Genomic DNA, 54,808 nt, shown 5'->3' with positions numbered 1-54,808 from the left:
CCGCCTTCGAGGGCAGCCTGCCGGATTTCGAGGAGCGCATCCGCTACGCGGCGGGCCTCGGCCTCCGCTACTATACCGGCATCGGCCCGATCCGCGTCGACGTGGCGTTCCCCCTCGACCGCATCAAGGGGAACCGCGAGCGTCCCGTGGCCCTGTACATCAGCCTGGGGCAGTCGTTCTGATGGAATTTTTCGGACGGGTTTCCGGTCGGTGCGCATCGACCCTCCCCCCTCTGCGGGGGAGGGTGCCTGCGGAGCAGGCGGGAGAGGGGACGACCTCTCCGAATGCGGCGCTCCCCTCTCCCGACCCGCTTCGCGGGCCACCCTCCCCCGCAAAGGGGGGAGGGAGAACGCGCGTCATCGTGGCCGTCATCGGCCTGACCGTCTGCATCGCCGTTCCCGCCACCCACACCCGTGCCGACGACGGCGAGAAGACCGTGCTCGGCGGGCTCCTGTCGAAGGCTTTGTCCACGCCGGGCTCCCAGGTATCCATCGGTGCCGTGGACGGGGCGCTGTCCTCCAACGCCACGATCCGCGACGTGGTGATCAGCGATCGCAACGGCGCCTGGCTGAAGCTCGACAAGGCGCGCCTGGTCTGGAGCCGCCTCGCCCTCCTCTCGGGTCGCCTGCAGGTGGACAGCCTGGAGATCGGCCGCCTCGAAGTGCTGCGCCGTCCCCTCCCCGCCCCGGTCTCGGCGACGCCGGAACCCGATGGCTCGCTGCTGCCCGAATTGCCCGTGAAGGTGGAGATCACCGCCTTCAAGCTCGCCGAACTCGTCCTCGGCGAGACCGTCGCCGGTCAGCCGGCGCGCCTGTCCGCCGAGGGGAAGGCCAAGCTCGGCGCCCCGTCCGAAGGGCTCGACCTCGACCTGTCCGTGCGCCGCCTCGACGCCACTGGGCAGTTCGTCGCCCGCCTGCTCTTCGTGCCCAAGGGCGAGAAGCTCGAGGTGAAGACCACCTTGGTGGAGGCCGCCGGTGGCCTCCTCTCCAAATTCGCCAATCTCCCCGGCGAGCCGCCGATCAACCTGGATCTCGACGGACGCGGCACCCTCGATGCCTGGAACGCTCGGCTGGATTTCGACGCGGGCCCCGATCTCGGTGCGAAGGGCACGGCCCGCATCGCCCGCGCCGGCGCCGACCGCTCCCTCACCCTCGACCTCTCCTCGCGGATCGAGGGCCTCCTGCCCGGCCCGGCGGCGGCGATCTTCTCCGGCACCACCAAGCTCGACGGAGCCCTGCGCTTTGCCGATAACGGCGCCTTCGGCATCGACCGCCTCGCCCTCGCCTCCCGCACCGCCCGCCTCGATGCCTCGGGCAACCTCACGCCCGAGCGGGTCGCCGATTTCACGATCTCCGCCCGCGCCGTCCCCACCGATGGCAGCGTCACCAAGGCGGCCAATGCCGAGCTCGACACCCTCGTCTTCGACGGGACCGTGAAGGGTCCTATCGCCCGGCCACGGGTGAACGGCGACCTCAAGGCGGCGGGCCTGCGCGCGGACGGCAACGTCCTCGAGCGGATCGCCGCCAGCCTCGCCATGGAACCCACGGGCGGCGATCCCAGCGCCACCCGCTTCGCGCTCCGTGCGGATGCCAATGTGGAGGGGTTGAAGCTCGCCGACCCGGCCCTGCGCCGGGCGGTGGGATCGCGGGGTGCCTTCACCTTCCGGGGCACCCTCCAGCCCGACGGCGTGGTCGATGTGGCGGCGTTCGATCTCGACGCGCCCACAGCCACGCTCTCCTATGCCGGCCGCGTCGGCCAGAACACGCTCACCGGCACGCTGAAGGCGGGCCTCGCCGATCTCTCGGCCTTCTCCGATGTCGCCGACCGGACCCTGGCCGGCAGCGTCGCCGTGAAGGCGAATTTGAGCGGGGACCCCGCCCGCAAGGCAGTGACCGCCGATGTAGACGCGACGACAAAGGGACTCGTCCTCGGCCTGCCGGCCCTCGACCGGCTCCTGGGCCGCGAGCCACATTTCTCGGGCAGACTATCTCAGGTCTTCGACGGGTACAGCTTCGATGGCGTGAAGCTCGACGGCGCCGAGATGGTGGCCCGGTTGGAGGGCAAGGCCACGGCACGCCTCGCCGACGCCAAGCTCCTGGTGGACGTGAAGACCCTCTCGGCCATCGATCCGCGCCTTTCCGGCCGCGCCCTCCTCGACGGGCGGCTCTCCGGAACCCTGGAGAAGCCGGACCTCACCGCCACCCTCACCGCCGCCGACGGACGCGCACTCGGCCGCCCGATCCGGGACGTGCGCGTGGCCGCGACGCTCAAAGACCTCACCGGGGAGCTCGACGGAACGGTGGCGCTGGGCGGCGAGATCGGCGGCAAGACCCTGCGCGGGGACGTGCATCTCGCCCGCACGGGTGCGGATTGGTCCCTCGACCGGCTCGCGGTGAATCTCGGCTCGGCCACCCTCGCCGGCAAGGCGGCCGTCGATGCGGCGACCCTCCTGACTCAGGGCAGCGTCACGCTCTCGGCCGCCAATCTCGACGACCTGTCGCCGCTCGCCCTCACGCCGCTCGCCGGCAGCCTCGACGCGACCGTCGCCCTCTCGCGCGAGGGGGGACGCCAGGACGCGTCGGTGAAGGCCAAGGGCGTCTCCCTGCGCTCGGGCGAGATCGGCCTCGCGCAGCTCGATGCCGACCTCACCGGCCGCGATCTCCTCGCCCATCCCGTCGTGGACGGGCGTGTCAATGCCGACCGGGTCATCGCCGCCGGCGAGTCCATCGACACCGTGCGCCTCCTGGCCGTGGGGTCGCCCAATGCCAGCGACATCACCCTCACCGCCAAAGCGCGCGGCTTCGATCTCGACGGTGCCGCCCGGCTGGTTCCGGCCGAGGCCACGCGAATCGAGCTGTCGCGCTTCTCCGCGTCACGCGGCAAGGATCGTCTGGCACTGGCCGGCCCGGCGACCGTCACCCTCGACCGGGGGTCGGCCGTCATCGACGGCCTCGTCATCGCAGCCGGTACCGGTCGGGTCAGCCTCGCCGGACGGGCCGGATCGAATCTCGACCTGAAGCTCGGCATCCGGGCGCTGCCCCTGGCGCTTGCCCGTATCGCCTCGCCGAGCCTCGCCCTCACCGGCACCCTCGACGGGGACGCCGATATCCGCGGCACGGCCGCACGGCCGGAAGGGCGCTATGCCCTGTCGGTGGCGAAGGTCGTGACGCCGGAGACGCGCAAGGCCGGCCTGCCGCCCATCGACGCCAAGGCGAGCGGCACCCTGAGCGACGGCCGCGCCGGGATCGAGGGCCGGGTCTCGGCCGGTCGCGGGGCCGAGCTGACGCTTGCCGGCTTCCTGCCCGTCTCGGCGGGCGGACCCATCGCCCTGAAACTGCGCGGCACCTTCGACGCGGCCATGGCCAACAGCCTGCTCAGCGTCGGCGGCCAGCGGGTCGCCGGCCGGATCGCCCTCGACGGGGGCGTGTCGGGCACCCTCGACGCGCCCCGTGCCGAGGGTGCCGCCACCCTCTCCGGCGGCAGTTTCACCGATCCGCTCCAGGGCATCGCCCTCAAGCAGATCGAGGGCCGCGTCACCGGGCGCGGCGATACCCTCGTGGTGGAGCGCCTCACCGCGCAGACCCGGAACGGCGGCGGCCTCCAGGCCAGCGGCCGCGTGGCCCTGGACCCGAATGGCGGGTTCCCCGGCACGTTCAAGATCACCGCCGAGCGGGCCGAGCTCGTCTCCAGCCCCATCGTCACCGCCACCGCGAGTCTCAACCTCGCCTTGAGCGGTCCTCTGGCGCGGACGCCGAAAGTGTCGGGGCGGGTCGACCTCGTCTCCGTCGACGTGACCGTCCCCGATCGTCTGCCCGCCACGGTGCAGCCCCTGCCCGGCGTGCGCCGGGTCAATACGCCCGCGGACGTGCGGGCGCGCGTCGATGCGAAGGCCGACAGCAAGGCGAAGGTCGCGGCTCTGGGCAAGCGCAGGAAGGCGCCTCCACCCTTCGACGCGACGCTGGACGTGGCCGTCCATGCGCCGAACCGCATCTTCGTGCGCGGGCGCGGCATCGACGCGGAACTCGGCGGCGACCTGCGCCTCACCGGCACCTCTCGTGACCCGGTGGCGGTGGGTGATTTCGCCATGCGCCGCGGCCGTCTCAGCATCATCGGCCAGCGCCTCGACTTCACCCGCGGCCGCCTCGCCTTCAACGGCGAACTCGCGATCCCCGATCTCGACTTCCAGGCCGAGACCAAGGCCGCCGAGGTGACCGCCCGCGTCGCCGTGACCGGCCCGGCCAACCAGCCCGACTTCGTCCTCACCTCCGACCCGTCCCTGCCGCAGGACGAGGTGCTGTCACGGCTGCTGTTCAAGAAGGCGGCCGGCGGTCTCTCGCCGTTCCAGGCGCTGCAACTCGCCCAGGCGGTGTCGCAGCTCTCAGGCGGTGCCGGCGGACCCGACGTGTTCGAACAGGCCCGCAAGGGGCTCGGGCTCGACAGCCTCGATGTCTCCACCGGCGCCAGCGGTGGCCCGGCGCTGGGGGCCTCGCGCTACCTCAGCGATCGTCTCAGCGTCGGTGTGAAGGCCGGCGCCAAGCCCCAGGATACCGCCGCCACGGTAGATTACGATGTGACCCGCCGCATCAAGATCCAGGGCGAGGCCGGCAGCGACGGCCGCACCGCCGTGGGGGTGGGCGCCGAATGGGAATATTGACGGGGTCGGAGCGAATGACCGGCACCGGAGCGGCCTCGAAGACGTTACCGACCGGCAGGACTCTCACGGCCACGGTGGCACGACGGCTGACATAGCCTGCGACGCCGAACGGAGAGTGCCCGCCACATCGGGAAGGGGCACGCCGAATGATGGGCTGGTTTCGGGCCTTGATGCCGCGGGAGGATCGCTTCTTCGACCTGTTCGAGCGCCATTCCCAGACCCTCGTCGCGGGTGCGGAGGCGCTCCAGGGCGTCCTGAAGGGCGGCGACGGCGTGCCGGACTACTGCCAGGTGATTGTCGACCGCGAGCATGAGGCCGATGCGATCACCGCGGAGGTCCTGCTCGCGGTCCGGCGCAGCTTCATCACCCCGTTCGACCGCGGCGACATCAAGGACCTGATCCAATCGATGGACGATGCCATCGACCAGATGAACAAGACCGTGAAGACCATCGCCCTCTACGAGATCCGCTCCTTCGAGCCTCTCATGCGCGAGATGGGCGACACCGTGATCGAGGCGGCGCTGCTCACGGCCGAGACGATCCCCCTTCTCAACGCGGTCGGCACCCATGCGGCGCGGATCAACTCTCTCACCGAGCGGATCACTCGCGTCGAGGGGCGGTCGGACGAGTTGCAGGAGCGCGGCCTCAAGGCCCTCTACCGGGCCCATCGCAAGGATGGCGGCGACGGCGACACCATGGCCTACATCATCGGCGCCGAGATCTACGGGCATCTGGAGGATGTGGTCGACCGGTTCGAGGACGTCGCCAACGAAATCAGCGGCATCGTGATCGAGAACGTGTGACGGGCATGGACGCCGCCTCCCTCGCGCTGCCGGCGTTGGCCGGCCTCATCGCCGTCGCCCTCTTCTTCGACTTCCTCAACGGCCTGCACGACGCGGCCAATTCCATCGCCACCATCGTCTCGACCCGGGTGCTGCGCCCGCAATACGCGGTGCTCTGGGCGGCGTTCTTCAACTTCATCGCGTTTCTGTTCTTCGGCCTTCACGTGGCGCAGACCCTGGGGACCGGGATCGTCGATGCCGGGATCATCGATCCGCGCGTCATCCTGAGCGCGCTGGTCGGCGCCATCGCCTGGAACATCGCCACCTGGGTGCTCGGCATCCCGTCGAGTTCTTCGCACGCCCTGGTCGGTGGCCTCGTCGGGGCGGGCGTCACCAAGGCGGGGCTCGACGTCGTGGTCTGGTCCGGCCTGTCGAAGACGATCGCGGCCATCGTGCTCTCGCCGCTCGTCGGATTCCTGCTCGCCCTCCTCCTCGTGCTGATCGTGTCCTGGACCTGCCGGCGCGCCACGCCGTTCGGGGTCGACCGGAGCTTCCGCCTCCTGCAATTCGTCTCGGCCTCGCTCTATTCCCTCGGCCATGGCGGCAACGACGCCCAGAAGACCATGGGGATCATCGCGGTGCTGCTCTACTCGCAGGGGCATCTGGGGAGCAGCTTCCACGTTCCGCTCTGGGTGGTCCTGGCCTGCCAATCGGCCATGGCGCTCGGGACCCTCTTCGGCGGTTGGCGCATCGTCCACACGATGGGCTCGAAGATCACCCGGCTGAACCCGATGCAGGGCTTCTGCGCCGAGACGGGTGGCGCCATTACCCTGTTCCTGGCGACATGGCTCGGTGTCCCGGTCTCGACCACCCATACCATTACCGGCGCCATCGTCGGCGTCGGCGCGGCCCGCCGGACCTCGGCGGTGCGTTGGGGTATTGCCGGGAACATCGTCGTCGCCTGGGTCCTGACCCTGCCCGCCGCCGCGCTCATCGCCGCATGCTGCTACGTCCTGACGGGCGGGCTCGGCTGAGCGGTCTTGCTTGGCTCGCCTGGAACCATGACGCCGCAAACCTCCGCGCGAGACCCTTATGCTCTTGGTCAGTGAGAGATCAGGCACGCCTCACCGTGACGTTGCTGTGCCGTTATTGGCAGCAAGGTGTGATGCTCGTGAATACTGAGAGAGGTTTCGCGGTAACGTTTTCGTGAGGTGAGCGTGTTAATCTATGATTTGTCATTATTCAAGTAATGGTGGATAGATCAAAAGTTTTATTTAAATAAGTTTGAATAATCAATCGTTTAGTCAAGATTAATAGAAATCACTTTAAGATGAATTATATTGCATACAAGTAGTTATGGAATATTAAGTAAGATCCTCTATCAGGTTGTTATCATCGTATCGTTGGGGGGGTATAAGTCATGCGTTTATCGGTCAAGGCCGTACTGATAGGTCTATTCAGCATCGTCGTTTCGATTTCGGCCGCGCAGGGCTTGGTGGCTCTATACAAGCTTCAGGACATCGGCACCAAGATCGCCGTTCTAGTCGACAATGCCGTGCCGTCGGTGACCCAGGCCGACAAGATCAATCGTCTGGTGCTCCGGGTCCGTACGTCCCAGCTGCGCTACCTGACCGCTCCCAACAGCACCATCGAGCAGGCCGATCTCAAGCTTGCGAACGAGATGATGCTGGAGCGCAATAAGTCCGTCGAAGACTACAAGCCCCTGATCACCGGAGCGGATGAGAAGGCGGCCTACGACGACCTCATCGCCAAGATGGAGATTCTCAAGGCCGATTGGGGAAAGCTCCGCTCCATGCGCGAGACCGACAGGGAGCAGGCGCTGAGCTTCTTCCGCGAGGGCAACCACGCGAATTATCGGGCGGTCGCCGACGCGGCCACCCGTCTGGTGGAGATCAATGTGGCGGCCGCCAATGCCGCCGGAGAGGCGGCGCGCAGCCAGCAGGCCGAAGCGATCCGGATCTCGACCATCATGCTCACAGTCTGCATCGTGATGGCGGTCTCCGCCATGATCTTTTCGTTCCTCGGCGTGGCCCGCCCGATCGAGCGCATGACCCAGGCCATGCGTCACATCGCCGGCGGTGACGAGACGACCGCCGTCCCCTCCATGGGCCGCCGCGACGAGATCGGCGAGATGGCCCAGGCGGTGGAAGTGTTCCGGACCAACCTGATCCGCACGCGTCAGCTCGAAGAGGACACGGTCCTCGCCCGGGCTTCCGCCGAGGAGCAGCGCCGGGCGGGCACGCGCAAGATGGCCGAGGATTTCGAGACGGCCGTCGGCGGCATCATCGGCATGGTTTCCTCCTCGGCCACCGAGCTTCAGGCCACGGCGCAGGCCATGACGGTGACGGCAACGCAGACCGCGTCGCAATCCACCACCGTGGCCGCCGCCGCCGAGGAAGCCGCCGTCAACGTGAACACCGTCGCTGCCGCCGCCGAGGAACTCGGCACGTCCGTGCAGGAGATCGGCCGACAGGTTTCGAGCTCCGCCACTCTCGCGCAATCCGCCGTCACGGAGGCCGACACCACGGCCGGCCTGGTGCAGGAACTCAGCGGTGCCGTGAGCCGGATCGGGGATGTGGTGAGCCTGATCTCGACCATCGCCAGCCAGACCAACCTGCTCGCCCTCAACGCTACCATCGAGGCCGCACGCGCGGGCGAAGCGGGCCGGGGTTTTGCGGTGGTCGCCGCCGAGGTGAAGGAACTGGCCAACCAGACGGCTCGCGCCACGGAGGAGATCTCCCAGCAGATCGGCCACATCCAGGGCGCCACCGGCCAGGCGGTCTCGGCCATCGGTTCGATCACGATGCGAATCCGGGACATCAATGCCGTAGCCACTGCCATCGCGGCGGCGGTCGAGCAGCAGAGCGCGGCGACGCAGGAGATCGTGCGCAACGTCTCGCAGGCCTCGGCCGGTACCAACGAGGTGACGAGCAACATCGCCGGCGTGGCCAGTGCTGCCGAAGAGACCGGAGCCGCCGCGAGCCAGGTGCTCGGCGCCGCTGGCGAACTGTCCCAGCAATCCGAACATCTCACCGGAGAAGTGCACCGCTTCCTCGCCACGGTGCGGGCCGCCTGACCCGACTCCACCGCGCGGACCTGCAAACGGGTCGGGCTCGCGGGAGCCCGGCCCGTTCTCATGTCGACCGACCGGGTTCACCCCCGGAGGGCGAAACCCTCACCGTCCGTCGGCCACTCTCTGTCCCGTCTCGCCGTAGCCGAGGCGGGCTCCCTGGCGGTTGACGCTTCCGAAGCGCAGGACGGCCTGTTCGAGGTAGTCGATCGCATCGATGAGGGCATCCCGCGCGGCCCCGACCGTCTCGTCGCCGTCCTCGGGCGGCGTCTCGGCGAGATTGACCGCGGCGATGAGGACCCGGTCACGCTCCTCCTCGATGCGGCGGTCGCGTTCCACATGTCCGCGTACGTCGGCATCGAAGGCCTCGACCACCGCCCAGGGCAGTGCGTCCTTCGACGACGATGCGTCGAAGGCGCGGGCCTTGCGCCGGGCCTGCGTGGCCGCCGCCCTGACGATGTCGGCAAGCTTGGCATCCATGGTCGGTCTCCTGGGGTGATCGGGTTCGAGGCGCTTTCATTGCCGTGCATCCCCTCGCCCCGCCTGCGGGGAGAGGGGGAAATCAGCCGCTCAGCTCCTCAGCCCCGGTGCCTCCTGGCCGGTGCGCGCGACGTATTCGGTGTACCCGCCGCCATATTGATGGATGCCGTCGGCGGTGAGTTCGAGGACGCGGTTCGACAGGGCGGCGAGGAAGTGCCGGTCGTGGCTCACGAACAGCATCGTGCCCTCGTAGTTCGCGAGCGCGGTGATGAGCATCTCCTTGGTGCCCATGTCGAGGTGGTTGGTCGGCTCGTCGAGGACGAGGAAGTTCGGTGGGTCGAACAGCATCTTGGCCATGACCAGCCGGGCCTTCTCGCCGCCCGAGAGCACGCGGCAGCGTTTCTCCACGTCGTCGCCCGAGAAGCCGAAGCAGCCGGCCAGCGCCCGCAAGCTCCCCTGCCCCGCCTGCGGGAACGAGCGCTCCAGGTCCTGGAATACGGTGAGCTCGCCGTCGAGGAGGTCCATGGCGTGCTGGGCGAAGTAGCCGAGCTTGACGCTTCCCCCCACCGCGATGCTGCCGTCGTCGGGCGGGGTCGAGCCGGTCACGAGCTTGAGCAGGGTCGACTTGCCGGCGCCGTTGATGCCCATCACGCACCAGCGCTCCCGGCGGCGGATGGAGAAGTCTAGCCCCTCGTAGATGGTGCGGCTGCCGTAGCGCTTGTGCACGTTCTTGATGATGACGACGTCGTCGCCGGAGCGCGGCGCCGGCTGGAACTCGAACGCCACCGATTGCCGGCGCTTGGGGGGCTCCACCCGCCCGATCTTGTCGAGCTTCTTCACCCGGCTCTGCACCTGCGCGGCGTGGGAGGCCCGCGCCTTGAACCGCTCGATGAACTTGATCTCTTTGGCGAGCATCGCCTGCTGGCGCTCGAACTGCGCCTGCTGGTGCGTCTCGTTGAGCGCCCGCTGCTGCTCGTAGAAGACGTAATCCCCCGAATAGGTGGTGAGGGTACCGCCGTCGATCTCGATGACCTTGGAGACGATGCGGTTCATGAACTCGCGGTCGTGCGAGGTCATCAGCAGGGCGCCCTCGTAGTTCTTGAGGAAGGCTTCCAGCCAGATCAGGCTTTCCAGGTCGAGATGGTTGGAGGGCTCGTCGAGGAGCATCACGTCCGGGTTCATCAGGAGGATGCGGGCCAAAGCCACACGCATCTTCCAGCCGCCCGAGAGCTTGCCGACGTCGCCGTCCATCATCTCCTGGGAAAAGCTCAGGCCCGCCAGAACCTCGTAGGCCCGGCCCTCGAGGGCGTAGCCGTCGAGCTCCTCGAACCGGGCCTGGACCTCGCCGTAGCGCTCGACGAGGGCATCCATCTCGTCCATCCGGTCCGGATCGGCGAGGCCGGCCTCGATCTGCTTCAGTTCTGTGGCGACCACGCTCACCGGGCCGGCCCCGTCCATCACGGCGGAGACGACGGAGCAGCCGGCCATCTCGCCGACATCCTGGCTGAAATAGCCGATGGTGATGCCCCGGTCGGTGGCGACCTGGCCCTCGTCGGGCTCCTCCTCGCCGGTGATCATCCGGAACAGGGTGGTCTTGCCGGCGCCGTTCGGCCCCACGAGGCCGACCTTCTCGCCCTTCTGGAGCGCGGCCGACGCCTCGATGAAGACGATCTGCCGTCCGTTCTGCTTGCCGATTTTCTCGAGGCGGATCATGCGCGCATCGGTGTCCTGAGATGTGTCCCGCGGCCTTACGGCATGGAGCGCGGAAGCGGAAGGCGGGCGCTCCCGCCACCATGCGTCGCGTTTGGACACCGCCCGGTCGATCGCGTATCCACGCCCCAGCCCATTCCGTGAGGTGCCCTGCCCCGTGCCGGTCCAGTCGCTGATTCTCTATCCCGATCCAAGGCTGCGCTTGGCCGCCGAGCCGGTCACTGTGTTCGACGACGCCCTGCGGCGGGATGCTGCCGAGCTGGTGGAGGCCCTCTCCCGCGTCTCCGCCATCGGTCTCGCCGGGCCGCATGTGGGCTGGCTCGCCCGGGTGGTGGTCCTGCGCCTGGAGCCGGGCACGCCGGCTTCGATCTACGTCAATCCGCAGATCACCTTCGCGTCGGACGAGACCGGTCCCCAGACCGAGGGCAGCGTCTCCATGCCCGGCGTCACGGACGTCGTGGAGCGGGCGGTGACGGTGCGGCTGCGCTACGACGACCTCGACGGGACCGGGCACGAGATCGAGGCGGAGGGGTTCGAGGCGGCCTGCCTCCAGCACGAGATCGACCAGCTCGACGGCATCTTCTGGATCGAGCGCCTGTCGCGGCTTCGGCGGGAGCGGGCCGTGAAGCGCTATGCCAAAGCGAAGCGGGCGGCATGAGAAACGGGTCTCGTCGCCACCTGCCGGCAGCCGTGATCCTCGCCGTCGCGGCAGGATGCCCGCGCGCCGAAGCGCAGCCGGCCAAGCCCCCCGCCCCCCCGGTTTCCGCATCGGCCTCGGCGCCCGCGATCGGCTGTCCGTCGCTCGCCAATCTGCGTCTTCTTCTGCGGCAATCGGGCGGCGACGCGAAGATCGCGGCGGCGACCCTGGCCGATCCCAAGGCCGATCACCTGAGCTGCAACCTCCTCGGCCGCGATACGGTGAATGCCATCACCGACCACGCAGCGCTCAACGGCAACGAGTACGATTGCGTCGGCGTCACCGGGACCAGCATCTGTTCCTGGACCATCGCGGGAACGGTCGTCCCGGTCGATCCCGCGCGCGCGGCCAAGAAGGCGCCTCCCGCCAAAGCCAAGCGCTGACGGCCGATCCTGAATTGCCACAGGTGGCGGACGGCTCATCGGTCGCGGACGCCGATGCCCCGGGCGCCCTATATTCCCGCCGCGAAAGCAACGCCGGAGGAGGTCACGCCATGATGCCGCAGAAGCGCTGGGGACTCGTCATCCTGCTCGTCATCGCTGCGTCGAAGGCGGCCTCGGCCGGCGATGCCTCGCCGCGCGACGTCGTCGCCTGCGATACGTTGGTTCAACTGCGTGTCCTGATGGGACGGACGCCATCCGATCCTGCCGCGGCATCGGCCGATCTCTCCGGTCATCCCGGATGCCGCCGAATCGCCCGTGATCGCGTCGGCGCTCCCGAGCACCGCGCCATGATCGGCGGAGCCCCGTTCGAATGCCTCGCGGTGACCGGGGAGGCCTCCTGCTTCTGGATCATGCCGTAGGCGTCTATTCCTGCCGAAGTCGATTCCTGCTGAAACCGGATCTTCGGTGGATAATACCGATGTGCTTTCCGTCGATCCGCCCTAACTTGGCCGTAACGACGGGGGCGGAAATGATGGGCGGAACGGCCGGATCGTGCGGTAGGAATGCGATGGCGCGCCGGCGAGGCTGGATCGTCGGAATCGCCGTTGTGGGATTATTGGGAATCGTGTCCCCGACCCATGCCGAGGCCCCGATCAAGAGCCCTCAGGACGCCGCCTGTCGCAACGAGGCGCGCGCGAAGGTGTTCGTCACGCCCGACCCGGGTGGGATCGGGCTCTACGCCATCGGCCGCCAGATCTACTCGGCCTGTATGGCGCGCTCGCAGCCCCGCACCGCTCGTCGGCGGCGCTAAAAGTGCCTCACGAAACTACCGATCACGGTCGGTTCTCGCTCCGGCCATGAAGGCGGAGCGGGAGTTTTGTGAGAGGCACCGAGCCGGGGATCAGACGCTGCGCGGAGCGCCGATGCGTGCCCGCAGACGCAGGCGCAGGTTTTCGTTGGCCGTGGCGTCCGCATCCACCGCGAACATCAGCCGGAGCAGCCGGCTGATCGGGGTCGTGCCGTCCTCGACTGCGGCCTCGACCTGGTCCTGGAGCGCCATCCGCTCGTAAGGACGCTGAGAATCGAAGCTCGACTGGGCCTGCTGCGCCATGGTCTGCGTTCCGTCGCTCGGGGTCATTTTCCCCGGGCGGTTGGCTACGCGAAGACGTCCGCCTCCGCCAGTCCCTTTCGTCGACTATTCATAGCCGACGACCGGTTCTGACGCATTTGTGTCATGTGTGGCTTGCAGAGCGGTTCCAGACAGGACGCTCAGCGCGGGACGATATGGAGCCCGTCATCGGGGAGCAGGTTGCGCGCCGGACCACCGGTTTGCTGTCCGCGCCCCTGCTGGTAATAGGGCAGTTCCGGCCGGCGGTCGTTGTCGCTGCCCGAATCGTATTCCCAGGCCTGGTTCCACGGCGCGCGACCGCTTACGCCGATGCCGCCGGTGGAATCGACCTCCCGCACCACCGGCCGCTCCCGATAGGGGCCTGCCCCAGCCTCGGCAGCCGAAGAGGCGCCGACCAGGGGCACGGCCATCATCGACACGGCGAACAAGGCGGAGAGGGCGGTCTTCATGGCGGGCCTCGAAAGGGTGGGCCGGGAATCGGCTCGCGTCGATGCGATGACCGTATAACGGCAAAGGTTGTCGCGCCGTTCCCCGCGGGCTGCCTCTCCCTCCCCTCTCTGCATCTCTCCGGCCCGGATCCCGCGCTCCACGTGATCGGTCATGATCGCCACCACCGCCTCGCCTGGCGTCCTCGATGGCGGGAGCTCTCGGGGACCGGTTCGGCCGCGGCCCCTGAACCCCGTGGCACAACAAGAAGCCCGCCGCCCTGCGAGGGGCGACGGGCTTGAACGGCGCCGCTCGGTATCAGTGGACGGTCGCGGCGGATTCCATCGGGGCGGCAGCGCGCGGCTTGGCGACCCTGAGCGGCTTGGCGGCCGTGGTGGTGCTCGACGCTGCCTTGGTCGCCTTGGAAGCGGCAGGCGCCTTGGTGGAAGCAGACTTAGCGGAAGCAGTCTTGGTGGAGGCAGGCTTGGCCGATGCGGACTTGGCACTGGCCGTCCTGGTCCGGCGCGGCGCGGTCTCGGACGGCTGGGCGACGGCCTTTTCGGCAACGGCCTTGGCGGCGGTGCCGGCACTGCGCGAGGCGCGGGGCTTCAGGGTCTTGGCCGGGCTCGGTGCCAGGCTGAGATCGGCGGTCACGGGCTGAACGTAGACCGGCGCCGTGAGGCTCACCGCACGCAACTCGGCCTCGGCCATCAGCCAATGCTCATCGGCGCGGCCGAACACCCGGCCCTCGCCTTCCCAGATGGAATAGGCGCGCTCGCGCACCTGCTGTTCGAAAGGGATCATCCGCGCTCTCCTCGTGGGTGGTCGCCCCGATGGAAGCGGAGGTTGGTTAATCCCCGGTTAATGCCGCGCTGCAGCGAGGCCGTGTCAGCCCTGCAAGAGCCGCCTCGCATTGGCGCGGACCTTCCGGCGGTATCCCGTGACCATGCTCTGGGTCGAGCCTCCGGTCGCCATGAGCAAGGCCGCTTCGCCGGCCGCCATGATCTTCTCGCTCACCATGCGTTGCGCCTCGATCTGCGCGGCCGGTCCGCCGAGGGACAGCTTTGCGAGGCGAAGGCCGATCACCTGCTGCGATTCCATCGCGAGCAGGGTCGCATCCATGCCGAGCTTCCACCACGCACCGAACATGTCAGTCCTCTCTGCGCCGCCGGGCGCGCCGGCCGCGCTTATGCCATGCGGCCGGTCCTCGCGGTAAGGGCGACCTCGGCCGAAAGGCCGCTGCCGCCTCACGATCTCGCGAACGGGTGCTCGGTCGCGGGCGCTCAGTCGAAGGAGCGCGACTTCGCCGACGATCCGCCGAGGCTGATCTTCTTCGGAGCCGAACCGCCGCCGAGGCTGATCTTGCGCGGCGGCGGGGGTGCGGCGGGATTCGGGGCGGCGGGCCGCGCGGATTTCATCTGCGCTTGGCCGTGGACCACCGAGCCGATTTCGCCTGCGACCCGGACGAGATCGTCCCGCTCGCAGGCACGGGCCACCGAGAGGCCGAGCTGATGCATGTGGCTCTTGCCGTAGAGGTAGACCGCGAGCTTGGCGCGGGTGGTGGGAGGGATCTCGGCGAGGATCTCGGGCAGATCCTCGGGCTCGGCGCGATAGACCGCCCCGAGGAGATCGAGGGAGACCGGGCAGGCCGGATCCGGCTCGGCGCCGCTGGTGGGGTGCGACTGGGTCATGGAGTACCTGTCTGGCTGGTTGAGCTCTGGGCGAGGATATCGGCCGGGGCCGTGTCGCCGGTGGCGGGCGGCTCGGGCGGTGTCGTCTGCGCCCGGACGATGGCATCCTCCGGGCGCGGTTGAGAAGTGAGCCGCGCCGCCGGACGCTCCGGCTGCAGACAGCCGCTGCAGACGGAGGCGATCGCGATGCGGGCGCGGCGATCCGCCCGCTCCCACACCGCTTCGCGCGCTGCCCGGGCCCGTGCCACCTCCTCCGCCGACGGCATTCCGCCGCCCGCGCCGATCTCGGCCGGAGCGGCGTCCGGAGGCCTGATTCTCAGCAGGAGCGGTTCCTGAGCCAGAACCGGCGATCCCGCAAGAGCCCAGGCGAAAGAGGATGCGGCGAGCCGGCAAGCGAGGATCGTGCGGCCCATCGGCTCCTCAATCGGGTCGACAGACCCCTTGTCCAACAGCGGAACGATCGTCGGCATAGGGTTAACATGAGCTTAACGCGAAGACGACCTTGCCCTTTGGGCTCCCCCGGTATGACCCGGCACCGCTGTGCCTCACCATCGAGTGGGAGCGTCTTGCGAGGGGGAGCGTCTTGCACGTCCTACGCCGGGCGGCCCGGAACGGGTTCCAGACGCCTCGCCTGCACAAAACCGGATCGGGGAAATCGGCGACAATGCGTAAGGTTCGAACGCGCAGCCGCTGGACGAAGGCCCCTCTTTCCTTCTACGGGATGAGGCGCAGGGCCTGTAGCTCAATGGTTAGAGCCGACCGCTCATAACGGTCTGGTTGCAGGTTCGAGTCCTGCCGGGCCCACCACTCACTCCCCGCGAACGACGGAAATTCGCGTGTTGCGGGAGACGTGCGCAGTCTCAAGGATTTAGCGAACGGTTGCCGTTGGGGACGCTTCTCCGAGGCGGTGCACTTTTGACCTCCTGACAATTACCGCGGGATTGCGCCGGCGGCAGCAGACCCGCTGCCCGACCATGTCAGTGCCCATCCTCATGATCGACGTGAGGCTCCATGCGCTGCTCGAGGCTGCAGCCGACATGCACGAGCGGCTGATTGGCCCTCCTGCCGGGCTGAACACCGGAGGCGCGAAGGCACTGTTCGCCGAACTCCGCAAACCTGCCCAGCTTCCGCAAAAGGACGATGGCTCCCAGCCGGTCGGCCTTCTCAAAGTTCTGATGCGCGCGAGGCGCACCATGCGAGTGGCACCGTGCCCCCGCTTCGATGCCCGGCCGGCGCATGGCAGCCGCGGGATCATGCGAAGGCGATCGATCGCCTGGCTATCGTCACGACCTGATCGGGGGTCGGCGGGTTGGCCGGATGGTGGCTCAGGCACAATGGTGTGCGCAGCTTTGCCGGCTTCCCCGATCCCTCGGTGGCGAAGTAGAATTCGCCCGCGCCGAGTTTGCCGATGTCGCTGGCCACGCCGCCGCTCGCCGCCATGATCTCCTGGGCTGCGGCGATGGTCGCGGGTGCGCTCTGGCGGCCGAAGAACTGCGTCGTGCAGTTCGAGACGATTTGGTTGTGCAGGCCCTTGGGCACCTGGGTCGCGACGACCATGCCCAGCCCGTACTTGCGTCCTTGCGCCACGAGCTTGATGCCGCTGCCGAGACTCGGACAGGCTCTTTGCGACGGCAGGAAGGTCTGCGCCTCGTCCACGACGTAGAGCATGCCGCGCGGGCTCGGATGCGTCTTGATCCAGCCGAACAACGTCATCTGCAAGCGATTTACGAAGTCCTCCCGCGCCGCCTCCGAGGCGAGACCGGCGAGGTTGATCACCGAGATGCGGGTGCGCGCCGGGTCGGAGCCGAAGAACAGGACCTGCGGGTCGAGCACGCTGCCCCTGGCTTTCAGGAGCGGGTTCGTGGCCACGGCCGCGTGCAGCTCGTCGGCCATCCCGGCGGCGATCCTGGTCGCGCCGCCGATCTCGCTCACGCCGTCCGGCAGGTCGGCGAGCAAGGCGGTGAAGTCCGCGAGGCCGCCGCCGCCACGCTCGGCGAAGAGGCGCAACGCGTCGGCCAGCACGCCGCGCTGGATCGTCTTCCTCGCACCGGCGAGGGGCCCCACGGTCTCGGCCGCCATCTCGACGGCTTGTCCCCGTTCGTCGGCGTCCTCGCCGAGTCCCGAGAAGTCCGGCAGGACGGACAGAAACAGCGGATTGCCGGCGGAGACCCCGGGCGTCCAGACCACCACCTCGACGCGCTCGGCGTAGCGGGCGGCCTTGTCGGCATCCTCCGGGGTGAAGGCCGTCGGCCGCTCGGGCCAGGAATCGCCGAGCCGCGACAGGTCGTTGTTCGGATCGACCACGATGGCGGGGATGCCGGCGAGCGCGGCCTCCTCGACCAGCCGGCGCACCAACACCGTCTTGCCCGAGCCGGAGCCGGCGATGATGGACGTGTGCCGCGGCAGCAGCCGCAGCGGAAGCGTCACCGGCGGCGCGTCCGGCGTGAGGCGATGACCGACCGGGATGGCGTCGGGCAATACGGTCGGAGCGGGCTTGGAAGGAGCCGTCGGGGGCTTTGCCGCGTCCGGGTTCTCCCTCGGCATCCGCACCACGGAAGTCGCACTCGTGTCGACGGTCCCGGTGGAGTCCGTCCCGTCCGCGAGGACGGGGATGTCGGCTCCTCCCGACTCCGCCAGGCCGGCCTGGCGAAAGAAGGCGGTGGCGCGCACGAACCTGTGCGCCCGCAGCCAAGCCTCGAACCGGTCCTGCCGCCCCTCCTCGGCGGAGCTCGCGTGCAGGTCGCGCAAGGCGACGAAGGTGCGCAGGTCGTCTTCCACCGGGTCGATCAGCACGCCCTTCGCCGCGAGGAAGGCGTCGAACAACTGCTTCGTCTTGGCGCCGCCGGGCACCGGGGCACGGCGCACGATCACCAGGCTTCGGTCGGGCATGCGTGCCGAGATGCCGGAGGCGGTCAGCGCGGCACGCAGGCGCGCCTGGAAGGCGATGGCGTTCGGCTGTAGCAAGGCACGGTAGCACACATGCCGTTCGTGGTCGTTCCGGTCTCGGTCGATCAGGATCAGCCGGCCGTGCAGAGGCGGGATCTTCTGGTCGGGTTCGCCCTTGCTCGCCACGTCGAGCGCATCGTCCGGATCGTCCTCGAGCGCGTAGAGGTCGAAGGCCGTGCGCAGGATCTCCCCGAGGGCCGCCTCCTCGTCGAGCAAACCGGCGATGTCGGCGTTGCGCTTGGCCCGGTCGAGGTCGAACACGGCGTCGGCGGTCGCGTCACGCGTATGCCCGTCAGGGGCCTGGACGAGGCTGTCACACACGGTGACGGCGCCTCGCGCGAGGCAATCGCGCCGGAAGGCGTCGCAGCGCATCAGGAGTGTGCGCGGCATCATGCCGGAGCGGGCCGAGTCCGCGATCGCGGCGTCGCTGTAAGGCCAGGTCGGATACGGGGGCTCGAATCCCGCTTCCGCGTAGGCCGGGGCAAGCCGGGCGCGGATCAGCGCCGACGCCGCGGTCCGGTCGTTCATGCCCTGCAGCAGGACGGGCGTCACGTATCGCTGCAGCAGCGGCGTCAGCGCCCGCTCCTCCAGCCGCTCCCAGGAGTTCTGGAGGCAGGTGATGACCGTCATGCCGCGGTGACGGACATCGTGGAGTTCGAGCAGGCCGGAGGCGAGCACCTCCGCCAGCCCCTGCCTTCCCTCGAACTCGTCCTGTCCGACAAAATGGCCGGCGTCGATCACACCGTCGATCTGGTCGACGGCGACCAGGATCGGACCGCTCAGGCTCATGATCCACGACATGCCCTCGACGAGTTCCTTCGGCGTGGGCGGCGGGCGGAGAAACCCAAGTTCGGCGCGGGCGACCGGGTCGGCGTCGTAGCCCTGCAGCCATGCATGGGCGAGGCCCACGGCGCCGAAATCGTTCGAGCGCAGCAGACACAGGGCGCGGAACACGTCCTGGTGCTTGAGCGCGCTCCCCATGTCGACGCTCATCAACGCCTTGACGAGGAGGACGACGATCTTGCGCGTGTCGACGTCGGGGGTGTTGAATGCCTCCTCCACATGCCTTTCGACCTTGAACTGGCGCGCCACCCCGGCCAGCACGGCGTCGGATTGGCGCCGGCCGTCCGGCATCTGATGCAGCATGGCGGTGAGGAAGCTCAGCGCGGCGCTGCGCCAGAACTCCGACAGGCCGAGGACGTCGAGCATCACGAACCAGCTGCCCGAGCGCCAGGCCTCCCGTCTGAGTTGCCCGACGAGATGCGTCTTGCCGACGCCCGACGGGCCGATGAGCACGCGCCCCATCGCGCGGGAGGCAGAACCGGGCGCCTCCCTGTGCAGATCCGCGATGATCCCGGGCGGGAGCGCATCGTTCGGGCCGCCGGTCGGCTCCACGTCGAGCCACACGCTGTCGAGGGTGCGCACCCAATCGAAATCGACCCGGCGCAGGGCGTCGAGGGCGTCGCTCATGACTGGATCCAAATGAAGTGGAACGGTTCGCCCGCCGGGCTGAACGCCGCTTCGCGCTCATCGGCGGAGAGCGACTTCGGATCGCTGAGCTGGCTCAGCCGCGCCGTCGGATCACCGGCCAGGATGGCCGCGAGCCCGGCATCGACGGTGGCGCGGTCGAGTTCGCTCAGATGCGCGCGCAGCGCGCTGAGGCGCACGGCCTGTGCCTTCTGCCCCTCCGTGAGCGCGAGATAGGCGGCCTCGATGCGGGCGCGCACCTGCTTCTTCGTGAGCTTCCTTGGCTTTGCCGAACCCGGTGGTGCCGCCTTTGCGGTGCGGCTGCGTGTGGGCTTTGCAGGGAGGGACTCGGCAGAGGGGGACTCGGCAGGACGTGGCCCGGGCGTCGCCGGCGTGCCGATGAGGCCGGCCAGCGTCTCGCCGGTCGTGGCGAGATGCCGGTCGATCCGCTCCAGCCAGTCCTGCAGGACGCGGAAATTCGCAGGGAGCGGGTCGCGCAGGTGCTGGCCTGCCCAGTTCCAGCCCCCGTCCGTGACGGTCAGCCGGATGGAGCGACCCTGCTTCTCCTCGGAGAGGTACCGGCCGGAGACCAATGCCCTGCGATCGGCGGCGTCGACCTTGGGCACGACCTCGCTCTGCAGGGCACTGCCGTGCTTGCCCAGCAGGCACCAAAGGATCAGCGCCTGCTTCGGCGTCGGCGTCTGGCTCATCGGATCGAACCCCTCATGTCGCGTCTATCGGTAGGCTGCGGAGCCGGACGACGGAGCGGATCTTCTCGATGGCCCGTCGAAGATCGGCCTCGACCTGCTCGTTGGTGATCCGCAGCACGAGGTAGCCCGCCGTCAGCAGGGTATAGTCCCGGTGGCGGTCGTCGGCGTATCTCGCAGCGCTGCGGTGCTCGGGTCCGTCGAGTTCCACCACGATGCGGTGCGCGCGGCAGAGCAGGTCGACCCGCGGCGGCTGCCCCCAGCCGCCGACGGGCACGGGTTCGTTGCAGCAGAACAGACCGCGCAGTTCGGCGTCCTGCTGCAGGGCCGTCTCCACCCGCTGCTCGATCGCGCTGGCGGGATGGGCCTTCGAACGCGGCGGGAGGAAGCGCTCGGCGACCGAAGGACGCTCGCCCGCGATCTCGCAGGCGCCGTAGAGGATGCGATCGTAGGGGGTGGAATCGGGCGGCCAAGCCGGCAGCGCCATGACGATGGCCGCACCATGGCCCATGCACCATTCCAGGGCCTCGATCACCGGCGCGGCGCGGGCCGGCGATGCGGGATTGATCTCGCCGATCAGGACGACGCCGGACGGGTCGATCGCGTGCAGCAGCTGAACGAGCTGGATTTCCCGCGCGGCTTCGCGGAACCGGGGTGGGTGGCCGGCGCCGGCCCGCCGCCGTGCCGCCCTGAGCCAGGGACCGGATACGATCGGATCGAAAGAGTGATCCGTGTCCGCGAGGCCGCCGTCATCCCGCCCATGCCAATGCGGCCAGCGGCTGAGCGCGAGATCGGCGAGATCGTCGAGGAGGCGGTCGAGCACCGCCGCACCGGTTCGCAGATCGTCGGTGACGAGCAGGAACGCGCCGCGGGCGTGATCGTCATCGGCGGTGAGGGCTTGGGCGATGCCGTCGCAACCGATGTCGACGACGACGAGCCGACGGCCCGGCGCCAGCCGGAAGACCCGTTCGGCGAGTTCGGTCCGCTCCAGGCGCGGCCTCGCCCTGTCGCTAAAGGCGGCAGCCGTTTTCACGATGAGAGACTTACGCTGAGACTGTGCATCGCGCGTCGGGTCGTCCTCGATCTCCTGTCGTCGGTCAAGGTTGCAGACCAGCACAGGTTGTCCTTCTTGGCTACCCGACCGCCCATGTGACGAAGTATCAGGCCTGGCAGGCCACGGCGGACCTCTCTTCTTCGGCATCCGGCCTGTCATATCACCGTCCGGGCGACGACCTATGAGGTCTTCGGCCCGTCGCGCGCAGCCGAGGAAAAGCTCCTTTGGACGACCTTGCCCGATACGCCCTGTATTTCACCCCTGCTCCGAGTTCGGCGCTCGCCGCCTTCGGCGACGCGATCCTGGGAGCCGGCCCGGCGCCCGGTCCTGACGCGCTCCGGGCCATCCTCGCGGCCAACACGGCCGAGCCGCGCGTCTACGGGTTCCACGCCACCCTGAAGGCGCCGATGCGCCTCGCCCCGGACGCGACCGAAGCCGATCTCCTCCATGCGGCCGCGGCCCTGGCGGCGCACCGGAGCCCCCTGTCCGTCGGCCCACTGCGGGTCGCCGGCCTCGGGGATTTCATGGCCCTGGTGCCGGAGGCGCCCCCGCCCTCTCTCGGCCTCTTCGCGGCCGAGTGCGTTTGCGCCCTCGATCCGTTGCGCGCGCCCCTCACCCCCTCTGAGCGCGCCCGCCGCCGCCCCGAGCGCCTCGATCCCCGGGGCCGGGCGCTGCTGGAGCGCTGGGGCTACCCGCACGTGTTCGAGACGTTCCGCTTCCACATGACCCTGACCGGCCGCCTTGCCCCGGAAGAGCGCGCGACCGCTCTGCCCCTGCTGGCCGAGGCCGCCGCGGACCTGCCCGACCTGGTGATCGATGCGGTGAGCGTCGTCGTCCAGGACGGCACGGCGCCGTTCCGCCTCCTGCGCCGCCTGCCCTTCTCGCCCTGAAGGAAACCCCGATGGTCTCCGATCGCCTCGGCCTCGAACCGGCCGTCCACCCGACCGCCGAACTCTCCCGGTGCCGCCTCGGCCGCTACACCGAGGTCGGCGCCCGCACGCGCCTCAGCGAGACGAGCCTCGACGACTATTCCTACATCGTCGAGGACGGGCAGGTGAATTACACGACCATCGGCAAGTTCTGCTCCATCGCCTCGCATGTGCGGATCAACCCCGGCAACCACCCGATGGAGCGGGCCTCCCAATCCCATTTCACTTACCGGGCCAGCGCCTACTGGCCGGGCGAGGAGGACGAGCCGGCCTTCTTCGCCCGGCGCCGCGCCCTACCCGTCACCATCGGCCACGATGTCTGGATCGGTCATGGCGCCGTCATCCTGCCCGGTCGCAGTATCGGCACCGGGGCGGTGGTCGGGGCGGGCACGATCCTGACGCGGGATGTCGCGCCCTACACCATCGTGGTCGGTAACCCCGGCCGCGTCGTGCGTCGCCGGTTCCCGGAGGCGGTCGCCGAGCGCCTGCAGGCGCTGGCCTGGTGGGACTGGGACCATGCGCGCCTTCGCCGGGCACTGCCGGACTTCCGCTCCCTGTCGATCGAAGCTTTCCTGGAGCGTCACGAGGGCGAGGCATAATAGTTCCAACAATTGGTTAGCCGGAGAATAGTCATTCTTCTGTCGTGCAGAGTAGGTCTACCGGCGTTCGACATGAAACACTGGACCCCCGCATGCTGATCCTCGAAGGTCTCGCCCGCCATTACGGCGACCGCCGCGCGGTAGACGGCGTTTCCATCGCCATTCCCCGCGGCCAGTTCGTCGGCGTCATCGGGCGCTCGGGCGCCGGCAAGTCGAGCCTGCTGCGGATGATCAACCGCCTCGCCGAGCCGACGGGCGGCCGCATCCTGTTCGACGGCCTCGACGTCACGGCCCTGCGTGGCCGCGACCTGCGGCGCTGGCGGGCGCGCTGTGCGATGATCTTCCAGCAGTTCCACCTCGTCGGTCGCCTCGACGTGCTGAGCAACGTGCTGATGGGCCGGCTCTCGGAGGTTCCCCGGCATCGCTCCCTGTTCAAGCTCTGGTCCGAGCGCGAGCGCGCCCTCGCGCTGGCCGCCCTCGACGAGTTCGGGATGGGCGACTTCGCCTGCCACCGGGCCGACCAGCTTTCGGGCGGACAACAGCAGCGCGTCGCCATCGCGCGGGCGATGATGCAGGCCCCGGACCTGATCCTGGCCGACGAGCCCGTGGCTTCCCTCGACCCGCGCAACACACGCATCGTCATGGACGCGCTCGCCGAGGCCAACCGGCGCCACGGCATCACCGTGCTGTGCAACCTGCATTCCCTCGACCTCGCCCGCGGCTATTGCGACCGCCTCGTCGGTCTCGCCGACGGACGCCTCGTGTTCGACGGCGCGCCCGCCGACCTCACCGAGGATGTCGCCCGCCAGCTCTACGGGCTGGAGGCCGGCGAGGTCCTCGACGCCCCCGCCGCGTCGGCGCCGCCCCGGGTCTATCCCACCGCCCTCGTCGCCTGATTCCTCACCACCCCATCCGGAAGATCCCCATGCTGACCCGTCGATCCCTCGCCGGAGCCCTCGCGCTCGCCCTCCTCGCCGTCCCGGCCGCTGCGCAGGATTGGAAGGCGGCCTATCCCGAGCTGACCCTGGCGGTGATTCCGGCCGAGAACGCGTCGGGCACCACCGATCGCTACGCGCCGATGACCGCCTACCTGTCGAAGACCCTCGGCGTGCCGGTGAAGCTGCGCATCGCCAACGACTACGCCGCCGTGATCGAGAGCCAGCGCGCCGGCAATGCCCAGCTCGCCTTCTACGGTCCCGCTTCCTTCGCCCGCGCGGTGATGACCGGCGTCAAGATCGAGCCCATCGTCAACCAGAAGCACGACACCGGCGCCTCGGGCTACTACTCGGTGATCTACGTGCGCGCCGACAGCCCTTACAAGACGATCGAAGACTTGAAGGGCAAGAACCTCGCCCTGGTCGACCCCAACTCCACCTCCGGCAACCAGGCGCCACGCTTCTTCCTGCACAAGGCCGGCCACCCGGTCGACGCGCATTTCGGCAAGACCGTCTATGCCGGCAGCCATGAGAACGCCGTCCTCGCCCTCGTCCAGGGCACGGTGGATGCGGCCGCTAACCTCTACAACACCGATACCGACACCATGGTGACCCGCATGGCGGCCAAGGGCATGCTCAAGAAGCCGGACGGGACGCCCCTGACGCAGGCCGATTTCCGGGTCGTGTTCAAGTCCGACTTCCTGCCCGAGGGACCCTTCGCCATGCTGGCGAGCCTGCCCGACGACCTCAAGGCGAAGATCCGCGACGCCCTCGTGGCGATGCCGACGGCCGACAAGGCGGCGTTCGACCGGCTCTCGGACGGCAAGGACCAGGGCTTCACCGCCGTGACCCTGAAGGATTACCAGCCGATCATCGAGATGCTGAAGTTCAACGACGACCAGCGCCGCAAATCTTGACCGGACCTGTCCCGATCCACGCGGCGACGCCGGTAACGACCGATGCCTGAGCGGATCACGCCTCTGCCCCCGCACCGGGCCTCCGCCCTGGCGGGGGCCTACGACGCGGCCGTCTCCGCGACCCGGCGCCGGACCTGGGCCGGCCTCGCCGTGATCGTCGTCCTCGCCGGGCTCGCCGCCCACGCCGCCGAGGTGCGTCCCCTGGTGCTCGCGGCCAATATCGGCCGGTTCACCGACTACATCGCCCAGATCCTGCCCCACCTGACCCTGGCGAACCTGCCGGGGGACCTCGCCGAATGGTACTGGGGCTGGCCGAAATGGCTGGCTCTCCTCGGCGAGACCCTGCTGATGGCCTATCTCGGCACCTTACTGGGGGCCATCGGCGGCGTCCTCCTGTGCTTCTCCGCCGCCGCCAACGTGACCGGCAGCCGGACGGCCTGTTTCCTGGTGCGGCGCGGGCTCGAATTCTGCCGCACGGTGCCCGAGATCGTGTTCGCGCTGCTCTTCGTCATCGCCTTCGGCCTCGGGCCGATGGTGGGCGTGCTGGCGCTGGCGATCCACACCACGGGGGCGCTGGGGAAACTGTTCTCCGAGGTCGTCGAGAACATCGACATGAAGCCGGTGGAGAGCCTCACCGCCGCCGGGGCCGGCCGGATCGAGACCCTGCGCTTCGCCGTGCTGCCGCAGGTGTTGTCGAACTTCGTTTCCTACGGGCTGCTGCGCTTCGAGATCAACGTGCGGGGCGCGGGCGTCATGGGATTCGTCGGCGCCGGCGGCATCGGGCAGGAGCTCCTCGTGGCAATCCGCAACTTCTACTACGCCGACGTCAGCGCGATCCTGGTCCTGATCATCCTCACCGTGATGGCGATCGACCTCGGCACCGAGCGCCTGCGCCACCAACTCCTGGGTAGCCTGCGATGACCGGTCCCGAGATCGATCCGGCCGAGATCGCCTCCCTGCGCCGGCGCTTTCCCGAAAGCTTCCGCCCGGCCTGGCGCGCCCGCCTCCTCGCGGGGCTCGCCCTCGCCACCCTCGTCGCCTTGTCCGGCTACGCGCTGGTGCGCCTCGATTTCTCCGCCGCCCGCCTTCTCAATGGCCTCGGCCGCCTCGGCGAGTTCAGCCTCATGATGCTGCCGCCGGAGACCGGCGGGCGAGCCTGGGCCTTCCTTCAGGCGCTCGCCGAGACCCTCGGCATCGCCTTCATCGGGACGCTGACGGCGGCGATCCTGGCGTTTCCCGTGGCGTTCCTGGCCGCCCGCAACGTCGTGCCCAATCCCTTCGTGCATTTCACCGTCCGGCGCGGCCTCGACGTGGTGCGCTCCGTCGACGTGCTGATCTGGGCGCTGATCTGGATCAACGTGGTCGGGCTCGGCCCCTTCGCCGGTGCGCTTGCCATCGCCTGCGCGGATGTCGGGGCGCTGGGTAAACTGTTCTCCGAAGCGGTCGAGACCGTCGACGGCAAGGCCGGCGAGGGCGTCTCCGCCTCCGGCGGCGCCGAATTGCACCGCATCCGCTTCGGCCTCATCCCGGCGGTGCTGCCGGTGCTCGGCAGTCAGGTGCTGTACTTCTTCGAGTCGAACACCCGCTCGGCCACCATCATCGGCATCGTCGGCGCGGGCGGCATCGGCCAGTACCTGACCGAGCTGATCCGCGTCCTCGAACTGCGCCAGGTCGCCTTCCTGATCCTGATGATCCTCATCACCGTGGCGATTATCGACGCCGTCTCCGGCCGCCTGCGCCGGGCCCTGATCGGCGGCGCGACGACCTGAGCGGGAAGGTCTGCCCGGCCCTCCCCGTCAGCCCGTCTGTCCGTCCCGCGAGACGGGGCCGATCCGCTCCGCCGCGAAGCGCGCGCGCAGCCAGGTCGCGGCGGGGCCGCAGGGCCGCTGCTTGTGCCAGACCAACTCCAGGGCGATCGGCCAGTCGCCCGCGTCGAACTGCAGGTCCGGCGTGACCAGGTACGGCGCCGTGAGCGACGAGGCGATGACGTGGTCGGTGACGAAGGCCCAGCCGATCCCGTGCTTCACCAGCTCCAGGATCACCCAGTGGCTCTCCACCCACCACACCTCGGCGGCCACCCGCAGGCGGCGCTTCTCCGGCCCGTCGCTGCGCGCGGCGACCAGGATCTGGCGGTGCCGCTTCAGTTCCTCCCACTCCACCCGCGCTTTGGCGAGCGGGTGGTCGCGCCCGCAGACGAGCTTGAGCGGCACCCAGCCGATGGTCTGGAAGCCGAGTTCCGTGGGCAGCACCTCCTGGCGCCACATCACGCCGAGATCGGCGGCGCCGGACTGCACCATGCGGCTGACATCCTCCATCAGCGGGAAGAGCAGCTCCAGCTCGACGAAGGGAAAGTGCCGGGCGAAGTCGGCGAACAGGGCACCCAGCGCATGCTCGGGATAGAGCTCGTCGATGGCGACCACCAGCCGGTTCTCCACCCGCCGCTCCAGGCTGCTCGCCAGGCCGATCAGGTGCTCGCGCCGGTCGAGCACCACGCGCGCCTCCAGCAGCAGCCGTTCCCCCGCCGGGGTGAGCACCGGGTTCCGGCCCGCCCGGCTGAACAAGGCCACCCCGAGATCCGTCTCCAGGTTCGCGACCTGCGTGCTGACGGCCGACTGCGCCTTGCGCAGCACGCGGGCGGCACCCGAGAAGGACCCAGCCTCGGCCGCTGCCACGAAGGCCTGGAGCTGGTCCAGCGAGACCGCCATCTATCTGATCCTCAGATGCGTTCTAACTTGCCGGACGGGGTATGGCAGATAGAAAGCCACGAACCAACGAGGCTTTTCAAGACGAGACCATGCGCAGCACCCGTGACCGTATCCGCCACGCCCTCCTGTTCGAGCTGTTCGGGCTGGCCCTCATCGTCCCGTTCGGCACCGTGCTGTTCGGGCTGCACGCCTCCGACATGGGGGTGATCGGCATCGGCAGCGCCCTGATCGCGACGGCCTGGAACTACGTCTACAACCTCGGCTTCGACCGGGCGATGCAGCGTCTCGTTGGGCACACGCGCAAGAGCCTCCTCCTGCGGGTGGGGCACGCCGTGCTGTTCGAGGCGGGCCTGCTCATGATCCTGCTGCCGCCGATCGCCTGGTATCTCGGCATCGGCCTCGCGCAGGCCTTCTTCATGGATCTGGCGATCGCGGTCTTCTACGTGGTCTACGCCTTCGTCTTCAATTTGACCTACGACCGCGCCTTTCCCCTGCCGAACTGGGGCAAGGCCGCAGCCGAGCCGTCCGCCTGAATCGCAGGCGAGCCGTTCCGCCGGCGACGTGATTGCGGGGGTCCACGCGCCCGGTCGCCTGGGTCGACGATATCGTGGTCGCGCAGACGCCGATCACTCCACCACCAGCTCCACCCGGTCGGCCGCAAAGAGGCTGCGGGTGGCCTGGATGCGCTGGCCGTCGCCGTCCACGTTCACACTCGACAGGACGATCAGGCTGCGGCCGGGGGCGATGTCGAGGCGGGCCGCCTCCTCGGCGTCTGCGGGGCGGGCGCCGATCCGGGTCGAGAGTCGGGTGTAGTCGGCGACCCCGTAGCCCGCATAGGCGCGGGTGATCGACCCGCTGGCGGCGTAGGCCGCGTCGAAGCCGGAGAAGCGCGGCAGGGGCAGGCAGGTCCGGGCCGTCGAGATCGGGGCGCCGTCGGCCCGGTGCACGGTATGGAGTGCGAGGATCGGTGCGCCGGGGGCGATCCCCAGGGCCTCGGCCCAGCCCGCATCGGCGGGCACCGACGCGGCCGCGATCAGGTCGCCCCAGGCCTCGCGGCCCGTGCGCGTGACGATCTCGGAGAATCGGGTCCGGGGCCCGATCGGATAGGGGATCGGGCCCTGCTCCACGAAGCTGCCCTTGCCTTGCGTGGTGCGCACCAGCCCGTCCTCGGCGAGCACGCCGAGCGCCCGGCGCACCGTGTGCCGGTTCACACCGAAACGGGTGGCGAGCGCCGATTCGGCCGGCAGTTGCGCCCCGGCGGCGAGTGCCCCGCTGCGGATCTCGCCCGCCAGCGCGTCCGCGATCTGCCGCCAGGCGGCGAGACCGCCCCCCCGTCGGAGCGCTGTCACGGGGCTGTCGCCCGCCTCATTCATGGATCGCTCGCATAGCCCACCCGAAAAAACTCTTGCTCCTGATCATCCTCTTGTCTATACATCTAGACATGTCTGGAGACCGATCGATGCCGAGTGCCAGCCAAACACCACCTGAGCCGGGGATGCCAGACCCCGCAGCCCGCCGGCATGCGATGGAGCGGGCCGGCCAGGCCAGCCCGGCCGAGTTGCTGGCCGCCCTGGTGCAGGCCGGAATCACGCCCGAGGCGGAGGATCTGCGCCCGGCGGAGACCGGCCTCGTGATGGTCCGGGGGCGGATCGGCGGCGACGGCCGGCCCTTCAACGCCGGCGAGGCCACGGTGACGAGAGCGGCGGTGCGGCTGCCCGGCGGCGAGACCGGCTTCGCCTATCATCTCGGGCGCGACCGGGATCGCGCCCGCCTCGCGGCCATCCTCGACGCGCACTGGCAACGCCCGGAGACGCGCCCGGTCCTCGATGCGGCCTTGGCCGTTATCGCCGCGCGCCGGGCGGAGGCGGCGCGGCAGGCCGCCCGCAAGGTGGCGGCGACCCGGGTGAACTTCTTCACCCTGGCGCGGGGAGAGGATTGATGGCGCATACCCTCGCTCCACAGCTCGCCCATGGCTTCGCCGATCCCGTCCATGACGGGCAGGCGGTGTTCCGCGCCGCGATGGAGGCCCTGAGCCGGCCCGGCCGCATCCGCCCCCTGGACACCGCCCTTACGCCACCTGCCCCGCTCACGACGGAACTCGCGGCCGTGGCGCTGGCGCTCATCGACGCCGACACGCCGGTCTGGCTCGACGCTCCGCTCCGGGCCGAACCGGCGGTGGCCGGCTTCCTGCGCTTCCACACCGGGGCGCCGATCGTCGCCTCCCCTGGGCAGGCCGCCTTCGCGCTGATCGCCGATCCCGCCCGTTGCCCGGCCTTTACGGATTTCGCGCAGGGGACCCCCGCCTACCCGGATGCCTCCGCCACCCTGATCCTCGCCGTCGAGACCCTGTCCGACGCGATGGGGCTCGCGTTTGCGGGGCCGGGCATCCGCGGCACCGTGCGCCTCGATGCCGGCCCCCTGCCAGCTGACTGGGCGTCGCGCTGGGCCGCGAACCATGCCGGCTTCCCGCTGGGCATCGACTGTCTCCTCGTCGCCCCCGGGCGCCTCGCCGTGCTCCCGCGCTCGGCCCGCCCCCTCACCCCGGAGGCATCCCCATGTACGTAGCGGTGAAGGGTGGCGAGGCCGCCATCGACAATGCCCACCGGCTGCTGGCCGAAATTCGGCGCGGGGATCCGGCCGTGCCCGACCTCACCGTGGCGCAGATCCGCGAGCAGATGCGCCTCCTCGTCGACCGGGTGATGACCGAGGGGTCGCTTTACGATCCCGATCTCGCCGCGCTCGCCCTGAAACAGGCCCGCGGCGACGTGGTGGAAGCGGTGTTCCTGGTGCGGGCCTACCGCACCACGCTGCCGCGCTTCGGCGCCACGGAGGCCCTCGACACCGGCGCGATGACCCTGGCACGGCGCATCTCCGCCACCTTCAAGGACTTGCCCGGCGGCCAGGTGCTCGGCCCGACCTTCGACTACACCCACCGCCTCGTCGATTTCGCCCTGGCCGACGGCGCCGTCCCCGGACCCGCCGCCGAGGCCGAGCCGGAGGCGGATGCCGCCGCCTGCCCGCGGGTGACCGATTTTTTGGGGCAGGCGGGCCTGCTCGAACCCTCGCCGCCGGACGACGGCGCGCCCGTGGGCGATCTCACCCGCGAGCCGGTGGATTACCCCGCCGACCGCGCGGTGCGGCTCCAGGGGCTGGCGCGGGGCGACGAGGGTTTCATCCTGGCGCTGGGCTACTCGACCCAGCGCGGCTACGGCCGCACCCACCCCTTCGTCGGCGAGATCCGGGTCGGGTCCGTGGAGCTCGACTTCACGCCGGAGGAACTCGGCTTCCCCGTCAGCCTCGGCACGGTGGACATGACCGAGTGCCAGATGATCAACCAGTTCCACGGCCACGGGGCGGTGCCGCCGCAATTCACCCGCGGCTACGGCCTCGTCTTCGGCCAGGGCGAGCGCAAGGCCATGGCCATGGCGCTGGTGGACCGCTCCCTGCGGGCGGCCGAACTCGGCGAGGCCGTGGTGGTGCCGGCCCAGGACCAGGAATTCGTGCTGGCCCATTGCGACAGCCTGCAGGCGACGGGCTTCGTCGAGCACATGAAGCTGCCGCACTACGTCGACTTCCAGGCCGAACTGGAACTCGTCCGGCGCCTGCGCGCCGAGCACGCCGCCCGGACGGCCGAGCCGGACGAACCCACCCTGCGGGAGGCCGCCGAATGAATTCGCAGGTCCAAATCCAGGTCACGCCGTCGCCGGACACCGGCTACAACTTCGCCTATCTCGATGAGGGCACGAAGCGGATGATCCGCCGGGCCATCCTCAAGGCCATCGCGATCCCCGGCTACCAGGTGCCCTTCGCCGCGCGCGAGATGCCGATGCCCTATGGCTGGGGCACGGGCGGGGTGCAGGTCACGGCCGCGATCCTGGGCGCGTCCGACGTGCTCAAGGTGATCGACCAGGGCGCCGACGACACCACCAACGCGGTCTCGATCCGCCGCTTCTTCACCGCCACCGCCGGGATCGCCACCACGACGCGCACGGCCGAGGCCACGGTGATCCAGACCCGCCACCGCATCCCGGAAGCGCCGCTGGCCGAGGGGCAGGTGCTCGTCTACCAGGTGCCGATCCCCGAACCGCTGCGCTTCCTAGAACCGCGCGAGACCGAGACGCGCCAGCTCCACGCGCTGGCCGAATACGGCCTCATGCATGTGAAGCTCTACGAGGACATCGCCCGCCACGGCCACATCGCCACTACCTACGCCTACCCGGTGGAGGTGGCCGGCCGCTACGTGATGGACCCCTCCCCGACCCCGAAATTCGACAACCCCAAGATGGACGATTGCCCCGCGCTCCAGCTCTTCGGCGCGGGCCGCGAGAAGCGCATCTACGCGATTCCCCCCTACACGCGGGTGCGCAGCCTCGATTTCGAGGACCATCCGTTCCGGGTCCAGAGCTTCGACCGCCCGTGCGCGCTCTGCGGGGCGGGGGACGTCTATCTCGACGAGGTCGTCCTCGACGATGCCGGCGGGCGGATGTTCGTCTGCTCGGACACCGACCATTGCGAGACCCGCCGCGCCGACGGCCATACGGGAGAGGCCGCGTGATCGAACCCCTGCTCCCCGAACCTTTGCTTAACGTCGACGGCCTGACCAAGCGCTACGGCCGCCGCCTCGCCTGCGACGGCATCGGCTTCACCCTCGATCCCGGCGAAGTGCTGGCGGTGGTCGGTGAATCGGGCTCCGGCAAGTCGACGCTGCTGTCACTCATCGCCGGCGAGGTCGCGGCCGATGCCGGAACGGTCTCCTACCGGATGCGGGACGGCGTGACGCGCGACCTCGCCGCGCTGAGCGTCGTCGACCGCCGCGCCCTGATGCGCACCGACTGGGGATTCGTGCGCCAGGACGCAACGCAGGGGCTGCGCATGGCGGTCTCGGCCGGCGGCAATGTCGGCGAGCGCCTGATGGGCGTCGGGGACCGCCATTACGGACGCATCCGCGCCACCGCCCTCGATTGGCTCTCCCGCGTGGAGATCGCCGCCGACCGGGTCGACGACCCGCCGACGCGCTTCTCCGGCGGCATGCGCCAGCGCCTGCAGATCGCCCGCAACCTCGTCACCGCGCCCCGCCTCGTGCTCATGGACGAGCCGACCTCGGGCCTCGACGTCTCGGTCCAGGCCCGCCTCCTCGACATGATCCGGGGGCTGGTGGCCGAACTCGGCCTCGCGGTGATCATCGTTACCCACGACCTCGCCGTGGCACGCCTGCTCTCGCACCGCGTCCTCGTCATGCGGGCTGGCCGGGTGATCGAGACCGGGCTGACCGACCAGGTCCTCGACGACCCCCAGGCCGCCTACACCCAGCTCCTCGTCTCCTCGGTGCTCGCCGCATGACGTCCCCCTTCATGACGTCCCTTCCGCCCCTCCTCGCCTTCGACGACGTGGCCAAGAGCTTCACCCTGCACCTGCGCGGAGGCGCCGTGCTGCCGGTGATCGCCGGCGCGACCCTCGCGGTCCATCCCGGCGAATGCGTCGTGCTCGGCGGCGCCTCGGGCGCGGGCAAGTCCTCCCTCCTCAAGATGGCCTATGGCAATTACCGCTGCGACGCGGGCGCGATCCGGGTCCGCGACGGAACCCGCGTCATCGACCTCGCCACGGCCGCGCCGCGCGAGATCCTGGGCCTGCGCCGCACGACGCTGGCCTACGTCTCGCAGTTCCTGCGGGTGATTCCCCGCGTCGGCGCCCGCGCCGTGGTGGAGGCCGCCGGAATCGAAGGGGGATTGGCGCTCGAGGCGGCCCGGTCCCGCGCGGCCGACCTGCTTGCCCGCCTCAACCTGCCCGAGCGCCTATGGGGGTTGCCGCCCGCGACCTTTTCGGGAGGTGAGCAGCAGCGGGTCAACATCGCGCGCGGTCTCATCGCCGACCGGCCCATCCTGCTCCTCGACGAGCCCACCGCCTCCCTCGATGCCGAGAACCGGGCCGTGGTGGTGGAGCTCATCGCCGAGAAGCGGGCGGCGGGCGCCGGCATCCTCGGCATCTTCCACGACGCGGATGTCCGCGAGGCGGTGGCGACGCGCATCGTCGACGTCGCAGCCTTCCGCGGGGCGATGGCCGCATGAACCGGATACAGGATCGGGAGCAGACAGGCATGACGGACCGGGTCGAGATCCTCGAGAACGCCCGCCTCGTTCTGCCCGACCGGGTCGAGACGGGCTGGCTCGCGGTTGTCGACGGGCGCATCGCCGAGATCGGCACGGGACGTGCCCCCGAGCGCGGCCTCGACTGCGCCGGCGACACGATCATCCCGGGCCTGATCGAGCTCCACACCGACCATTTGGAGAGCCACTACGCCCCGCGCCCCGGCGTGCGCTGGCACCCCCTCGGGGCGGTGCTCGCCTACGACGCGCAGATCGCTGCATCCGGCATCACCACGGTGTTCGATTCGCTGCGCGCCGGCACCGACCCGGATGGCAGCGGCCTCGGCACCGAGCTCGAGCTCCTGGCCGCCGCCCTGGCGGAGGCGCGAGGGGCGGACCTGTTCCGGGCCGAGCACCGCACGCACCTGCGCTGCGAGATCCCCTCGACCGACGTGGTCGAGACCGTGCGCGCCTTCGCCGGGCGCTATGCCATCGGCCTCCTGTCGCTGATGGACCATACGCCGGGCCAGCGCCAGTTCCGGGATGTGGCCAAGTACTACGTCTATGCCGGGCGCGGTGGCCGCTCCCTGGAGGAGATCAAGCTCAGCACCGAGCGCAAGATGCGCGATGGCCACGCCCTCAATGCCGTCAACCGCCCGGCCCTCGTCGCCCTGGCGCGGGAGCTCGGCATTCCGCTCGCCAGCCACGACGACACCACTCTGGCCGACGTCGCCCTCTCCCGCGATGAATCGGTGGCGATCGCCGAGTTTCCCACCACCCTCGAGGCGGCGGAAGCCTCGCATGCGGCCGGCATCACCGTGATGATGGGGGCGCCCAACCTGATCCGGGGCGGCTCGCATTCGGGCAACGTCGCGGCCCAGACCCTGGCGGAGGCCGGCTATCTCAGCATTCTGTCCTCGGACTACGTGCCGGCGAGCCTGCTGATGGCGGCGTTCGGATTGCCCGAGCGCGTGCCCGGCATTGCCCTGCCGGACGCCATCGCCACGGTGACGGCCAACCCCGCGCGCGCCACCGGGCTGACCGATCGCGGCCGTCTGGAGCCGGCTCTCCGCGCGGACCTCGTCCGCGTCCGTCTCGCCCGGGGCGTGCCGGTGGTGCGTCAGGTCTGGCGCGCCGGCACGCGGGTGGTGTGATGCCCGGCGGCTTCGTTCTCGTCGTCGGCCCGAGCGGGGCCGGCAAGGACACCCTGCTGCGCCTGGCACGCGAGGCCCTCGCCCACGAGTCCCGCTTCGTGTTCCCGCGTCGCCTCGTGACCCGCGCGCCCTCGGCGCACGAGGACAATGTCGCGATCTCGGAGGAGGCGTTCACGGACGGAGCGGCCTCCGGCGCCTTCGCCCTGCATTGGCGTGCGCACGGCCTCGGCTACGCGATCCCCGGCGAGACTTTGGATCACGCGCGAGCCGGACGCGTGGTGGTCTGCAACGTCTCACGCCGTATCGTCCAGGCGGCCCGCCTCGCCCAGCCGAGCGTCAGCGTCGTGTCCGTCACGGCCTCGCCCGACATCCTCGCCCGCCGTCTCGCCGCGCGGGGCCGGCCGGAGGATGGGGATTTGCGCGCCCGCCTCGACCGCGTCGTTCCGATCGAGGCCGAATGCACGATCCGGAACGATACCGACCCGGACAGCGCGGCGGCCGAGCTCATCGCGCATCTGCGTGAGCGGGCGGCCTGAAGGTTCGACTCCGGCTCCCGGCTCGCACTCCATCGAGGCCCAGGTCCCGGGGCCGAGCCGGCGACGGAATGCCGTCGCTCTGCTTCGGCCGCCCCGCTTCATGCGAGAGGGGTAGAGCCCATCCATTGGCCAAGAGGTGTACGAGCGATGGCAGTGATCGAAACGGTGGAGGGACTCGAGCGCATCTATGGGGAGTGGGGCGCCGTCGCTGACGCGTCCACCGCCAAGGTCGCGGACCACATCACCCCGCATTACCGGCGCTTCATCGAGGTCGCGCCCTTCGCGACCCTCGCCACCGCTGGTCCCGAAGGCCTGGACTGCTCTCCCCGTGGTGATCGTCCAGGGTTCGTCCGCGTCGCCGATCCCCGCACGCTTCTCTTGCCCGATCGCCGGGGGAACAACCGGATCGACAGCCTCCGCAACGTCGTGCGCGATCCGAGGGTGGGGCTGATGTTTCTGATCCCCGGCATCGGCAACGCCCTGCGGGTGAATGGCCGAGCGGTCATCGACGACGATCGAACCCTGTGCGCGTCCTTCGCCGTCGATGGCAAAGCGCCCCGCACCGTGATGGTCATCACCGTTGGTGAGGTCTACTTCCAGTGTGCTCGCGCCCTCATCCGATCCGGCCTGTGGCAGCAGGCCAACCACGTCGACCCAAAGACACTGCCGTCGCCCGGGCAGATTCTGGCCGAACTGAGCCATGGTCGAGTCGGGGGCGAGGTCTACGATTCGACGTGGGCTGAAAAGGCCAAGCAAACCATGTGGTGACCGAGGACAGGCGGGCGCAGGTCGTCAGCCACCGCCGCCGACCACCGACTCCACCGGGCCACGATCGCGCGACGCGTGCCGCGAGTCCGGTTCCACCCGGCGACGCCAGCGGCCCGGGGTCGTGCCCTGATCCTTGGCGAAGGCGCGGGTGAAGTGGCTTTGATCGGCGAAGCCGCAGGCGAGCGCGATGTCGGCGAGCGTCCGATCTCCCTTCCGCATCATGGTCTTGGCCTGGGCGATGCGCTCCCGCGTCAGCCAAGAATGGGGGGCGATGCCGGTGGATTGGCGAAAGGCGCGCGCGAAGTGGCTGACGGAGAGCCCGCAGGATTCCGAGACCGTCTGGAGGTGGATCGGCCGGGCGAGATCGGAGCGGATATGGTCCTGGGCGCGACGGAGCTGCCAGGGAGCCAGGCCGCCGCGAACCGTCTCGGGCGCGGGCTGGAGCGACGTATAGGTCCCGAGCAGATGAGCCGCGACGGCGCGGGTCAACTGGCGGCGGATGACGTCGGCCCAGCGATCCTGCCGCGCCAGCGTTTCCCCGACACTGACGGCGAGGTTGTGCAGGGCGGGGTCCGCCAGGACCGCGCCGTAGGCCGGCACGAGTTCATCGAGGGGATCGGCGTCGAGGATGCCCAGATCCTCGGCCACCCGCTTCAGACGTCGACTGTCGAGCCCGATCAGGAGGGTTCGCTTCGGTGTTCGCACGATGCAGGTCTGGCGCAGATCATGGAGGATCGCCTCCCCCGCGCGCGGGACCATCGGGGGCTGGGCCCCCTCGACGACCTCCCGGTGCGGGGATCGCCCTTCCGTCTCGCCGAGCCGGACCTGGAGGATGAGTGCATCGTGCCGGTCGACCCGGAGGCCGCCGGCCATGCCGTCCCGCCAGCCGAGGACGATGGCGCCGTCCGACCAATCGTCGGGCCGGATTCTCGCCTGGCGGACGGAGTCATGGGACATGCCGCCGAACCGGACGTCGTGCGTCGGGGTGGGGCGGAGAGAGGCCGGCGCCGGCGGCACGGCACTCGGCGCATTCCCTTCGTGGACAAGCGTTCGAAGCATGTCTGTCTCCCATCGTACGATGGCGAGATGCTAAACGGCCAAGCTAGGACCCGTCTTTCGCGAGGCTGCGGTGGCGTGTCCAAATCCTGCTGTTCGCGGGACCGGCATTCATGAGGCATGCTGCCTGTATTCGCCCGGCGTCTTGCCGATGACGCGCTTGAAGGCCGTGTTGAACGCGCCCTGGCTCGAAAAACCGGACGACAAGGCGATGTCGACCAGCGGGATCTTGGTGTCGTTCAGCAACCGCCGTGCGCGAGCGAGTCTTTCCTCGCTGACGAAAGCATAGGGCGTCCGACCCGTGACGCGTTTGAACATGCGGCTGAAGTGGAAGGGGCTGAGGCACGCCACGGCGGCGATCTCGGCCACGGAGAGGTCCCGTTCGAGATTGTCGCGGATGAACGCCACGGCGCGGTCGATCCGATCCGGGCCAGCGGTCTCCGTGGCGGGGCGCACGCGCGTGTCCGGCCGGTCGTGACCGTAGGCCTGCGCGACCCGCGCCGTCAGGGCGAGGGCGGCGGCCTCGACCATCATGCGGCCGGCCGAGCTTTCCCGGATCAGCTCCTGGTGGATCGAGAGCCCGATCTGGGCGAGCAACGGATCCTCGACGCCGGCGAGATAGCGTACCGTATCGGCACGGATGCGCGCATCGCCGTACAGCCCCGCGAGAGTCTCGAAGCGCTCCGCCGGCAGATAGATGTGGAGGATCTCGTCGAGGGGCGCGGAGATGTGGATGTCGTCCTCGCCGACCCCCACGGGACAGAGCCAGATCGTCCCCGCCTCCACCGGCGTCCGCTGCCGGATCCCGGCCCCCTTGCGGCTGACATGCGCATCCGGGCTGCGCCGGATCGCCAGGGTGATCTCCATCTGGGCCGGGACGATGGCGGGCAGGTCGCCCGCCGGGTGGGACCGGACTTCCGCGGCGACGCCCTGCCAACGCCGCCCCGCCGACGAGGCGAAGAGACCGGCTTTCGGGAATTTGTGCGCGCCGTGCCGGTGAAGATCCATGCCGGCACCGTGCAAGCCGTGCGCGAAGACGGCTATTATACAGATGTATCGGATACCAGACGAGCTCTGTCCGCCATCGCGGCCGAGCCGGGCGGGCCAAAGCAAGCCGTCGGTCCTTTCGCGGTGGCCGGGCCGAGTCCCCACCCGATGCGGATCGCCGGGTATGGGCCATCGGAAGACGCCGAAGCTCATGTCAAGGCGAAGGCAATCGTCAAGCTTGCAATCGCCATGCGACCCAAATCGTGTATCAGGTGAACGTATTCGCATCGGCGAGGTGCGCATCGAGAACCATGCCCGAAGCGACCGTTCATATCGTCGACGATGATCCGGTGCTACGCGAAGCGCTGGTGAGCCTCTGCCTGTCCGACGGATTGGCGGCGGTCGGGCACGGAGATCCCGGCGGGCTGGCGCAGTCTCTCCGGCGCCGATCCCCCGAATGCGTCCTTCTCGACGTGCGCCTCGCCGAACAGAGCGGGCTGGCCGTCCAGGACTCGTTGCGCGCGGACGGCAATACGGTCCCGATCATCTTCCTGACCGGCTACGGCACGATTCCCATGTCCGTCCGCGCCATGCGGGGCGGGGCCGTCGAGTTCCTGACCAAGCCTTTCATCGCCGAGGTTCTGCTCGCCGCCATCCGCAAGGCGCTGGCGGCCGATGCCGTCGCGCTCGCCGACCGTCGCGCCCGGGACGACCTCTCGGCCAGGCTCTCCACCCTGACGCCCCGCGAGCGCGATGTGATGCGCTGCGCCATCGGCGGGTTGATGAACAAGCAGATCGCCGCCGAACTCGGCATCACGGAGATCACCGCCAAGGTCCATAAGCGGCGCGTCATGGAGAAGATGCAGGCGCGATCCCTCGCCGACCTCGTCCGCATGGCGGATCAACTCGGCGTCGCCGCCACCCGCCAGCGCTGAGAAAGAGGGGCAGCCGAAACCTTCGTATGAGGAGGCATAACCTAAGCATCGATCCGGTGATCCGCCGTATAATATTCAGGATCCTCCGACGGGCTAAGATCCGGACATGAACTCAGGGCTGCAGCAGAGATTTCGAGCGGCTCCGTTCTGTCCTTGAAACCAGTCCGACATCAGGAGACGCACCATGATCAAGCATCTCGCTTCCATCACCCTTCTTCAGCTTGGCCTGATGGCCCCTGCCCTGGCGATGCCGGAGCATCGTCCGTCCCACACCATCGTCGAGCGGGTCGACCTGGAGAGCGCCCCGCGATCCTTCGGAGAGCTGCAGGCGTCCCGGACCATCGACAGTTCGGCCAAGGGCGGCAATGCCGACGAGACCAACCACGCGGTTCCGAACTTCGGCACCACCTCGGGCGGTCCCGCCGACTGATCCTCCGACCCATCGCGCCAGCGCGGTCCTCGAACCCGGGAGAGCGGCCATGAACCTTCTCATCAGACCGTCTCTCGCGGCCATTCTGGCGCTGGTGTCGACGATGCCCTTCGCGCGATCCTCCACGCCTCCGGCGGGGCCGATCGTGTCCTCCTGGATGGCGTCGGCGCCCATCGTCGCCAGGCTCGATCGGCGCCACGCCCATCGACGCATGGATCGGCGTCCTCAGTAAGCGTCTCGCGTTCCGGCCGGCGGCGCGGGGCTCACGGTTCCGGATGCAGGAAGCCGTGGACGGCCTGGACCACCACCGACCCCTCCCCTACCCCGGAGGCGACCCGCTTCACCGAGCCCGCGCGCACGTCACCCACGGCGTAGAGACCGGGGACCACCGTGGCGTAGGGCGACAGGGCGGGCGTGCCGTCTCTCAGCAGGCCGGTCGGGACGAACCCCTTCGGATCGAGGGTGAGGCAGTCCGCGAGCCATCCGGTATTCGGCACGGCGCCGATCATGACGAAGACGTTGCCGATGACCGTCGTCTCGCTGACCCCGCTCGCCCGATCGGTCCAGGTCACCGATGTCAGGGTGTCGTCGCCCACGAGCGCGGTGATCTCGGTCTGCGTATGCAGGGTGACGCGCGGCGACGACGCGATCCGCTGCACGAGGTAGTCGGACATCGTCGCGGCGAGGCCGTCGGCCCGCACGAGGAGGTGCACGTGCGCCACCGTGCGGGACAGGAACATCGCGGCCTGGCCGGCCGAGTTGCCGCCGCCGACCACGATCACCGCCTCGCCGGCACAGAGCTGCGCTTCCATGGCGGTGGCGGCGTAATGGATGCCCTGCCCCTCGAAATGCGCGTAGCGCGGCAGATCCAGGCGGCGATAGCGGGCGCCGGTGGCGGCGATGACGGCGCGTGCCGAGACGGCGGTGCCGTCCTCGAGGATCACCCGGAAGGGCGACCCGCCGCAATCGAGCCCCGTCGCCATGCGGGAGATCGCGAGCCGCGCCCCGAACTTCTGGGCCTGGACCTGCGCGCGGCCGGCGAGGGCCTGACCGGAGATCCCTGTCGGAAAGCCGAGATAGTTCTCGATCTTCGAGGAGGTGCCGGCCTGGCCGCCGGGCGCGAGCCCTTCGATGACGATGGTGTCGAGCCCCTCGGAGGCGGCATAGACGGCGGCCGCCAGGCCCGCCGGTCCGGCGCCGATTACCGCCACGTCGTAGACGCGGCCGGGATCGATCGCCTCCGTCAGCCCGAGGGCGTCCGCCAGCGCGGCGTTGGTGGGATTGCGCATCACCGCCGCGCCCGGCGCGATCACCACCGGCAGGTCGGCCTCGGCCAGGCCGAACCCGTCGAGGGCGTTGCGGGACGCCGGGTCGCTCGCGGTGTCGAGGATGCGGTGCGGGTAGGCGTTCCGGACGAGGAAGCGCTCCAGGCGGAGGGTCTCCCGCTGATGGCCGGGGCCGATCAGGACGACGCCGCCCCGCCCGTGGCGGATCAGGCCGACCCGGCGCAGGATGAAGGCCCGCATGATGATCTCGCCGATATCCGGTTCGGCGGTGACCAGGCGGCGAAAGGCGGCGCGGTCGATCCGCACCACCCGCGTCTCCACCACGGTGCGGCCGGAGACCAGGATCTCCCGGTCGTTGAACAGGTCGAGCTCGCCCGTGAACTGACCTTCGGTGTGGACGACGAAGACCCTGGCGGCCCCCTCGTGGTCGGTCTCGAACATCTCGATCCGGCCGGCGAGGACGAGGAAGAAATCCACCCGCCGCTGGCCCCTGGCGAAGATGAGCGTACCCGCCGGCAGGGTCTCCTCCATGCCGTAGCCGGCGACCCGGCTCTCCATCTCCGCGCCGAGGCGGGGGAAGGTCTGCGCCGTCCGGTCGTCGCCGTCGGATTCCGCCGGGAGGAGGGTGTCGGTCATCTCGGATCACTCCGTCTCGTCGAAGGCGAACCTGCCACCCCTGCCCCGGATGGCGTCCCGTCCCGCCGCCGCCACCGTAGCTGCAGGGACGGCACGCTCCCTGGCTTGTCCGATCACGCGATGTTTTGCACGGTCCGGCGCCAATTCCCGTCTGTCGCTCGATCGGCCGGGGTGACGCGCTCAAGAAGAGGGATGGTCCTCCGGCGAAGCAGGTTTCGCAGAAGTGGCCCCCGGTTCTGCGACAAGAACCTGCGACACACCAGAGAGCGAAGCGTTGGCTCGCTAACGCGTCGCTCTGCTTGACGCGGATCGTTCAAATCATGGAACGTCCGTGCAAGACGAGTGGCCCGGCCCATGATGACTCGATGCCGGCCGGATCGGCGGTGCAGCCCGGTCCCTTCGTCGTCCACGCGAACGCCGCGCCCCCTCGCCAATAAACGACAGTATAGTTCACAAGGCATGCGGTCACGCTTCATGGTCCGCTCGAACGGCCGAGGCATTCATCCGCCGTCCAGGCCGCCGGAAATGGGGAGATGGCGATGCGTCAGGCCGTTCATGCACAGGGTCCGGCGATCGTGCGCCAGACGGTCCGGTCGCTGGAGGGCGTCGGCTCCCGGTTCTCCGTCACGCTACCGTGTGCCGACCGGCCGGACGACGGGGCGCCTCGGTGCCCTGTCGAGGCCAGGGAGGGGCGATGGACGCGCCTGTCGTAGCGGCCCCCTCGCCTCCCCGTTCCGGGATCGGCCCGGACACCCGCCGGACGGGCCGGCTCCTGGGAGTCCTCGCCCTCGGCCTCGCCCTGGCGATCTTCCTCGTCGATGCGTTCACGCCCCTCGAAGGCGCGGTGGCCGTGCTTTACGTGGTCGTCGTGCTCGTCTCCGCGCGGGCGTTCCGGCGGAACGGGGTGATCCTGACGGCGTCCGGCTGCCTGCTTCTGACGGCGGTGGCCTATTTCCTGTCGCACCGATTCTTCGACAGCGACTCGGCGCTGCTGCGCGCCCTGGTCAGCCTGGCGGCCATCGCGATCAGCGCGCTCCTGGTGCTGCGCAATCAGGCGGCGGCCCGCATCCTCGCGGAGCAGGCCGAACTGCTCGAACTCACCCACGATCCCATCTTCGTGCGCACGCCCACCGATACGGTGACGTTCTGGAACCGCGCCGCGGAAGACCTCTACGGCTGGCGCCGGGACGAGGTCCGGGGGCGCAACGTGCACGTCCTCCTGCGCACGGCCTTCCCCGGTGGCGAGGCGGCGATCCGAGACGCGCTGATGCGGAACGGGCGGTGGGAGGGCGAACTCGTCCAGACGGTGCGGTCCGGCGCCAGGGTGGTCGTCGAGAGCCGCTGGTCGCTCCAGCGCGACGCCGGCGGCCAGCCGCTCGCGGTCCTCGAGACGAACACCGACATCACCGAGCGCAAGCGCGCCCATGCGGCCCTGGCCGAGAGCGAGCGGCGCTACCGCACCATCTTCGATACGGCCCGCGTGGCGATCCTGCAGCAGGATTGGCGAGAGGTGAAGGCTGTCCTCGACGCGGTCCCGCCCGATGCGGCCACGCCTCTTCGCGCCTATCTCCACGCCCATCCGGAGGTCGTCCGCGATCTCCGCCGCAGCGTCACCATCGTCGACGCCAATGCCGAATTGCGGCGGCTGATCGGCGCCGATGCGGGCGCTGCGGCGCCGCGATCCCTCGACGCGCTCCTGTTCGAGGACGAGCCCACCTTCATCGAGGCGCTGCTGGCGCTGGCGCGGGGCGAGACCTTCTTCGAGGGCGAGACCACGATCCGCGCGCTGTCCGGCGATCCGGTGCCGATCCTCTTCGGCATCACGTTCCCGTCCCATGCGGACGGGTTCGAGGGCGTGCTGGTCTTCGCCGTGGACATCACCGAGCGCAAGCAGGCGCAGGAGGCGCTGCTGGCGGTCCAGGCCGAGCTGGCCCATACCGCGCGGGTGACGACGCTCGGCGAACTCACCGCCTCCATCGCCCATGAGGTGAACCAGCCCCTGGCGGCCATCGTCACCAATGGCGAGGCAGCCCTGCGCTGGCTGAGGCGGAGCCCGCCGGACCTCGGCGAGGTTTCGGCCGCGGTGACCCGGGTGGTGGCGAGCGGCAGCCGGGCCGGCGAGATCGTGTCCCGCATCCGGACCTTCCTCGCCAAGACGCCGCCCCCGCGCGACTGGCTCGACCTGCGTGAGATGATCGGGGAATCGGTCCTTCTCGTGGAGCGCGAGATGGTCCGCGGCGGCGTGCGCCTGATCCGCGACGTCGCCTCCGACGTGACCCTGGTGCACGGGGACCGGGTGCAGTTGCAGCAGGTGCTCATCAACCTGATGGTGAATGCGATCCAGGCCATGGCCACGGTCACCGAACGGCCCCGCCTCCTCACGATCCGTGTCGCGCCGGACGGGGCAGAGCATGTCCGCGTCACCGTCGCCGATAGCGGCGGGGGGATCGCGGCGGAGGCCGTCGAGCGGGTCTTCCAGCCGTTCTTCACCACCAAGGCGGACGGGATGGGCATGGGGCTGGCGATCTGCCGCTCGATCGTCGAGGCGCATGGGGGGCGCCTCTGGATCACCGGTCACGACGATCCGGGCGCCGCCTTCCACTTCACCATACCGACCACGGCCGAGAGGGAACCATGATCCGAGGCAACGCGGCGGGGCCGGCACGCGCGTCGGCCGCGAGGCAGACCGTCTTCGTCGTGGATGACGACCCCGATATCCGGGAGGCCCTGTCCGGCCTGCTCCGCTCCATCGATCTCGCCTGCGCCGCCTTCGCGTCGGTGGCGGAGTTCCTGGCCGCGCCGCGCCCCCTGGGCGCCGGCTGTCTCGTGGTCGATGTCCGCCTGCCGGGCGTGAGCGGCCTCGAGTTCCAGGGCCAGCTCAGCGCGCTGGGGATCGACCTGCCGATGATCCTGATGACGGGGCACGGCGATATTCCGATGACCGTGAAGGCGATGAAGGCCGGGGCGGTGGACTTCCTCGCCAAGCCGTTCCGCGAGCAGGACCTCCTCGACGCCATCGGCACCGCCCTGGCGCGCGACGCGGTCCAGCGCAGCGCGCATGCGGCCCTCGACGATCTCAGGGCCGATTACGAGACCCTCACCGCGCGTGAGCGCGAGGTGATGGCGCAGGTCACCGCCGGCCTGATGAACAAGCAGGTGGCCGGCAATCTCGGGCTCAGCGAGATCACGGTGAAGATCCACCGGGGCCACGTCATGCGCAAGATGAAGGCGCGCTCCCTGGCCGATCTGGTTCGTAGCGCCGAAGCCCTCGGCGTCTCGCATGCCGGCGGCGCGCCGACGCGGTGACCGATCCGCCGGCCTTTAGCGAAAGGTGGAGGCTGGCAAACCTCCGTATGATTCCAACCCACGGTGCGAGGGACCATATCTCGGCTCGGGCCAACGTTTACCGGCCCAAGACTTCCCAGTCCAAGACTCGCCGGTCACAGGGACCGGAAGGCGAACCCGTAGGTCAATGGAATGCCAGCTCTGCCTGTGATCGCGATCGTCGACGACGACGAGGACGTGCGCGTGGCGACCGGAAGCCTCGTGCGCTCCCTCGGCTACACCGCCCGCATCTACGCCTCGGCGCGTGATTTCCTCGAGAGCTGTCCGGTGGACGCGCCCGACTGCGTCATCACCGACGTGCAGATGCCCGGCATGACCGGCGTGGAGATGCACCGGGGCCTGCTCGCCCTGGGGTCGCGGGTGCCGGTGATCTTCGTGACGGCGTTCCCCACCGAGGCCCTGCGCAACACCGTCCTGGCGGCGGGCGCCAGCGATTTCCTGGGCAAGCCCTGCGACGGCGCGACGATCATCCGCTCCCTGGAGCACGCCCTGACGGGCGGGTCGGCGAGGGATGCGACGGCGTGATCGGCGTCAAGCAGTGAGCGGGCGGCGACCGGCGCGCCTGCGCGTCGGCCGTCGCGAAAACCCGGCTCAGCCCTTCACGAAGGCGAGGAGGTCGGGGTTGATGACGTCGTGGTGGGTGGTGAGCATCCCGTGCGGGAATCCCGGATAGGTCTTGAGCGTGCCATTGGCCAAGAGCTTGACCGATTTCAGCGCCGCATCCGCGATCGGGACGATCTGATCGTCCTCGCCATGCAGGACCAGCGTCGGCACCGTGATGACTTTCAGATCGTCGGTCTGGTCGGTCTCGGAGAACGCCGCGATGCCGTCGTAATGGGCCTTCGCGCTGCCCATCATGCCCTGGCGCCACCAATTCCGGATCACGCCCTGCTGCACGGTCGCGCCGTCGCGGTTGAAGCCGTAGAAGGGGCTGCTCGCCACGTCGAGGAAGAACTGCGCGCGGTTGGCGGCGGTGGCCGCGCGGAACCCGTCGAACACCGCGATCGGCAGACCCTCGGGATTGGCCTCCGTCTTGAGCATCAGCGGCGGCACCGCCGAGACCAGCACGGCCTTGGCCACGCGGCCGGCCGGCTCACCGTGCTTGGCCACGTAGCGGGCGACCTCGCCGCCGCCGGTGGAATGGCCGATATGCACGGCGTCGCGCAGATCCAGCGCCTCGCTCACCGCGAAGGCGTCGGCGGCGTAGTGATCCATGTCGTGGCCGGTATCGACCTGGGCCGAGCGGCCATGGCCGCGCCGGTCATGCGCCACGACCCGGTAGCCGTGATGCAGGAAGAACAGCATCTGCGCGTCCCAATCGTCCGACGAGAGCGGCCAGCCGTGGTGGAACACGATGGGCTGGGCGCTCTTGGGACCCCAATCCTTGAAGAAGATCTCGACGCCGTCCTGGGTGGTGACGAAGGGCATGGGAGGATGTCCGGTTCGGGAGGGGGCTGGTCCGAGCTATGGAAGCAAGGCGCCGGGTCGGCTTGACGATTCGCGTCACCGCTTGGACGAATGCGCCATTGCCGATGCCCTCGGCCGGACGGCCCTACTCGGCGAGCAGGCTTTCCAGGAAGAACACCCGCCGCGCCGTCTCATCGAGATTGCAGCTCGAGGCGGCGATCAGGTCCATGGTTCCGCCTCCCCCGAAGATCATCGTCAGCTTGCAGGAGGCGGTCCTGTAGGCCAGCCAGCCCCGCTGGGAATCGCGCAGCGCCGTCTTCTCCTCGTCCGTCGATTTGCGCATGAGCGTCTGATAGGCGGCGTTCAGCTTCTTGTCCTGCAGCGACAGTTCAGCGGAGGCACAATCCAGCATTTCGGCCGTGACGCCACCGGACTTGTCCATGCATTTATCGTAGTCCGGTGAATAGGTCTGCGTATTCATGCCGGCGGCGTAGGACGGCTCGACGACGATGCTGCCGAGCAGGCTGACCATCACGGCGACGGGAAAGGCTAGTGTGCGAGTCATTGTGATCTTCGGTTCTCCAGACAAGAACAGCCATGATCTGACCGGTATGAAGCCGGCTCTCAGGTGGCCGTGGAAGCCGGACGTCATGGCGCCCGGTTCTGCAATGATCCCGCCTCGCTCCGCAAGGCGCTGCCGGTCGTCCCCTTGTCAGCGCATCAGCCACGACACCAGCCAGATGCCGCCTGCAAGGACGGCCCCGAAGATCAGTGTCCGGACGAGGATGTAGACCAGCAGGATTCGTCGCGGAAAATGCGCGCGCGTGGCGGCATTCAGCATCTGCCGCACGCGTGCGACAGAGAGGATCGCGCCGAGGGCGACGATCGCCCCGATGAGAAGCTGCGTCATCGCCTCACAGCACCGCTCGGCAGGTCATCGACGGCGGTGTTGCGGCAGCGCTCGCTCGGACCAGCGGATTCCGAGGCGGGACAGATCACAGCTGTGGCATGGGAGCGGGACGGGGCCGGGGCGCGGGCGCCATTTCTCGCGGGGCGGGCGGAGACGCCGGGGCTTCGATCCGCGCGGGCGGCGGGGCTTCGACGCGGGCGGGAGGTGCTGCCACGCCGGCGGCGGCGGCGGCGGCGGCGGTGGCGGCGGGCGCATTCGCCGCCGGCGGTGGCGGAGAAGCCGGCACCTGCCGGGGCGCGGGTGTCGCCCCGCGGACCGTGTCGCGCAGGAAGTCGCCGGTGCTGGCGGCCCGCGCCGCCGGTGCCGTCGCGGTGGTCCCGGCGGCCTGGCCCGCGCCGTTGCCGCGCGGTGCGGGCGCCTGCGAGACGGCGGGAGCCTGGCGGCGTTCGCCCTCCGGCACCGTGATCCGGAAGGTGTAGGGCACCGTCGTTCCGTCGGGGAAGGTCACGGCGACGGACAGGGTATCGAGACCGGAGAAATCGGACCGTGCGGTATAGAAGATCGACATCGAATCCTTCTTCACGTCCTCGCAGCCATCCACCTGCCGGATCGTGGCGCCCCGCTCGTCGATCTTGTTGCTGAGGATCCTGAACTCGCGGCGTATTTCGACGCGTCCGCCGCGCGGTGGCGAGACCATATCGACCAGGGCCGCCTTGGAGCGGCATCCTTGCGTCGGAAAGTAATGGGTGAAGCCCTGGAGGAAGATCCGCTGGCCCGGGCGGGCGGTCTTGTTCTCGGTCTCCGCCTGCGCCGGCAGCACGAGGCCATGCCCGGGGAGGCCGGCGAGGCCGGCGAGCGCCAAGGATCGGAGGGCAAAGGATCGCAAGGCAAAGTTCGGGAGACGGTGTTTCATAGGGCTTCTCCTCGGCTTCGGGACGGGCGTGTCGTGGCGGGCGCTCAACCGGGGCTGGACCGCTCCAGGACCGGCTTGCCGCCATCCGTGCGGAAGCGGACGGTGTAGGTGCTGTTGGACGTCTGGGCGCTGCACGTGATCACCACGGGACCGCCCATGGGGTTGGGCATCTCGCAGACGCCCTTGGCCTTCACGAGGAGGCTCTGGCCGCGCTCCTCGTACATGACTTCGTCGATGGGCTGACGCAGGGTGCCGCTCTCGACCCATCCCTTCGCCGATGCGAGGAAGCTGACCTCCCGGTCGTCGGTGGTTCCGAACACGAACTCGGCCCGTGCCGACCCGGTGGTGGAGGAATTCCTGGCGGTGGGGGCGCAGGACGCGGTGATGTCCTCGCCATCGACCACCAGCGATTCGCAGCGGCCCTTGAAGGTCAGCTTCAGGACCATCCCCGGCGGTGTCTCTCCCGTCTCCGTCCCCGCATTGTCCCGGCGCACGGGCGGCGAGGCCGGGCGCGCGGTCGCGGCCGGCGGCGTTTCGGCGGGCGGGGCGCGGCCCGGATCGGTACCGGGCCGGTCCGACGCGTCGCGAGGCTGTCCGGCCTGCCAGACACAGAGACGCGCCTCCGCACCCTCCCAGCACGGCCCCTTGGGCGCCAGGGTGCCGAGGGGAGCCGTCGCCTGCGGTGCGCCGGGGCGCTCGTTCCACGAGGCGGTGGCCTTCTGCGGGTCCCGTGGATCGCGGGTGAGCCGCGCGATGAAGTCCAGCCCTCCCCTGGCATAGGAGCGGACCTCGAATCCGCCCGCCCCGTCCTGCCCGGCATCCACCCGGAACTGGCAGGGGCCGTCGATCCGGGCCGCGCCCCTGACCTCGATGAGACAATCGGCGGTGCGGGGCGCGCCGATCCCGGGTGCCGGCGCGACGCCGCCCCCGGCGAAACCGGGACGGCCCTCGCCGATCTTCCAGGCGCAGGTCCGGGTGCGTGGTCCCGTCCAGCAGGCCCCGCCGGAGGTGACGGCTTCGGAGGGGCCCTCGTCCGGCTTGCCGCCGGGCGTCTCGTTCCATGTCGCCGTGCCGCTTCCGGGGCTCGTCACCGCCACCACCACCCCGTAGCGGAGGTAGCCGTTCTCGTAAGTGGCGAGACGGAACCCGCCCGTCCCGTAGCTGCGCGCGTCGGTCAGGAACTCGCAGACGCCGTTGATGGCGATCCTGCCATCGGCCTCGACGTAGCAATCGGCCTTGCGGACCTTGATCTGCGCTTCGGCGCTGCCGGGTTGGACGAGGGCCAGCATGAGAATGCCCGCCAGGAGGGCGAGGCAACGGCCGACCCGCCGGCAAGGCGAGTCGGGAATGTTCGGTTCGCGATCAGCCGCCACGCGCATCTCCTAAGGGTTGCCGAGGAGGCGGCGCGCCGCCTGGATGGTCCGGTCGTTGCGCTGGTCGACGATGCGGCCCTGATAGAGATTCCGGTCGGCCAGGCGCTGCTGCAGGGCGGCCCAGAAGCCGGCGCCCCACTTGTCCTCGCTGAGGTTCTGAATGATGTCGGTGGACTTCAATTCCAGGGCGCGGATCGTCATGTCCGCCGCCTTCCCGGGGGCGCGGGGGAAATTGGCGCCGCCGACATCGTAGAGGAAGGCCGCCGCCGCGGCCGCTGGCGCGAAGGACCGCTCCGCCACGAGGCGTTCGAGATACCGGCTCGCCAGGGCGGCGTCGGGTGCGGTGATCCGCTGCTTGTTGGTGTTGGCCGGGGACAGGAGGAGTGCATAGAGATACTGCGCCACCGATACGCCGCTCTCCGCCAGGGCGCGAAGCTTCCCCTCGGCGGCGGCGTCGGTGGTCGCGCTCTTGAAGAGCGCCATCATCTCGTCGGTGCTCGGCGCCGGCGCCGGTGCCGGTGCCGGTGCCGGGGGGCGCGCCTGGGGCGGCGGCTGGCCCGGATCGGCCGGCCGGCCCTGCGGAGCGGCGGCGGTGCCGGACAGGGCACGGATGGCCGCCTGGGTCTGGGGCGTCGCCGCCCCGTCGGCCGGCCCGGAATAGAAGCCGCGCCGGGCGAGATTGCGCTGGATCGCGGCCACGAGATCGGGGGGCTGGCGGCCGAGATCGTCGGTGAAGGTGCCTATGGCCAGCGGCAGCCTGGCCGCCACCGTGTCCATGTAGATGTCGGCGGCCTTCTGCGGGTCTTTCGGCACGCCGCTCTCCGCGTCGGCGTAGCAGCCGGCGATCCAGAAGAGCGTCGACCAGGAGTTCAGATAGTTGTTCCGGATCGCGACCGGGTTCGCCTGAAAGGCGAGCCCGTAGCGACAGCCGCGCTTCAGGTCGTACTGGCCGCGCCCGCGGTTGAGCAGGAGGTCGGTCATGCCCCGCTGGGCGCCCGGATAACCGAGATCGGCGGGCTTCTGATAATAGCTCAGGGCGGTGGCGGCATCGGCCTTGACGGGGTTCTTGACGTAGATCCCGGCCCATTCGGGATTGTAGAGGGCGCCCATGAACGAGCGGGCGGAGATGTCGCCGGCATCCGCCGCGGCCTTCAGCTTGTCGAAGGCGGCCTTGTCGCCATCCTTGCCGGCTTTGTCGAGGAGGTCGAGATAGGTCTTCTCGCTCTCCTTGCTGTCGGCCGGCTTGCCCCATTCCCCGGCGGGCTTCAGCACCGCGAGAGCCAGGCCGGCCGCGAGGGCGACCGCTACCTGTGGCAGGGCGAACCAGGCGAGACGGTAGCGCGCATCCGCATACCAGAGCGCGGCGTGCGCGCCGAGCCGGTCGGTCCCGCTCACGACTTCGCCTTCATGTAGGCGCGCAGGGCCGTGATGACGGCGGGGTTGCGCTTGTTCTCGACGGGGAGCGTGTAGAAGCCGCGCGCCGTCAGCTCGGCCTGGAGGGCGCCCCAGAACGGGCCGCTCCAGCTGCCCGCCTCCTCGAACAACAGCCAGAAGGTGACCTGGTCGTCCTTGAGGTCGACGCCGCGCAGGGCGAGGGCGGCCGCCTTCTTCGGATCCTTGGCGACGTTGCCCCAGCCTTGATCGTAGATCGAGGCGGCCTCACCCGCCGCCATGACGTTGCCGGCGGCCGCGGCGCGCTCGTAATAGGCGACGGCGACCTGCGCATCCGGCGCGAAGACCTGTCCCTTGTTCCGCACCGGATTGTACAGGCGCGCATAGGCGATCTGCGCGTCCGCGTCGCCGGAATCGGCCCGGGCCTTGAGCTGCGCCATCTTCCCCCGGTCTCCGGCCATGGCGGCCCCCGCCAGGGCCGTGACTTCCGGGTCCGGCCCGCTCGGTGCCACCTTGCGCGGCTCGGGCCTCGGGGCCGCGACGGTGTTCTTGATCCCGGCCTCCACCTGGAGGGCCGTGACGATGGCGGGATTGGCGCGCCCGTCCACGAGGCCGATATAGCGCCCGGACTTGGCGAGATGGCGCTGGATCCCCGCCACCAGGGCCGGGCTCTGCATGCCGAGATTGTTGACGAAGGCGTCGATGGTCGGCTGGTGCTTGCGCCACAGCACCGCGGTCACCAGCTCGCCCGCCCGGACGGGATCCTGCGGCAGGCCGCTCTCGGGCTCGACGTAGCATTTGGCGAGCTTGACGGTGACGCGCTCCTCGCCGGTAATCGTCCGGTTGAGCGTCTCCGGGTCGTCCATCCAGGTCTGGGCGAGGCGGCAGCCGCGCTTGAGGTCGCCATTGGGGTTGGCGGGGTCGAGGAGCACGTCGGCCAGGCGCGTGATCGCCAGGAGGTCGCCCGCCGCGGCGCCGGGAGCATAGAGGGCGGCGGCCCGGGAGAAGTCGTTGGGCGACGGCTTCTTCGGGAAATAGGCGGCGGTCAGCGGGTCGTAGAGCGTGCCGAGTTTGGTCGCGGCGTCGATCTGGTTGCGCGTGGCCGCGGCGGTGAGTTCCTGGAACGCCTTGAGGTCGCCCTCCTTGCCGGCCCGGTCGCGCAAGGTCGTCAGTTCGGCCACCCGCGCCTTCGAGACCGTGGCCGGCTGTCCCCATTCCCCCTGCGCGGCCAGGGACAGGCACAGCCCCGCCAGCCCCAGCGTCACCACCTGCGGCAGGCCGAACCAGGCCAGGCGGTAGCGGGCATCGCCGTACCATAGGGCCGCGTGCGCGCGCAGCCACTCGTCTCGCGCGTTGCTCATGGTCTCGATGGGCTCCGGGCCGTTTCGTTCGCCTGGGCGAAGCGTCGGATCGCGGCGATGACCGCGTCGTTGCGGCGGTTCTCGACCGGGTTGGTGTAGATGCCGCGCGCGGCGAGCGCCCGCTGGAGCGCTCCCCAGAAGGCGGGGCTCCAGGTCGCGCCGAAGACCGGGTCCGTCAGAAAGAGTTGGTAGCCCGGATCGAGCTCGAGTTGGCGAAGGATGAGGGAGGCCGCCCGGTCCGGGTTCTTCTCCAGGGCGCCCGCGCCCTTGTCGTAGAGACCCGCCGCCTGGGCGGCGGCGTCGCGGGCGCCGGCCGCTGCCGCCCGCTCGAAATTGGCGGCGGACCGCCGGGCGTCCGGCGCGAAGACCTCGCCCTTGTTGAGGAACGGGCTGTAGAGGTAGCCGAGGGTCGCCAGCGCGGTGGCATCGCCCCGGTCGGCGATGGCCTGAACCCGCGCCAGGGCGGCGAGATCCCGGGTCGCCGCCTGGGCGAGGCTGCGGAACTCCTCAGCCGTCAGGCCGGTGCCGGTCTCGGCACGGCGCTCCGGGGCGGGATCCGGCAGGAACGGGCGCAGGCCCGCCTCCCGTTCCAGCGCCGCGATCGTCTCGGGGTGGACGAGCCCGTCCACCGGACCGGTGTAGCGGCCGATGGTCCGCGCCGCCATCGCCTCCTGCAGCGCGCGGATCAGCGCGGGCTTGTGCAGGCCGAGGCCGCGCACATAGGTGCGGATCGACGGTTCGTATTTCAGCCGGAGGGTGTCGACGATGAGGTCGCCGGCCCGCCGCGGATCCTGGGGAATGCCGCTCTCGGCATCGACGAGGCAGCGGGCGAGCTTCTCGGCCAGGCGCTCCTCCCCGCGAAGCATGTCCCGCGTCGTCGCCGGATGGTCGAGCCAGGCCTTGGCCAGGCGGCATCCCCGTCTCCGGTCGTCCTCGGAACCGGCTTCCTCGAGCAGCAGGTCGGCGAGGCGTGCGATGGCCACGAGGTCTCCGGCCTCGCTGCCGGCGCGGTAGAGCTCGGTTGCGCGCGCACGATCGCTCGGCACGGCCTTGCGCGGGAATTTTCCGGCGACGAGGGGATCGTAGAGGGTCGCCAGCCGGGTCTGAGCGTCGATCTCCCCCGCCTTGGCTCCGGCCGCGAGCTGGCTCAGCGCGGCGGCGTCGCCCTCCCCGCCCGCGCGGTCGCGCAGGATTTCGAGTTCGGCGGCGCGCTGCCGGGACCCGGTGGCGGGGCGACCCCATTCGCCCTGCGCCACGAGGGCGAAGAGCAGGTTGGCGAGCAGAACGGTGCCGGCCTGCGGCAGGGCGAGCCAGGCCAGCCGGTACCAGGGATCCTCGTACCACAGGCTGCCATGGACGGCGGCGCGCGGGGTCATCGTGCCGGATCTCATGCGCTCACGACGCCGTGGCGGAGGGCGCCGCGCCCCCGATGGCGCGCTCGACGTCGACGAGTTCGAACTGGCCGTGATCGCCCAGGGGATCGGCCGAGAGCCGCAGGGCCTGGGCCTCGCGCAGGCGCTCGAGGAGCGTGCGCATCTCGCGCGCGTTCGCCCAGTCGCGGCCTTGCGCGCGCCGCTCGATCCACGGGAGCAGCAGGGTCTCGAACCGGGCCGGCAGCCGGAACGATTGCCGGGTCGCCATCAGGCGCAGGATCTCGAGGAGGTCGTAGGGATCGTAGGCCGGGAACTCGATCGTCTTGGTGAAGCGGCCGGCAAGCCCCGGATTGGTGTCGATGAACCGGCTCATGTCCTCGGTGTAGCCGGCGACGATGACGATGATCCGGTCGCGGTTGTCCTCCATGAACTTCAGCAGGGTGTCGATCGCCTCCTTGCCGAAATCGCTGCCGCCACCGCCGCCGCCTGCGGCCAGGGTGTAGGCCTCGTCGATGAACAGGATGCCGTCGAGGGCCTCCTTGCAGCGCTCCAGGGTCCGCGCCGCGGTCTGCCCGACATAGCCCGCCACCAGCCCGGCGCGGTCGACCTCCACCACGTGGCCCTTCCGCAGGACGCCCAAAGCCTTGAAGATGTCGCCCATGATGCGCGCCACCTCGGTCTTGCCGACGCCGGGAGGACCGGTGAACACCATGTGCTGGCTCACCGCGCCGACCTCGATGCCCTCCGCGCGCCGCTTGGCATCCACCAGGACCCGCGCCACCACGGTCTTCACCTGCTGCTTGACCGGGGCGAGTCCGATCATCGCCTCGAGGCGGCCGATGACCCTGCGCGCCTCCTCCATGTCGATCGCGCCGGCGCCCTGGCTGCCGAGGGCGGCGGCGATGTCCGAGGGCTCGAACCGGTTGATGTCGCCGCCGGGATGGGCGGAGAGCCGCATCGCCTGGGCCTGGCGGGCCTTCTCCAGCACCGTGCGCATCTCGCGGGCATTGGCCCAATCCTCGGCGCGGGAGCGGGCGCTCACATAGGGGAGCAGCTCCTTCTGGAAGCCCTCCGGCAGGACGAAGCCCTGGTTGGCCGCCAGTGTCGATGAACCGGCGCATGTCGTTGGTGTAGCCGGCCACGATGACGATGATCCGGTCGCGGTTGTCCTCCATGAACTTCAGCAGGGTGTCGATCGCCTCCTTGCCGAAATCGCCGCCGCCTGACCCGCCGGGTGCCAGCGCGTAGGCCTCGTCGATGAACAGGATGCCGTCGAGGGCCTCCTTGCAGCGCTCCAGGGTCTTGATCGCGGTCTGGCCGGCATAGCCCGCCACCAGCCCGGCCCGGTCGACCTCGACGAGGTGTCCCTTGCGCAGCACCTTCAGCGCCTTGAAGACGCTGCCGAGCACCCGCGCCACCTCGGTCTTGCCGACGCCGGGGGGACCGGTGAAGACCATGTGCTGGCTCATGGCCGCCACGGGCAGGTTCTGGGCGCGGCGCTGCTGCTCCACCTGCATCCGGGCGATGACGCCCTTCACCTCCGCCTTCACCGGCGCGAGGC

Annotated in this window: 58 protein-coding genes, 1 tRNA gene and 1 pseudogene (2 of these 60 only partly in view); 34 read left to right on the top strand and 26 right to left on the bottom strand. The window is 69.7% G+C overall.

What is annotated here, in order from left to right; all coding sequences use genetic code 11:
* From ASF34_RS06085 to ASF34_RS06065, 5 genes are all read left to right on the top strand, one after another.
* Positions 1-182: the end of an autotransporter assembly complex protein TamA gene (locus tag ASF34_RS06085; protein WP_056159762.1), read on the top strand. It extends 1,732 nt beyond the left edge of the window; the window shows 182 of its 1,914 coding nt (coding positions 1,733-1,914); its start codon lies off the left edge, out of view; the stop codon is at positions 180-182.
* A gap of 179 nt (positions 183-361) precedes the next feature.
* A complete protein-coding gene (locus tag ASF34_RS06080; RefSeq protein WP_056159712.1) occupies positions 362-4,654 on the top strand; it encodes a translocation/assembly module TamB domain-containing protein in 4,293 nt (1,430 codons plus the stop codon).
* 146 nt (positions 4,655-4,800) lie between these two features.
* Positions 4,801-5,457, top strand: a complete 657-nt coding sequence (locus ASF34_RS06075; RefSeq protein ID WP_056159709.1) for a DUF47 domain-containing protein — start codon at positions 4,801-4,803, stop codon at positions 5,455-5,457.
* 5 nt (positions 5,458-5,462) lie between these two features.
* Complete coding sequence (locus ASF34_RS06070; protein WP_056159706.1) at positions 5,463-6,470, top strand: inorganic phosphate transporter; 1,008 nt, start codon at positions 5,463-5,465, stop codon at positions 6,468-6,470.
* Between the two features lie 386 nt (positions 6,471-6,856).
* Positions 6,857-8,533, top strand: coding sequence for a methyl-accepting chemotaxis protein (locus tag ASF34_RS06065; RefSeq protein WP_056159705.1), 1,677 nt, complete (start codon positions 6,857-6,859; stop codon positions 8,531-8,533).
* A gap of 99 nt (positions 8,534-8,632) precedes the next feature.
* Here the strand turns inward: ASF34_RS06065 and ASF34_RS06060 are convergent, their stop codons facing one another.
* A complete protein-coding gene (locus ASF34_RS06060; protein ID WP_056159702.1) occupies positions 8,633-9,007 on the bottom strand; it encodes a hypothetical protein in 375 nt (124 codons plus the stop codon).
* 90 nt (positions 9,008-9,097) lie between these two features.
* Positions 9,098-10,720, bottom strand: a complete 1,623-nt coding sequence (locus ASF34_RS06055) for an ABC-F family ATP-binding cassette domain-containing protein (RefSeq protein WP_056159699.1) — start codon at positions 10,718-10,720, stop codon at positions 9,098-9,100.
* A gap of 154 nt (positions 10,721-10,874) precedes the next feature.
* On the opposite strand from ASF34_RS06055, the gene ASF34_RS06050 reads away from it, so the two are divergent.
* From ASF34_RS06050 to ASF34_RS06035, 4 genes are all read left to right on the top strand, one after another.
* Positions 10,875-11,375, top strand: a complete 501-nt coding sequence (locus tag ASF34_RS06050; RefSeq protein ID WP_026175944.1) for a peptide deformylase — start codon at positions 10,875-10,877, stop codon at positions 11,373-11,375.
* Complete coding sequence (locus tag ASF34_RS06045) at positions 11,372-11,797, top strand: hypothetical protein (protein WP_244478911.1); 426 nt, start codon at positions 11,372-11,374, stop codon at positions 11,795-11,797. Before ASF34_RS06050 ends, ASF34_RS06045 begins: the two co-directional genes overlap by 4 nt.
* A 110-nt stretch (positions 11,798-11,907) precedes the next feature.
* Complete coding sequence (locus ASF34_RS06040) at positions 11,908-12,216, top strand: hypothetical protein (protein WP_056159760.1); 309 nt, start codon at positions 11,908-11,910, stop codon at positions 12,214-12,216.
* 206 nt (positions 12,217-12,422) lie between these two features.
* A complete protein-coding gene (locus tag ASF34_RS06035; protein ID WP_244474456.1) occupies positions 12,423-12,608 on the top strand; it encodes a hypothetical protein in 186 nt (61 codons plus the stop codon).
* A gap of 90 nt (positions 12,609-12,698) precedes the next feature.
* Here ASF34_RS06035 and ASF34_RS06030 read toward each other — a convergent pair whose 3' ends face one another.
* The 6 genes from ASF34_RS06030 to ASF34_RS06005 form a co-directional block, all read right to left on the bottom strand.
* Positions 12,699-12,935, bottom strand: a complete 237-nt coding sequence (locus ASF34_RS06030) for a hypothetical protein (RefSeq protein WP_238254168.1) — start codon at positions 12,933-12,935, stop codon at positions 12,699-12,701.
* A gap of 131 nt (positions 12,936-13,066) precedes the next feature.
* Positions 13,067-13,339, bottom strand: a complete 273-nt coding sequence (locus tag ASF34_RS06025) for a hypothetical protein (RefSeq protein WP_056159756.1) — start codon at positions 13,337-13,339, stop codon at positions 13,067-13,069.
* Positions 13,340-13,670: 331 nt separating this feature from the next.
* The gene (locus tag ASF34_RS06020) at positions 13,671-14,156 is read right to left on the bottom strand and encodes a DUF2934 domain-containing protein (RefSeq protein ID WP_056159696.1); all 486 of its coding nucleotides are present in this window, start codon (positions 14,154-14,156) and stop codon (positions 13,671-13,673) included.
* An 84-nt stretch (positions 14,157-14,240) separates the two neighbouring features.
* Positions 14,241-14,501 (bottom strand): hypothetical protein, encoded by a 261-nt coding sequence (locus tag ASF34_RS06015; RefSeq protein WP_056159693.1) that lies wholly within the window; start codon positions 14,499-14,501, stop codon positions 14,241-14,243.
* 134 nt (positions 14,502-14,635) lie between these two features.
* Positions 14,636-15,043, bottom strand: coding sequence for a hypothetical protein (locus ASF34_RS06010; protein WP_018043878.1), 408 nt, complete (start codon positions 15,041-15,043; stop codon positions 14,636-14,638).
* Positions 15,040-15,456: a hypothetical protein gene (locus ASF34_RS06005; protein WP_056159690.1), complete on the bottom strand. Its 417-nt coding sequence runs from the start codon at positions 15,454-15,456 to the stop codon at positions 15,040-15,042. Before ASF34_RS06005 ends, ASF34_RS06010 begins: the two co-directional genes overlap by 4 nt.
* A gap of 318 nt (positions 15,457-15,774) precedes the next feature.
* Here ASF34_RS06005 and ASF34_RS06000 point away from each other — a divergent pair.
* Positions 15,775-15,850, top strand: a tRNA-Ile gene (locus tag ASF34_RS06000).
* Between the two features lie 444 nt (positions 15,851-16,294).
* Here the strand turns inward: ASF34_RS06000 and ASF34_RS05990 are convergent.
* From ASF34_RS05990 to ASF34_RS05980, 3 genes are read right to left on the bottom strand one after another with little or no spacing between them, the layout of a single operon-like run.
* Positions 16,295-19,459: an ATP-binding protein gene (locus ASF34_RS05990; RefSeq protein ID WP_056159684.1), complete on the bottom strand. Its 3,165-nt coding sequence runs from the start codon at positions 19,457-19,459 to the stop codon at positions 16,295-16,297.
* Complete coding sequence (locus tag ASF34_RS05985; RefSeq protein ID WP_056159682.1) at positions 19,456-20,166, bottom strand: hypothetical protein; 711 nt, start codon at positions 20,164-20,166, stop codon at positions 19,456-19,458. The genes ASF34_RS05990 and ASF34_RS05985 overlap by 4 nt, the downstream gene beginning before the upstream one ends.
* 13 nt (positions 20,167-20,179) lie before the next feature.
* Positions 20,180-21,196: an endonuclease domain-containing protein gene (locus ASF34_RS05980; RefSeq protein ID WP_244478910.1), complete on the bottom strand. Its 1,017-nt coding sequence runs from the start codon at positions 21,194-21,196 to the stop codon at positions 20,180-20,182.
* A 245-nt stretch (positions 21,197-21,441) separates the two neighbouring features.
* Between ASF34_RS05980 and ASF34_RS05975 the strand changes: the two genes are divergently transcribed.
* The 6 genes from ASF34_RS05975 (at position 21,442) to phnE (ASF34_RS05950) (ending at position 26,366) form a co-directional block, all read left to right on the top strand.
* A complete protein-coding gene (locus ASF34_RS05975) occupies positions 21,442-22,107 on the top strand; it encodes a DUF1045 domain-containing protein (RefSeq protein ID WP_056159676.1) in 666 nt (221 codons plus the stop codon).
* Between the two features lie 11 nt (positions 22,108-22,118).
* On the top strand, positions 22,119-22,745 hold the full coding sequence (locus ASF34_RS05970; protein ID WP_056159673.1) for a DapH/DapD/GlmU-related protein: 627 nt from the start codon (positions 22,119-22,121) through the stop codon (positions 22,743-22,745).
* A 92-nt stretch (positions 22,746-22,837) separates the two neighbouring features.
* A complete protein-coding gene (phnC, locus tag ASF34_RS05965; RefSeq protein ID WP_056159670.1) occupies positions 22,838-23,641 on the top strand; it encodes a phosphonate ABC transporter ATP-binding protein in 804 nt (267 codons plus the stop codon).
* Between the two features lie 29 nt (positions 23,642-23,670).
* Positions 23,671-24,597 carry a phosphonate ABC transporter substrate-binding protein gene (gene phnD / locus ASF34_RS05960; protein WP_056159668.1) on the top strand — a complete coding sequence of 309 codons (927 nt, stop codon included), beginning with the start codon at positions 23,671-23,673 and terminating at the stop codon, positions 24,595-24,597.
* A 42-nt stretch (positions 24,598-24,639) separates the two neighbouring features.
* Positions 24,640-25,518 carry a phosphonate ABC transporter, permease protein PhnE gene (phnE, locus tag ASF34_RS05955; protein WP_056159665.1) on the top strand — a complete coding sequence of 293 codons (879 nt, stop codon included), beginning with the start codon at positions 24,640-24,642 and terminating at the stop codon, positions 25,516-25,518.
* On the top strand, positions 25,515-26,366 hold the full coding sequence (gene phnE, locus ASF34_RS05950; RefSeq protein WP_056159662.1) for a phosphonate ABC transporter, permease protein PhnE: 852 nt from the start codon (positions 25,515-25,517) through the stop codon (positions 26,364-26,366). Before phnE (ASF34_RS05955) ends, phnE (ASF34_RS05950) begins: the two co-directional genes overlap by 4 nt.
* A gap of 27 nt (positions 26,367-26,393) precedes the next feature.
* Here the strand turns inward: phnE (ASF34_RS05950) and ASF34_RS05945 are convergent, their stop codons facing one another.
* Positions 26,394-27,302 (bottom strand): LysR family transcriptional regulator, encoded by a 909-nt coding sequence (locus tag ASF34_RS05945; RefSeq protein WP_018043917.1) that lies wholly within the window; start codon positions 27,300-27,302, stop codon positions 26,394-26,396.
* A gap of 89 nt (positions 27,303-27,391) precedes the next feature.
* Between ASF34_RS05945 and ASF34_RS05940 the strand changes: the two genes are divergently transcribed.
* Positions 27,392-27,835 (top strand): PACE efflux transporter, encoded by a 444-nt coding sequence (locus tag ASF34_RS05940; RefSeq protein ID WP_056159656.1) that lies wholly within the window; start codon positions 27,392-27,394, stop codon positions 27,833-27,835.
* A gap of 93 nt (positions 27,836-27,928) precedes the next feature.
* On the opposite strand, the gene phnF is transcribed toward ASF34_RS05940, so the two are convergent.
* Positions 27,929-28,675, bottom strand: a complete 747-nt coding sequence (gene phnF, locus ASF34_RS05935; protein ID WP_056159651.1) for a phosphonate metabolism transcriptional regulator PhnF — start codon at positions 28,673-28,675, stop codon at positions 27,929-27,931.
* 122 nt (positions 28,676-28,797) lie between these two features.
* Here phnF and phnG point away from each other — a divergent pair, with 122 nt between their 5' ends.
* From phnG to ASF34_RS05890, 9 genes are all read left to right on the top strand, one after another.
* Complete coding sequence (phnG, locus tag ASF34_RS05930) at positions 28,798-29,241, top strand: phosphonate C-P lyase system protein PhnG (protein ID WP_082494083.1); 444 nt, start codon at positions 28,798-28,800, stop codon at positions 29,239-29,241.
* A complete protein-coding gene (gene phnH, locus ASF34_RS05925) occupies positions 29,241-29,867 on the top strand; it encodes a phosphonate C-P lyase system protein PhnH (protein ID WP_056159645.1) in 627 nt (208 codons plus the stop codon). The genes phnG and phnH overlap by 1 nt, the downstream gene beginning before the upstream one ends.
* The gene (locus ASF34_RS05920; RefSeq protein WP_056159642.1) at positions 29,858-30,973 is read left to right on the top strand and encodes a carbon-phosphorus lyase complex subunit PhnI; all 1,116 of its coding nucleotides are present in this window, start codon (positions 29,858-29,860) and stop codon (positions 30,971-30,973) included. The genes phnH and ASF34_RS05920 overlap by 10 nt, the downstream gene beginning before the upstream one ends.
* Positions 30,970-31,857: an alpha-D-ribose 1-methylphosphonate 5-phosphate C-P-lyase PhnJ gene (locus tag ASF34_RS05915; RefSeq protein ID WP_056159638.1), complete on the top strand. Its 888-nt coding sequence runs from the start codon at positions 30,970-30,972 to the stop codon at positions 31,855-31,857. Before ASF34_RS05920 ends, ASF34_RS05915 begins: the two co-directional genes overlap by 4 nt.
* Positions 31,854-32,642, top strand: a complete 789-nt coding sequence (phnK, locus tag ASF34_RS05910) for a phosphonate C-P lyase system protein PhnK (RefSeq protein WP_244478909.1) — start codon at positions 31,854-31,856, stop codon at positions 32,640-32,642. Before ASF34_RS05915 ends, phnK begins: the two co-directional genes overlap by 4 nt.
* 11 nt (positions 32,643-32,653) lie before the next feature.
* Positions 32,654-33,367 carry a phosphonate C-P lyase system protein PhnL gene (gene phnL, locus ASF34_RS05905; protein WP_056159636.1) on the top strand — a complete coding sequence of 238 codons (714 nt, stop codon included), beginning with the start codon at positions 32,654-32,656 and terminating at the stop codon, positions 33,365-33,367.
* 29 nt (positions 33,368-33,396) lie between these two features.
* Complete coding sequence (locus ASF34_RS05900) at positions 33,397-34,539, top strand: alpha-D-ribose 1-methylphosphonate 5-triphosphate diphosphatase (RefSeq protein WP_056142148.1); 1,143 nt, start codon at positions 33,397-33,399, stop codon at positions 34,537-34,539.
* Complete coding sequence (phnN, locus tag ASF34_RS05895) at positions 34,539-35,075, top strand: phosphonate metabolism protein/1,5-bisphosphokinase (PRPP-forming) PhnN (RefSeq protein ID WP_018043927.1); 537 nt, start codon at positions 34,539-34,541, stop codon at positions 35,073-35,075. The genes ASF34_RS05900 and phnN overlap by 1 nt, the downstream gene beginning before the upstream one ends.
* Before the next feature lie 147 nt (positions 35,076-35,222).
* Positions 35,223-35,843: a pyridoxamine 5'-phosphate oxidase family protein gene (locus ASF34_RS05890; protein ID WP_056159632.1), complete on the top strand. Its 621-nt coding sequence runs from the start codon at positions 35,223-35,225 to the stop codon at positions 35,841-35,843.
* A 24-nt stretch (positions 35,844-35,867) separates the two neighbouring features.
* Here ASF34_RS05890 and ASF34_RS22075 read toward each other — a convergent pair whose 3' ends face one another.
* Together ASF34_RS22075 and ASF34_RS05880 are read right to left on the bottom strand one after the other, a co-directional pair.
* On the bottom strand, positions 35,868-36,800 hold the full coding sequence (locus ASF34_RS22075) for a helix-turn-helix domain-containing protein (RefSeq protein WP_244478908.1): 933 nt from the start codon (positions 36,798-36,800) through the stop codon (positions 35,868-35,870).
* Positions 36,801-37,010: 210 nt separating this feature from the next.
* Positions 37,011-37,907, bottom strand: coding sequence for a helix-turn-helix domain-containing protein (locus ASF34_RS05880; RefSeq protein ID WP_162240028.1), 897 nt, complete (start codon positions 37,905-37,907; stop codon positions 37,011-37,013).
* Between ASF34_RS05880 and ASF34_RS23225 the strand changes: the two genes are divergently transcribed.
* The 3 genes from ASF34_RS23225 to ASF34_RS05870 all read left to right on the top strand — a co-directional run bounded on the left by ASF34_RS23225 (position 37,890) and on the right by ASF34_RS05870 (position 39,251).
* Positions 37,890-38,162: a hypothetical protein gene (locus ASF34_RS23225; protein WP_210166711.1), complete on the top strand. Its 273-nt coding sequence runs from the start codon at positions 37,890-37,892 to the stop codon at positions 38,160-38,162. The genes ASF34_RS05880 and ASF34_RS23225 overlap by 18 nt on opposite strands.
* 35 nt (positions 38,163-38,197) lie before the next feature.
* Positions 38,198-38,821 carry a response regulator transcription factor gene (locus ASF34_RS05875; RefSeq protein ID WP_018043931.1) on the top strand — a complete coding sequence of 208 codons (624 nt, stop codon included), beginning with the start codon at positions 38,198-38,200 and terminating at the stop codon, positions 38,819-38,821.
* 184 nt (positions 38,822-39,005) lie between these two features.
* On the top strand, positions 39,006-39,251 hold the full coding sequence (locus tag ASF34_RS05870) for a hypothetical protein (RefSeq protein WP_056159622.1): 246 nt from the start codon (positions 39,006-39,008) through the stop codon (positions 39,249-39,251).
* A 263-nt stretch (positions 39,252-39,514) separates the two neighbouring features.
* On the opposite strand, the gene ASF34_RS05860 is transcribed toward ASF34_RS05870, so the two are convergent.
* On the bottom strand, positions 39,515-41,173 hold the full coding sequence (locus tag ASF34_RS05860) for an FAD-dependent oxidoreductase (protein ID WP_056159617.1): 1,659 nt from the start codon (positions 41,171-41,173) through the stop codon (positions 39,515-39,517).
* A gap of 694 nt (positions 41,174-41,867) precedes the next feature.
* Here ASF34_RS05860 and ASF34_RS05850 point away from each other — a divergent pair.
* From ASF34_RS05850 to ASF34_RS05840, 3 genes are all read left to right on the top strand, one after another.
* Positions 41,868-43,811, top strand: a complete 1,944-nt coding sequence (locus tag ASF34_RS05850; protein ID WP_056159611.1) for a PAS domain-containing sensor histidine kinase — start codon at positions 41,868-41,870, stop codon at positions 43,809-43,811.
* Positions 43,808-44,479, top strand: coding sequence for a response regulator transcription factor (locus ASF34_RS05845; RefSeq protein ID WP_056142167.1), 672 nt, complete (start codon positions 43,808-43,810; stop codon positions 44,477-44,479). The genes ASF34_RS05850 and ASF34_RS05845 overlap by 4 nt, the downstream gene beginning before the upstream one ends.
* A 171-nt stretch (positions 44,480-44,650) precedes the next feature.
* Positions 44,651-45,043 (top strand): response regulator transcription factor, encoded by a 393-nt coding sequence (locus ASF34_RS05840; protein ID WP_056159608.1) that lies wholly within the window; start codon positions 44,651-44,653, stop codon positions 45,041-45,043.
* 66 nt (positions 45,044-45,109) lie between these two features.
* Here the strand turns inward: ASF34_RS05840 and ASF34_RS05835 are convergent, their stop codons facing one another.
* From ASF34_RS05835 to ASF34_RS23365, 9 genes are all read right to left on the bottom strand, one after another.
* Positions 45,110-45,946: an alpha/beta fold hydrolase gene (locus tag ASF34_RS05835; RefSeq protein ID WP_056159605.1), complete on the bottom strand. Its 837-nt coding sequence runs from the start codon at positions 45,944-45,946 to the stop codon at positions 45,110-45,112.
* A 124-nt stretch (positions 45,947-46,070) separates the two neighbouring features.
* A complete protein-coding gene (locus tag ASF34_RS05830) occupies positions 46,071-46,490 on the bottom strand; it encodes a lysozyme inhibitor LprI family protein (protein WP_056159602.1) in 420 nt (139 codons plus the stop codon).
* Between the two features lie 147 nt (positions 46,491-46,637).
* Positions 46,638-46,835: a hypothetical protein gene (locus ASF34_RS05825; protein WP_018043941.1), complete on the bottom strand. Its 198-nt coding sequence runs from the start codon at positions 46,833-46,835 to the stop codon at positions 46,638-46,640.
* 85 nt (positions 46,836-46,920) lie between these two features.
* Positions 46,921-47,748: a hypothetical protein gene (locus ASF34_RS22665; RefSeq protein WP_056159599.1), complete on the bottom strand. Its 828-nt coding sequence runs from the start codon at positions 47,746-47,748 to the stop codon at positions 46,921-46,923.
* Between the two features lie 44 nt (positions 47,749-47,792).
* Positions 47,793-49,127, bottom strand: a complete 1,335-nt coding sequence (locus ASF34_RS05815) for a hypothetical protein (RefSeq protein ID WP_244478907.1) — start codon at positions 49,125-49,127, stop codon at positions 47,793-47,795.
* A gap of 3 nt (positions 49,128-49,130) precedes the next feature.
* The gene (locus ASF34_RS05810; protein ID WP_056159593.1) at positions 49,131-50,516 is read right to left on the bottom strand and encodes a peptidoglycan-binding protein; all 1,386 of its coding nucleotides are present in this window, start codon (positions 50,514-50,516) and stop codon (positions 49,131-49,133) included.
* A complete protein-coding gene (locus ASF34_RS05805) occupies positions 50,513-51,874 on the bottom strand; it encodes a hypothetical protein (protein WP_018043943.1) in 1,362 nt (453 codons plus the stop codon). The genes ASF34_RS05810 and ASF34_RS05805 overlap by 4 nt, the downstream gene beginning before the upstream one ends.
* A complete protein-coding gene (locus ASF34_RS05800) occupies positions 51,871-53,250 on the bottom strand; it encodes a hypothetical protein (protein ID WP_056159589.1) in 1,380 nt (459 codons plus the stop codon). The genes ASF34_RS05805 and ASF34_RS05800 overlap by 4 nt, the downstream gene beginning before the upstream one ends.
* A 19-nt stretch (positions 53,251-53,269) precedes the next feature.
* Positions 53,270-54,289: an AAA family ATPase gene (locus ASF34_RS23365; protein WP_244478906.1), complete on the bottom strand. Its 1,020-nt coding sequence runs from the start codon at positions 54,287-54,289 to the stop codon at positions 53,270-53,272.
* Between the two features lie 49 nt (positions 54,290-54,338).
* On the opposite strand from ASF34_RS23365, the gene ASF34_RS23605 reads away from it, so the two are divergent.
* The gene (locus tag ASF34_RS23605; RefSeq protein WP_274533745.1) at positions 54,339-54,473 is read left to right on the top strand and encodes a hypothetical protein; all 135 of its coding nucleotides are present in this window, start codon (positions 54,339-54,341) and stop codon (positions 54,471-54,473) included.
* Here the strand turns inward: ASF34_RS23605 and ASF34_RS23360 are convergent.
* Positions 54,426-54,704: pseudogene (locus ASF34_RS23360) on the bottom strand (AAA family ATPase); the annotation flags it as partial. The gene ASF34_RS23605 and the pseudogene ASF34_RS23360 overlap by 48 nt on opposite strands.
* Between ASF34_RS23360 and ASF34_RS23355 the strand changes: the two are divergent.
* Positions 54,616-54,808, top strand: the 5' portion of a protein-coding gene (locus tag ASF34_RS23355; RefSeq protein ID WP_244478905.1) for a hypothetical protein. The gene runs 113 nt beyond the window's last position; 193 of the gene's 306 nt are visible here — the first part of the coding sequence; its start codon is at positions 54,616-54,618; the stop codon falls past the right edge of the window. The pseudogene ASF34_RS23360 and the gene ASF34_RS23355 overlap by 89 nt on opposite strands.

The organism is Methylobacterium sp. Leaf106, assembly GCF_001422895.1.
GTDB classification, from domain to species: domain Bacteria; phylum Pseudomonadota; class Alphaproteobacteria; order Rhizobiales; family Beijerinckiaceae; genus Methylobacterium; species Methylobacterium bullatum.
The sequence above is the reverse complement of the archived record's forward strand: the minus strand, read 5'-3'. Positions and strand labels throughout refer to the sequence as shown.

Coding starts and splice junctions, on each gene's coding strand:
- phnD (WP_056159668.1), top strand. CDS start 23,671: ATGCTGACCCGTCGATCCCTCGCCGGAGCCCTCGCGCTCGCCCTCCTC.
- ASF34_RS05990 (WP_056159684.1), bottom strand. CDS start 19,459: ATGAGCGACGCCCTCGACGCCCTGCGCCGGGTCGATTTCGATTGGGTG.
- ASF34_RS05940 (WP_056159656.1), top strand. CDS start 27,392: ATGCGCAGCACCCGTGACCGTATCCGCCACGCCCTCCTGTTCGAGCTG.
- ASF34_RS05920 (WP_056159642.1), top strand. CDS start 29,858: ATGTACGTAGCGGTGAAGGGTGGCGAGGCCGCCATCGACAATGCCCAC.
- ASF34_RS05880 (WP_162240028.1), bottom strand. CDS start 37,907: ATGGATCTTCACCGGCACGGCGCGCACAAATTCCCGAAAGCCGGTCTC.
- ASF34_RS05805 (WP_018043943.1), bottom strand. CDS start 51,874: ATGAGCAACGCGCGAGACGAGTGGCTGCGCGCGCACGCGGCCCTATGG.
- ASF34_RS05875 (WP_018043931.1), top strand. CDS start 38,198: ATGCCCGAAGCGACCGTTCATATCGTCGACGATGATCCGGTGCTACGC.
- ASF34_RS05835 (WP_056159605.1), bottom strand. CDS start 45,946: ATGCCCTTCGTCACCACCCAGGACGGCGTCGAGATCTTCTTCAAGGAT.
- ASF34_RS06045 (WP_244478911.1), top strand. CDS start 11,372: ATGAGAAACGGGTCTCGTCGCCACCTGCCGGCAGCCGTGATCCTCGCC.
- ASF34_RS05830 (WP_056159602.1), bottom strand. CDS start 46,490: ATGACTCGCACACTAGCCTTTCCCGTCGCCGTGATGGTCAGCCTGCTC.
- ASF34_RS05850 (WP_056159611.1), top strand. CDS start 41,868: ATGGACGCGCCTGTCGTAGCGGCCCCCTCGCCTCCCCGTTCCGGGATC.
- ASF34_RS05870 (WP_056159622.1), top strand. CDS start 39,006: ATGATCAAGCATCTCGCTTCCATCACCCTTCTTCAGCTTGGCCTGATG.
- ASF34_RS05970 (WP_056159673.1), top strand. CDS start 22,119: ATGGTCTCCGATCGCCTCGGCCTCGAACCGGCCGTCCACCCGACCGCC.
- ASF34_RS06020 (WP_056159696.1), bottom strand. CDS start 14,156: ATGATCCCTTTCGAACAGCAGGTGCGCGAGCGCGCCTATTCCATCTGG.
- ASF34_RS05890 (WP_056159632.1), top strand. CDS start 35,223: ATGGCAGTGATCGAAACGGTGGAGGGACTCGAGCGCATCTATGGGGAG.
- ASF34_RS06070 (WP_056159706.1), top strand. CDS start 5,463: ATGGACGCCGCCTCCCTCGCGCTGCCGGCGTTGGCCGGCCTCATCGCC.
- ASF34_RS06005 (WP_056159690.1), bottom strand. CDS start 15,456: ATGGGCCGCACGATCCTCGCTTGCCGGCTCGCCGCATCCTCTTTCGCC.
- ASF34_RS22075 (WP_244478908.1), bottom strand. CDS start 36,800: ATGTCCCATGACTCCGTCCGCCAGGCGAGAATCCGGCCCGACGATTGG.
- ASF34_RS05840 (WP_056159608.1), top strand. CDS start 44,651: ATGCCAGCTCTGCCTGTGATCGCGATCGTCGACGACGACGAGGACGTG.
- ASF34_RS05945 (WP_018043917.1), bottom strand. CDS start 27,302: ATGGCGGTCTCGCTGGACCAGCTCCAGGCCTTCGTGGCAGCGGCCGAG.
- ASF34_RS06025 (WP_056159756.1), bottom strand. CDS start 13,339: ATGATGGCCGTGCCCCTGGTCGGCGCCTCTTCGGCTGCCGAGGCTGGG.
- ASF34_RS06010 (WP_018043878.1), bottom strand. CDS start 15,043: ATGACCCAGTCGCACCCCACCAGCGGCGCCGAGCCGGATCCGGCCTGC.
- phnH (WP_056159645.1), top strand. CDS start 29,241: ATGGCGCATACCCTCGCTCCACAGCTCGCCCATGGCTTCGCCGATCCC.
- ASF34_RS06065 (WP_056159705.1), top strand. CDS start 6,857: ATGCGTTTATCGGTCAAGGCCGTACTGATAGGTCTATTCAGCATCGTC.
- ASF34_RS05800 (WP_056159589.1), bottom strand. CDS start 53,250: ATGACCCCGCGCGCCGCCGTCCATGGCAGCCTGTGGTACGAGGATCCC.
- ASF34_RS06075 (WP_056159709.1), top strand. CDS start 4,801: ATGATGGGCTGGTTTCGGGCCTTGATGCCGCGGGAGGATCGCTTCTTC.
- ASF34_RS05915 (WP_056159638.1), top strand. CDS start 30,970: ATGAATTCGCAGGTCCAAATCCAGGTCACGCCGTCGCCGGACACCGGC.
- phnE (WP_056159662.1), top strand. CDS start 25,515: ATGACCGGTCCCGAGATCGATCCGGCCGAGATCGCCTCCCTGCGCCGG.
- ASF34_RS05860 (WP_056159617.1), bottom strand. CDS start 41,173: ATGACCGACACCCTCCTCCCGGCGGAATCCGACGGCGACGACCGGACG.
- ASF34_RS05900 (WP_056142148.1), top strand. CDS start 33,397: ATGACGGACCGGGTCGAGATCCTCGAGAACGCCCGCCTCGTTCTGCCC.
- ASF34_RS05845 (WP_056142167.1), top strand. CDS start 43,808: ATGATCCGAGGCAACGCGGCGGGGCCGGCACGCGCGTCGGCCGCGAGG.
- ASF34_RS06015 (WP_056159693.1), bottom strand. CDS start 14,501: ATGTTCGGTGCGTGGTGGAAGCTCGGCATGGATGCGACCCTGCTCGCG.
- ASF34_RS05825 (WP_018043941.1), bottom strand. CDS start 46,835: ATGACGCAGCTTCTCATCGGGGCGATCGTCGCCCTCGGCGCGATCCTC.
- ASF34_RS05985 (WP_056159682.1), bottom strand. CDS start 20,166: ATGAGCCAGACGCCGACGCCGAAGCAGGCGCTGATCCTTTGGTGCCTG.
- ASF34_RS06060 (WP_056159702.1), bottom strand. CDS start 9,007: ATGGATGCCAAGCTTGCCGACATCGTCAGGGCGGCGGCCACGCAGGCC.
- phnC (WP_056159670.1), top strand. CDS start 22,838: ATGCTGATCCTCGAAGGTCTCGCCCGCCATTACGGCGACCGCCGCGCG.
- ASF34_RS05815 (WP_244478907.1), bottom strand. CDS start 49,127: ATGCGCGTGGCGGCTGATCGCGAACCGAACATTCCCGACTCGCCTTGC.
- ASF34_RS06040 (WP_056159760.1), top strand. CDS start 11,908: ATGATGCCGCAGAAGCGCTGGGGACTCGTCATCCTGCTCGTCATCGCT.
- ASF34_RS22665 (WP_056159599.1), bottom strand. CDS start 47,748: ATGAAACACCGTCTCCCGAACTTTGCCTTGCGATCCTTTGCCCTCCGA.
- ASF34_RS06030 (WP_238254168.1), bottom strand. CDS start 12,935: ATGACCCCGAGCGACGGAACGCAGACCATGGCGCAGCAGGCCCAGTCG.
- phnF (WP_056159651.1), bottom strand. CDS start 28,675: ATGAATGAGGCGGGCGACAGCCCCGTGACAGCGCTCCGACGGGGGGGC.
- ASF34_RS06055 (WP_056159699.1), bottom strand. CDS start 10,720: ATGATCCGCCTCGAGAAAATCGGCAAGCAGAACGGACGGCAGATCGTC.
- phnG (WP_082494083.1), top strand. CDS start 28,798: ATGCCAGACCCCGCAGCCCGCCGGCATGCGATGGAGCGGGCCGGCCAG.
- phnN (WP_018043927.1), top strand. CDS start 34,539: ATGCCCGGCGGCTTCGTTCTCGTCGTCGGCCCGAGCGGGGCCGGCAAG.
- phnE (WP_056159665.1), top strand. CDS start 24,640: ATGCCTGAGCGGATCACGCCTCTGCCCCCGCACCGGGCCTCCGCCCTG.
- phnL (WP_056159636.1), top strand. CDS start 32,654: ATGACGTCCCTTCCGCCCCTCCTCGCCTTCGACGACGTGGCCAAGAGC.